This is a genomic window from Streptomyces canus, from assembly GCF_030816965.1.
Lineage (GTDB): Bacteria > Actinomycetota > Actinomycetes > Streptomycetales > Streptomycetaceae > Streptomyces > Streptomyces canus_E.
The window spans coordinates 5,720,023-5,777,693 of the sequence record NZ_JAUSYQ010000002.1 but is presented as its reverse complement, the minus strand read 5'-3'; the positions used below and the strand labels follow the sequence as shown (position 1 = coordinate 5,777,693).

The following is a 57,671-nucleotide window of genomic DNA, read 5'->3' as shown; positions in this document are numbered from 1 at the left end:
GCAGCAGCCTTCGGTCCTGGTCGTAGAAGCCGTCGATCCCGGCTCCCCGCAGCTGTCCGTCCTCGGACGACATCGCGAACGACGGCGCGGACAGGCAGATCACCGTAGCGTCCAGAAACGGCTGACGGCCCGTCTGAGGGGAGGCGGAGTCGTTCACTGAAGTACCTTTCCAAAGCACCGCGAGGCCCACTGCGACCATGCCGGTCCGGCCCGTCGGGCGGTCGTCGCATCCTCGCAAGTGGCGAGGGCGGTCGTCGGAGAAAACACCCGAGGCAGCCGCTTGATGGGGAGTCACGATAACGGCTGGCCGCCGCCGCAGCCATCATGCGAGGTCGGGCGAGCCACCGGCGGGTGAGTTGTGCAACGGGGGCGCCAAAAGGCGTTCTTCGCCCCATAATTGTTGCCTCACATGGGGGAACGGTGTCGGGCGGGGGGATCCCATGCGCCGTAACAGTCGGGGCAAGCGACGTCTGGACCAGGTGCTGGCTGTCACGGGCGCGGCCGTGGCCGCGGGCGCCCTCGCCGGGGTCAGGTTCGTCGGCGGATGGGCGCAGTTCCTGGTGATCTGCCTGCTGGCCGCGGGCACCGGTCTCGGCGCCTACTCGGGGAACTCCTTGCGGGCGCGCGCCGCGGGTACTCCGCCGCAGGTGCTGATCAGCCATCCGCACGGCGACGAACCCTGGGCACACTGGGTGGCCTGGCGGCTCAGACGGATCGGGTATCTCACCTCCACCCGGCCGTGGGCGCCGGCGGAGCAGCTGGTGCCGCCTCCCCCGGAGGTCGCTCCCGATCATGAACTCATCATCGTGTCCCGGGCGTTGGACGACACGCCTCACCCGACCGAGCACACGCGCGTGGCCCGCGCTCGCGGCAAGTCCGTACTCGCCCTGGTGACCACGCACCACGATCCCCCGTTGACGCGATGGGCCGGTTGTGAGGTGTTGACGCTGGCCGGCCGTACGGCCGACGACGCGGCGGCCACCATCGACGCACGGCTGCACCAGGCCGGCGCGGTCCCCCTGCCGGAGTACACGGCCTCCCACGTGGTCGGCGAGGTCGAACCGCGCTATCCGGCCCTCGGGCCCCTCGTCACCAACTTCGACAGACGGGCGGTGTCGCACTTCGCGGCGCGGCGCGAGGAGCTCGCCCTGCTGCGCGCGGTCCTCGGCACGGTGAACGTCTCGGGCGGCGGGCGCACCTGCGCGATCCACGGCCTCAGCGGTATCGGCAAGACGCGGCTGGCCCTGGAGTACGCCCGCCGGTACGAGGATCTGTTCGACGTCATCTGGCGGGTCGAGGCGGCCCACGCCCCGACCGCCCGCGCCAGTCTCCTCGCCCTGGCGCACAGGCTCCAGGACCTGCGCGACCAGCAGACGGGTGCGCGGGCACAGCACGAGGACCGCGATCCCGAACAGACGCTCCAGCACCTGCTGTCCAACGAGTTACCGAGGACCAGGGCGCTGTTGATCTACGACGGGGCGGAGGACGACTCCACCATCCGGCAGTTGCTGCCCGACACCGGAAACGGCGGCCAGGTTCTGATCACCTCCGTCAACCCCGTCTGGCAGCGCAGCGCTCCCCACCACCGCATCGCCCTGGAGGCGTTCACCGCGGAGGAGGCCGTGTCCTTCCTGCGCAACGAGAGCGGGATCGACGACGAAGCCGGACTGGCGAAGATCGTCGACCGGCTGGGACGGCTGCCCCTGGCACTGGAACCCGCGGCGGCCTCCCTGCGCGACGAGCCCGACATCGACGCGTACCTCCAGGCCCTGGACCTTCCCTCGCAGGTCGATCCGTCCGCCCGCGCGGAGACGAGCCCGAGCGGTGCCCCGGCCTGGATCCACTCCTTCAACCAGGCCGAGACGAAGGACGCGCTCGCGGGGCTGCTGCTGCGTCTGTGCGCCTTCCTCGCACCGCAGGGCATACCCAGCTACTTCTTCGAAGCCGACAGACAGCGCACCGACCTCCTGCCGAGGCCCCTCGCCGAGGGGGTGGTACAGCCGTCGCGCGACCGCCGTATCAAGGACACGGCCAGGAACTCCTCGCTGCTCACGGGAGAGGCGAAGCTCGTGATGCACACCCAGGTGCAGGCGGTGATCCGCGAGGAGATGCCGGAGGCGGAACAGACCTTCCACGCGGCCGCCGCGGTGTGCCTGGTCAACGGCTGGTTCCCGGAGGACCCGGAGCAGGAGAGCACCTGGCCCCAGTGCGTCGAACTGCTCCCGCATGCCCGGGTGGTGCTCGACCACTGCGGAAGACTCGGGGTCGTCGACGAGAACACCTCCACCCTGCTGCAGAGCATGGGCGAGTACTTCCGTGTGCAGGGCGACCGCACCGAGGCGGAGCGGCTGCTGATGGACGCCCTCCGCCAGCGGGAGAATCTCTGGGGCCGCCAGAACTCGCTCGTCGCCAACACCCTGGTGTCCCTCAGCCGGCTCAAGGTACTGAGTGCCGAGCTGCCCGAGGCGCGCAGTTTCGCCGAGGACGCGCTCAAGATACGGCTGCGTCTCGACGGCGACCGCGACCCGCGCACGCTGGAGAGCCGCATGCAACTGGGGCGGGTCCTGCGCGAACTCGGTGACTTCGACGGGGCGTCCGAGGCTGCGGCCCAGACACTGCTGCGCCTGCGGAGACTGTCCGAGACCGACCCGGTGAAGATCGCCGACGGTCTGTGCGACCTCGGCCTCGTCCGCTGGCGGCAGGGGCGGCTCGGTGAGGCGCTGGACCTGCACCGGGAGGCACTGCAGCTGCTGGAGCGGGCACCGGGGGACGGCGAGCCCGCGCGACGCAACCGTACGGCGTTCGTCCACCAGGCGCTCGGGCTGGCCCTGTTGGACTCCCACGACCTGGAGTGAGCCGAGAAACACCTGCGGAGCGCGCTGGACGTCCTGGAGTGTGCCGGCTACGCGGTGGGCCATCCGGTCGTTCTCTCCTCGTCCGTTCATCTGGGCGAGACGCTCAGGCAGCGGGCGGCGAGGTACCGGGGACGGGACGACCGGCGCTCCCCCGCGCGCGAGCGTTCCTCACCGGGGGAACGGGAGGCCGAGCGTCTCCTCGCCGAGGCGAAACGGATCTTCGACCAGGTGCTGTCCGCCCCCCACATGGACGGGGACCGGGACCACCCGGACCGGGCCTGCGCACTGGTGCGCTACTCGCATCTCCTCCACGACCAGGGCAACAGCGAGGCGGCGTTGACGGAGGTCAAGAACGCCATCCGGATCTACACCGAGAAGTACGGCTCCCAGCACCCCTATGTGGCCGAGGCCCGTCACCGCCGGGCCCTGATCCGCAAGGGGAGCGGGGGCCGGCCGCTCCGCTGGCGCGAGGACCTGACCACGGCACGGGACATCTACCTGCGGGTGCATCCCACGGATCACCCCCTCATCCAGCAGATCGAGGAGGAGCTGCGGGACGCCTCCGACCCGACGCCGGGCGAGACGGCGAACGACCGTCATCCGTGAGCGCGCGGGAGACACCGGCGCTCAAACCGGTCGGCCGCCGTCGCTCACCCGGGCCCCGCCCCGCCGCCGAACGCGTGCCGTACCAGTTCCCCGTCCTTCTTCGGCACCGCGAGGTCGTACGTCCCCGCGGCCGTGACGAGTTCGTACCGCTCGAACTTCGGCGCCGGCCGGACCTTCCCGGCCGCCGGCCGCAGCCGGAAGGGCGCCTGAAGGGTCGCGCTCCGGTCTCCCCGCGCGTCTTTCCAGAGCAGCGGCTCACCCGCGGCGAGCCGCAGATGGCCCTGCCGCAACCGCGCGATCTGCCTGCCCTTGCCGGCCGAGACCTTGACCGCCCCGCCGATGCTCCGGGTGAACCCGACGACCCGCAGCGGCTGCCCGCCGTCGAAGTCGGCGATGTCCTGAGCGGGTGTGCGACGTCGGATCCATGTCCAGCGCAGCAGCACGTCCAGCATGGTCTCGGTGCCGGCGGAACGCCGTTCCGCACGTGAGCCCGTCACTTCGCCGTCCCCCTCCACATCAGTCGACCTGCCAGGCGGTCTGCAACGCCAGACGTGCCACCGACGCATCGACGGCGTCGGCAGGTGGCTTCCAGCCACACTCTCGCATCCGCTCGACGAATTCCGACGGCAGTACCACGCCATGGCGTCCCACGTAATGCTGAAGGTCGCGGCGCCAGACCCAGGAGCCGTCGGTGAACAGTGACGAGCAGCCTACGAGGTTCTCGCCACAGCCCAGCAGGCACTGCTCGGTCTCGGTGAATTCGGCAACCACCGGGGAGCGGGTGAGATACGCGACGGCGAAAGCCGCGGTCTCCTGCCATTCCCCGGAGTCCGAGCGCGTGAGTTCATGAATTCCCGGAAGATCGACCGGACCCTCGAAGAACTCTCGGACAAACCCGATTCTCAGCATGGCTAGTTTCACCTCCCGCCATGGGAAGGAACATCCGCCAGGTCCCCCCAGGCTCCAGGAACGGTTCCTACGACCCGAGGCTCGGCATGACGCCGACCTTGGTGGTGGGAGCCCGGACCGGCACGCCAGACCATTGGCGACGTCCTGCCCCACACCGGATACACCGGAATGACAGACAAGGAGTCTCACACATCCACCCTCGTCATGCGGATTTCCTCTGACCGCCTCGACGATCTGGAGGGGATTCGTGTCCTGACCGTCCACGCCGAGCACGCCGCGTGTCGATCCATGCACGATCACGTCATGAGGGCCCGCGTTCTTGGCGTGCTCTCGCACGCTCATGGTTGAGAGCCTGCGGGCCTCCCGCCCCAGCTCGCGGTGATCCCTGCCTGCTTTCACCAGGAGCGAGATCGCCATGACGACACCCGCACTCGGCAGCGCGACCGGAAGAGTCTCCCGACCCGTCATGAGCCGACCACGTCCACGATGACGTGTCCTGTCCGACGGTCCGCGCGGAGCACTGCGCGGGCCGCCCCGAGGATCTCCTCGTCCATCTCCAGCCCGGAGGCCAGGACCTGGAGCAGCCGGGTCCGCCACACATCGGGGTCCGTCTCGTACGCGTGCAGCACCCGTACGCCGTATCCACCCCGCACGCCGTCGCCGCCATCGGACAGCCGTCGGCGGACCGCGTCCCTCAGCACGGTGTGCAGGTCGTGGACGACTCCTCGTGAGGTGTCGGTGAGTCCGGCCGCCGCCCCCGTGGCCAACGCGGTGGCCACCAGCTCCACTTCGGTCACGTGGACCCCCTTCAGTTGTGCAAGTTGTGCGATGTCGTGTCCATCAACATGGTCGGGAGTGCTGCAATTCTGATGAAATTCCGATGACGTAGGGAAGCGGAGGCTTCGGGGTGGACGACCGCTCTCCTCAGCTGCTGCGGTGCGAAGTGCTCGGACCGTTACGGGCCTGGCGGGATGGGGAACCGCGGGAACTGGGGCCGGTCAAGCGGCAGGCGGTGCTGGCCGCGTTGCTGCTGCACCAAGGGGCCGTGGTGAGTCATGAGCGGCTGCTCGACGCCGTGTGGGGCGAGGAGCCTCCCGCAGGCGGCCACAAGGTGCTGCCCACGCACGTCAACTCGCTGCGCAGGGTGCTCGATCCGGAAGGCACCCCGCCCGCGGAGTCGGTGATCCGCAGCGGCAAAGGCTGGTACCGCTTCGTCGTCGAAGAGGTCAGGCTCGATACGGCGGAGCTGAACGAACGGGGCGACGAGGCGCTGCGCACCGTCACGTCGGGCGACCTGGCCACCGCCGCAGACCAACTCTCCGCAGTCATCGGGCTGTTCCGGGGCGAGCCGCTGGCCGGGCTGCCGGGACCATTCGCGCACAACGAGCGGCAGCGGTTGGAGGAACGCCGACGGACGTTCCGGCTGGAGCGGCTCAAGTGCCTTGTCCTGCTGGGCCGGTTCGGCGATGCCCTCGACGACCTGAGCGGGCTGTCGGCGGCTTCGGTGGCTGACCGCTACGACGAGGCACTGACCGCCTTGCGCATACGGGCCCTGTACGGCCGCGGGCGTCAGGCGGAAGCACTCAGAACCTACGAAGACCTGCGCGTACGACTGCGTGACGAGCTCGGAACCGATCCCGGTGAGGAACTGCGTCGGGTGCACGAAGCCGTACTGCACCAGGACGGCCCTTTCCTGCTGCGTCCGCGTGCGTCGGTGCTCTCCACACCGCACGAGGTCGCCGTGCCCGCCGAACTCCCGCACGACACACCGGGTTTCGCCGGCCGCAGCGGCGAACTCGAACGGCTCCATTCGCTGCTTGCGCCCCCGCGGGCGCCAGGACCAGTGAACGCCGTGGTCATCTCCGCCATCGGTGGCGCCGCCGGCATCGGCAAGACCGCGCTGGCCGTGCACTGGGCACACCAGGTCCGCGACCGCTTCCCGGACGGCCAGCTCTACGTCAACCTGCACGGTTTCGACCACGACCGACAGCCCCTCGAACCCGGCGAAGCGCTTGAACTGCTGCTGCGCAGCCTGGGGCTCGCGGCGTCGGAGATCCCCCCGCACCACGAGGCCCAGGGACGCGTGTTCCGGACCCTGCTGGCCGACCGGCGCATGCTCGTCCTGCTGGACAACGCGGCCTCCGCCGATCAGGTACGACCGCTACTGCCCGGCAGCCCGACCTGCTGCGTCCTCGTCACCAGCCGCAACCGGCTCGGCGACCTCGTGGCCCACAACGGCGCACACGCCCTGCCCCTGGATCTGCTCCAGCCGGACGAGGCCCGCGCCCTGCTGAGCCGGACCCTCGGCACGGACCGGGTCGACGACGACAAACACGCGGTCGACGAACTGATCCGGCTCTGCGGCAGCCTCCCCCTTGCCCTGCGCGTGGCCGCCGCCAGGCTCGCGGGCGATCCGGCCCTGCGGACGGCCGACCTCGCCGCCGAGATGACCGAGGGCAACAAGTTGGAAGCACTGGAGCCGGACGGCGCCGCCAACTCACCTTTGCGTACGGCCTTTTCGGTTTCGTACCGGGTCCTGGCACCCGGCGCACGCCGGCTGTTCCGCCTCCTCGGCCTGTTCCCGGGAGCGGAGTTCACCACCGAGAGCGCAGCGGCGCTCCTGGATGCGCCGCTGTCGCAGGCCCGGCGTCTGATCGGTGCGCTCGCCTCGGCCCACCTGATCGAACCCGCGGCAATGGGGCGTTACCGGTTCCACGATCTCCTCCGCGAGTACGCACAGGAGCGTGCGCTGGAGGAGGAGACGGCGCCGGATCGTGAAGCGGCCCTCGAACGGCTCCTGATCTGGTACCTGAACGCCACCCGAACCACCGCGGGGACCGGGCTCTTTCCGGAGCTGCCCAGCAGCCTCCGTCCCGGCAGGCACCCGGGCATGCCCTCGGCCACCGCGCCCGGACCATGGCTGGATTCGGAACGGGCGAATCTGCTCGCCGTCATCAACCATGCCGCCCACCACGGCCCCCGCCCCGTCGCCTGGCACCTGACCTCGGCGCTGTTCAACCACTTTTGGATCCATTTGTCACGGAAGACCTGGCAGACCACCGCGCAGACGGCACTGGACGCAGCCGAGACCGAGAGCGACCTGTTCGGCCAGGCCGCGATGCACTCCAGCCTTGCAGCGGCGCGGTGGGACCGGGGGCATGTCCGACAGGCGATGGAACACGCCACACGCGCACTGGACATCAGCCGGGAGCTCGGTTGGGCGACGGGCGAGGCGACGGGTATCGGCCTGAGAGGCTTCACGCAGTGGAGCATGGCGCGCCTCGACAGTGCGCTCGACGATTTCACCGTCGGCTTGCGCATCTTCCGCGAGACCGGGCATCGCTATTTCGAAGGATTCGGGTTGGTCGGCCTCGGTGTGGCCTGCCGGGATCTGGGGCGGCTGCACGAGGCCGCCGACCACCTCGAACGTGCCGTCGGCCTCACGGCGGAGATCAGCTGGTGGAACGCGGACTCGGCTCTGCAGATCCTGGGCGGGGTGTACTGGGAACTCGGCCGTTTCACCGACGGACTCGATCTCCTCGGCCCGGAGGTGGCTTCCGACAAGCGGGCCGGTTACCGCGACGGCCGCGCGATGATGTTCAACTCCATCGCGAAGATCAATGTCGAACTCGGCCGCCACCGCGAAGGCCTGGAGCAGGCCGAGCGAGCCTTCGCCCTGGTCGAGGACACGAAACGACACTGGGTTCAGTCCGGCATCCTCAACACGATCGCCGCCGCGCGCCGACGACTGGCGCAGCGGGACCGGGCTCTTCAGGCCGGCGAGCAGGCTCTCGCTCTGGCCCGCGAGGCGCGATTCCGGCGAGCCGAGGCGGACAGCCTCCTGTGCCTCTCCCTCACCTACAAGGAAACGGGCCGGTACGACGAAGCTCGAGGCCACGCCGAACAGGCACTGGCCCTGGCCCGCGACCACGCGTTCCGCGTGGTGGAGGGCCAGGCCCTGACAGCCCTGTGCGAGACGGCGGAGGCCGAGGAAGCCCACGGCACCGCCGTCAGGCTCGGCCAGGAGGCCCTCGCCATACACCGCGAGACCGGCCACCGCCCCGGAGAGGCCCGCACCCTCATGGCACTCGCCCGCTCCCACCGGAAGACCGACGGCGCTGCCGCCCAACTGATGAGGCGACAGGCATGGGCCATCCTCTCGGACATCGGCGTGCCCGAGACGGAGTACGAGGATCTCGACCGGTGACGGTGAGCCCATCAGCCTGCACGTCGCGTACACCACTCACCTCGGCATGAGCGCCTCCCTCAGCGACGACGCGTCCTTGCATGTCTCCGGGTACGTCTCCTACGAAGATCCGCGCGCGCACTGGCCCGCCAAACCCACCGTCACCCTGCAGTACTCCAAGGACGGAAAGAGCGGCTGGCGGGACGCCACCACCATGCCCGTCCCCGTCCGCTACAACAAACCGCTCTTCGACGAGACGTTCGCGCGTACCCTCACCACGCGGAACACCGACGCCTACTGGCGCGCCCGCTTCAACGGCAACCCCGACCTGGGCACCAGCACGACCAAGCCCGTCCACCTTTACCGCTACGCCACCCGCATCACCGGCTTTCGCGCCCATCCCGACCGGGTCCGCAGGTCACAACCGATCACTTTCGGCGGCACCCTCCAGTACAAGAAGGGCACCACCTGGAAGCCGCTCGACAGCGGCGCACCCACCCTCTACTTCAAACCCCGCGGCTCCAGCACCTACCACTACGTCTGCGAACTGGACAGCGACAGACACGGCCACCTCATGGGCATGGTGACCGCCGAGAAGGACGGCACTTGGGCCCTGGCCCTCAGCCGCGAGACCGGAGACCACTACCTCAGAAGCGCCCGGGTCACCGACTACGTCGACGTCCGATGACTTGCGATCGGCCTGGGCGGCGGTTGCACAGCATTTGTCGGACTTCCACAGTTCACTCACGCGCGGTTCCACGCATGCAGACGCCGGCCGGCGATGCCGTCTCACGTCGGCCACATGGTCCCGGCCCCTACAGCGTCACCGCATACAAGACGCCAGCGTCGCCACCAGCGATATACACCATCCCGTCGGCCACTGCAGGGTCCTCGTACAAGGATCTGGCGGTGTGGAAGTACCACCGCTTCTCGCCGCTCGCGGCGTCCACCGCGTACAGGTTGCCGTCCTTGCTCCCGACGTACACCACACCGCCCGCCACGGCCGGCGACGAGAGCACGGCGCCGCCCGTGCGGAACCTCCACCGCTTCTCGCCGCTCGCGGCATCCACCGCGTACAGGTTGCCGTCCTCGCTCCCGACGTATACCACACCGCCCGCCACGGCCGGCGACGAGGACACAAAGTGCTGGGTGGGGAACTTCCACCGCCGTTTGCCGGTCGCGGCGTCCACCGCGTACAGGTTGCCGTCCTGGCTCCCGACGAACACCACACCGCCCGCCACGGCCGGCGACGAGCGCACGGCCCAGCCCGTGGGAAACGTCCACCGCCGTTTGCCGGAGGCGGCGTCCACCGCGTACAGGTTGCCGTCCCCGCTGGCGACGAACACCACACCGCCCGCCACGGCTGGCGACGAGCTCACGGCGCCGCCCGTGCGGAACCTCCACCGCTTCTCGCCGCTCGCGGCGTCCACCGCGTACAGGTTGCCGTCGTGGCTCCCGACGAACACCACACCGCGCGCCACGGCCGGCGACGACTCCACGGCGTTGCCCGTGCGGAACCTCCACCGCTTCTCGCCGCTCGCGGCATCCACCGCGTACAGGCTTTCGTCGACGCTGCCGATATACACCACACCGCCCACCACGGCCGGCGACGAGAGCACGGCGCCGCCCGTGGGAAACGTCCACCGCCGTTTGCCGGTCGCGGCGTCCACCGCGTACAGGTTGTCGTCCCCGCTGCCGACGAACACCACACCGCCCGCCACGGCCGGCGACGAGGACAGGGAGCCCCCGGCGCGGAAGAGCCACCGCTGCTCGCCGGGAGCAGAGGAACCGCTGCCGCGGATCTTCCAGCCGACGAAGCCGAGTCCTGCGGCGGTGGCGCCGCCGAGGCCGAGCAGGGTCCGTCTGCGGGTGATCCCGGCCGGGCGTCCCGCAGCCTTCACCGGCGGCAGGGACGGGAGCCGCGCCCCGGGCGGCAGGACGATGAAGTCGTGCTGTTCCCTCGGCCGGGTCGTCGCAGGGCGCTCCGGCCGACCGGCGCCGGGTTCCGCCGGCACCGGCTCTGTGGGCGGGGGCTCGGACGTCTCGGGCGATGCGGGTGGTGGAGCCGGGGGCGGCGGCACGGCGGCGGTGCGCGAGTGCACGGTCGCGGCGACCGGCTCGGGGAGCCAGCCGGGCTCGGTGACTGTCCGGGTCGACGCAGTCGGCGTGGATGCCGGTGGTACGGCCGGCCGGCCGCCGGAGGTATCGGCCAGCTCGTGCAGCAGCGTGGTCACCGTGGGCCGCCGGTCGGGTTCCTTGGCCAGGCAGGAGGCCACCAGGGTCCGCAGGACCGGCGGAAGTTGGTGCAGGTCGGGTTCCTCGTACACGACGCGGAAACTGAGGGCGTGCGCCGAGCCGGTCCCGAACGGCCCGGACCCGGTCGCGGTGAAGGCCAGTACCGCACCCAGGGCGAAGACATCGCTCGCCGGTCCGACCCGCTTGCCGGTCAGTTGCTCGGGGGACATGAACCCCGGTGTGCCCACGACCGTGCCGGTGCGGGTGAGCGCGCTGGCCTCGCCCGCCACCGAGATCCCGAAATCGATGACTCGCGGTCCGTCCGCAGCGAGCAGGATGTTCGACGGTTTGAGGTCCCGGTGGACCACGTCGGCCGCGTGGATGGCCTCCAGGGCCTCGGCCAGCCCCGCCCCGAGTGCGAACACCTCGGCCTGGGGCCACGGTCCGTGCGCTGCCACGGCATCACCCAGCGGGACCCCGGGCACGTACACCGTCGCCAGCCATGCCGGTGATCCGTCCGGATCGGCGTCGACCACGCCCGCGGTGAACGCCCCGTTCACCCGGCGGGCAGCGGCCACCTCCCGGGCGAACCGGCGCCGGAAGCCGGCGTCCTCGGCCAGCTCCGGGCGTACGACCTTCACCGCCACGAACCGTCCGCCGGGCGAGCGCCCCAGGTACACCCGGCCCATCCCGCCCGCGCCCAGCCGGGCCACGATCCGGTACCGCCCCACCTGCCGGGGATCCCCCGCCTCCAGTGCCTCGAACGGCTCCACCCGACAACCCCCTGCCACGTTCCCACGCCCCAGCGGCCTCACGGGCTACCGCTGTCGAGATCGCACATCATGTCCGATGTCCCTGGCTCCGCACTACCGTTCGCCTGTCCGGCCCCTGATGGCTGGTCCACCGGCCGGACGATCACCAGGAGGCGCCGCCGTGTCCCGGCGCGGCCCAGCCTTCCGCAAATGCTTCAGCACCCCGGCGCCTGGGGGCACCCGGTCTTCCCGCACCGGGCCGGAACGGGGACCCGCGATCCCGCTCCTGACCCGGTCCGATGCAGGTGCCGGCGCATTCAGCGAAGGACAGCGAACGGGCCCCGGCTCTAGGTTCGGCAGCCTCAAGGCACGGCAGCGGCAACCTTCCAGCCGCTGCCATAAGGGGGCATCATGCGCAGGGCCGTTTCCGTGGTGGGCGTACTCATGATCGTGGTGGGTGTCGCGTTCGCCGTGCTGAGCCTGCTGACGTATGCGAACCAGGACGAGCGGCATGAGGTCGAACATCGTCTCTACGATCTCCAGCTCTCGCCCGAGAGCGAGGCGCGGGCGAGGGAGGACCTTCGGAGCATCCAGGACCGTGAATGGCTCAACATCCAGGTGGCGATCGGTGGCACGGTCGCGGCCGTGGCGGGGGGCGCGATGGTCAGGGCTGCCCGTCGGAGGCCGCCCGCGGTGCCTTCTCCGTCGCGTTGAGGTCCTGCGAGACCGCGACGGCCGGTTCCTGCGCCCACCGCGTCAGCAGTCGGTCGGCCTCCCGGGTACGCGGATGGTTGGCGCCCTGGACCCGGACCATGTCGGCCAGCAGGGTGGTGAGCCGGTCTGCGGCGGTGGCGTGGTCACCGCCGCGGTGCAGGAGTTCGGCCTGCTGCTGCCGGACCCGCAGGGTGCGCGGGTGATCGGCGCCGAGGACCCGTTCCAAGGTCCGCCGGAGCTGCTCCAGTCGGCCCGGCGCGGCGGCGGTGTCGCCGGCGACGCCCCGCCAGAAGGCCAGGTTGACCTGGTAGGTCAGGGTGGTGGGGTGCTCGGCGCCCAGCGCGAGTTCGGAGTCGTCGGCCGCTGTGACGAACTGCTCGATCGCCCCGTCGAGGTCGCCGGCGATCGCGTGCCAGTAGGCGAGGTTGTGCCGGGCGACGAGCGTATCGGGGTGCAGCCGGCCGACGACGGAGACCAAGCCGTCCACCGCCTGCTGATAGGTGGTCACAGCCAGCCGCACGTCACCCGTCTCCCCGACCCACCGGCTGAGGTCGGCGAGGATCTTCAACGTCGCCGGATGCCGGGGCCCGAGGTCCCGCTCCAGTTCCCGGGCAATCGCGGCGTACGCGTCGCGCGCGCCTTGGGCGTCCCCGGAGAGCCCGCGGCACAGGGCGACGTAGGCATCGGCGGAGGTCAGCAGCGGGTCACCGGCGGTGAGCGTCGCCCGCGCCTCGGCGGCCAGGGTGACGAAGTCGGCCAGCGCGGCGTCGATGAGGCCCGACTCCATCCGGAAGCGCGCCTCGTGCAGCCGGATGGACAGCGTGTCCGGGTCCGCGCGGCCGAGGCTGTCCTCCGCCTCACGCCTGATCTCCGCCAGCGACCGGACGGCCGCCGTGGTGTCCCCGAGGTCGCCCCCGGCCTGGGCCGCCTGCGAACGCAGCGTCAGAACGTCCCGGTGGCCGTCGCCCAGCCGCCGCCGCGCCTGGTCGGCCAGGCCCTGGGCCATGTCCCGGGCCGCGGCAGGACGGCCCAGAGCGGTCAGATGCGGCCCGAACCGGCGGAGCAGGGGATGCAGGCCGCAGCCGTGCCAGAGGTGACCGCCGGCATTCGTCAGCAGCACTTCGGCGCTGCGGTAGAGGGCGGTCTCCGTCTCCGGTTCGCAGTCCGGCGCGGACCACGCCTCCTCCAGCGCGTCGGCCGCGGCCGTGGCGAGCCGTTCGCGACGGTCGGCCGGTACACCGTCGCGGATCGCGCGCTGGACGAGGGAATGCACCTCGACGACCGCCGCGCCGGCAGGTCCATGGTGGGTGACCAGACTCAACCGGTGCAGTGCCCGCAACGCCAGTAGGGCGCCCCGTTGCGGGACGGGGTCACCGCCGAGCCAGTCGCGCCCCGCCGGACCGAGCAGTACCGCCTCGGGAATGCCGTCGGGCGCGAACATCGAGATCAGTTCGAGCATGGCACGGGCGGTCCCGGGCGGTGCCAGGGACTCCGCCCGTCCGAGGGCGAGTTGCAGGGTGCTCGTCACCGTGCCGCCGTACTCGTCCGCGGGCGAGGAAGGCGGAAGCAGACCGGCGATGCTCTCCCGCCGGTCCGCCAGAAGGCTCAGGTACGCGGGCAGGTCCATGCCGGTGTCGATGAGGAAGGCGGCCGCCTGGGAAAGGGCGAGTGGAAAGTGGCCGAGGGCTGCCGCGAGGGTCGCCAGATCCTCGCGACGGTGCGCCGGGGGCCCGTGATGCCCGGCGGCCGGGCCCAGGTCGAGCAGCAGCCGGTCGGCCAGGTAGGCGGTGGCCTCGTCGGCGGTGAACACGCCGACGGCAATCACCCGGACCCCCGGGCGCAGCAGCGTGGCGTCCCGCCGACGGGTTGCCAGGATGGTCCGGCCGGCGTCACCGGCGGGCCAGAGCCCGGAGAGTTCGCCAGGGTCGTCGATGTCGTCGAGGACCACGAGCCAGGGAGTGGCGGTCGATCTCAGCCAGGTCAGGAACAGGTCGGCCTGGGTCTCGTCGTCCCCGCCCGGGTCGTTGCCGGGTGCGGGTGCTTCCCCCGCGATGCTCGCGAGGCGCGCCCCGGACAGCGCCCGCCACGCACGGGCGTAACTGCCCAGAACCGAGAGGCGGTCGCCCGCGGGCACCCAGAGCAGGATCTCGGCCCGCTGCTTGGCGCGGTGGAACGCCGCCGAGGCCAGTTGAGACTTGCCGACGCCGCCCGCGCCCGTGAGCAGGATCTGCCGGACGGATGCGTCTCGCATGCCCGCGTCGATGCTCTCGGCCAATCCGTCACGCCGCCGCAGTGCGGCGGCATCACTCGGCGGACGGCCGATCACGATCTGCGGATTCGGATGCGACTGCGGCTGCGGCTGCTTTCCAGGGGCGGGGCTGCTCCGGTAATCCCGCGCGGTACGCCACAGCCGGTGCCAGTGGGCCACCGTGGGCTGATCGGCGGACGCGCCTCCGGCCGCCCTCTCGACGGCCTGCACCAACGCCATGACGGCTTCGAACCTGCGCGGTACCGACTGACCGCCGGCCCATTCACCGAGCCTGCGCGCGTTGACGGCGACCCGGCGCCCGGACGGCAGCTCCACCGCGCTGGCCCGCCGGGCCAGGGTCTCGTCCGACATGTCCGGCAGACGCCGCCGCAGCCGGGTCAGCGCCTCCGCAAACCTGACTCTGGGATCACCGGCTTCACGATCGTTCACCCGTGCCTCCCCCGCCCGCCACGCCGATCACCCGAGTCTAGGGGACGGCGCCTCCCCCGGTCCGGCCCGCAACGGGGACGAATTGCCGCCACAGCAGCCTCCGTTGACCTGCTCGGACAGCCCGCGCCGACTGCCTGGGACGGTAATCCGGGGCCGTCTCGCCCGTACCGTGGACCCGCTGCTGTGGGGCGTTGGAGCCGGGCACTGAGAAGAAGGAGTCTCCTCTTGGCCGTTGAACGCGCATACCCCGAAATGATCCGTGATGAGCATGACGTTCGGCCCTTCGATGGCCGACAGGGCTACGCACATGTGCGGGCATGGCGGTCGGCACCGGATCAAGTGACTGTCATGCTCAGCGGCCTGGGCGGCGGTTGCACTCTGGAGAAGTTGCTTCCCCTGCTGCGCGACGAGTACCCGGACGAGGCGGTGGAATTCTTCTTCCACATGCCCTCGGACTGGAGAGTGCTGGGGTACTACGCAGCACTGACGGTGGGTTCCGACGGCACAGTCGTCGAAACGCGCATGGCTGGAGACACGCTGGCCGCGCGCCTCGGACCCACCCTGTACGCGACCGAGGACCCGGACGACGAGTCGTGGGGCTGGGGCGGCACCTGAGTCACGAGCGCCGTCCACGCGCGGCTTCGCGGCACCCAGGACCGGATCGCGGACGCGATCACTCCTGCTCATGCGTCCGGCATGCCGCACCCGGACCCGCCGTGCACCGCACACTGCCGCGGCTCCCACGGAACACCCGGATGAGCCGCGGCCGGAACCATGTGGGTTGCGGGATGTCAGACCACGGTCGCACGAGCGGGGTCGAACGGGTTCCAGTCCGAGTCGACGTTCTTGAAGACCGGATCGGCGTTGCCGTTCGCGGAGAGGGGGAAGTGCCGCTCGGCGCCCACCGGGAGGTCGGCCTCACCGTCCGCCGGGGTCACCAGCGGCTTGGTGCCGGGCGCCTTTACGTCGGCCATGAACTCGAACCAGTCGGACCAGTCCCAGTAGCCGGAGCACATCAGGCCGGGAAACCCGCCGAATACGCGAGAACCACGGGCGCCACGGACACGTTCTCGACGTCGACGCTTCAGCCGACGCCGACAGAGACTCGACCTGCGGGGGAAGCCCCGGCCAGCCGGGGGATCACTGGCCGGGGCAGCTCATGGAAGCGGCGGCACTGCTCAGTGGCGGGACTCACGGGTGGAGGCAGGCCCGACGGAGCGGAGTGGGCACTGAAGGCGCGTTCGCTCCACGGCCCAGAGGGCGTCCCGGGCTCGAGCAGGGCCGGGACTGCTGGTGTTTTCCGCCTGGTCAGCGCTGCTGCAGCTGCAGAAGGACGTCCGCGGCCCGTTCGGCCAGCATGGTCACGGGAGCGTGCGTGTGGGCCCGTACGATGCTCGGCATCGTGGAGGCGTCCACCACACGCAGGCCCGTCAGACCCCTGACCGCAAATGTCGGGTCGACGACCGAGTGCTCGTCCGCACCCATCCGGCAGGTGCTGACGAGGTGGTGGATACTGCCTCCCGTGGTGCGGATATAGGCAGTGATGTCGTCGACCTCCTCGGACAACGCTCCATCCGTGAGGGGCTTGCCCATCCACTGCGCGAAGTCCGGCTGCCGCAGGACGTGTTGCGCCGCTCGTATCCCCGCGACCAGTGTCGCCAGGTCGTCTCCTGCCTCGTCGGAAAGGTAGCGAGGATCGATCAGGGGGGCGTCGTGCGGATCGGCGCTGCGCAGGGTGATCGCGCCACGGCTGCGCGGTCGCAGGAGGATCACGCCCAGCGCCAGCCCGTGTGCGGTAGGCCGCTGGTGCTCGCCCAGAGGCACCACCAGGTGGACGACCTCGATGTCCGGAGCCTCGAGTTCTTCGCGGGAGCGCAGGAAGAGCAGCGCCTCGGAGATGATGGAGTCCAGGGTGCCGTGACGGTCCCGCAGGTACTGGTCGATCTGCTGGGACGAGGCGTTCGCGCCGGGCGACCAGAAGCCCTGCGCCTCGAAGGCGAGGGGGACGAGCAGGTGGTCCGTCAGATCGCGGCCGACCGAGGGGATGTCCTGTACGAGCGGGACACCGTGACGGGACAGTTCCTCGGCTGGGCCCACTCCTGACAGCAACAACAGATGAGGGCTCCCCACGGCTCCGGCCGCGAGGATCACCTCGCGCTCCGCGCGGATGGTCTCGGTCCCCGACTCCGTTTCGACTTCGACCCCGACCGCGCGCGTGCCCTCGAACAGCACCCGGCGCACGAGGGTGTCCGCCCGCACGGTGAGGTTCGGCCGTTCCCGGGCTGCGGTGAGGTAGGCGTCCGCCGAGCTGTGCCGAAGGCCGTTGCGGTGTGTTGCGCGAGCCAGGGCGTAGCCCTCTTGGACCTCGGCTGCCGGGGAGTATCCCAGGTGCGCGCAGGCATTGAGGAATGCCGGGGTCACCGGCAGGGGATAGCGCAGGCCGGTCAGGCTGATCCGCTGCTCGGCCCGTTCGAAGTAGGGCTGGAGGTCGTCGTGGCTCCAGCCCTCCAGCCCCGTTTCGGCCCAGGCGTCGTAGTCCGCGCGATGCCCGCGGGTCCACAGTTGTGCGTTGATCACCGAGGAGCCGCCGACCGCCTTCCCGCGCGGGATCGGGATGGTGCGATCGGCCAGGCCGCGCTGCGGCACCGTCGCGAAGTTCCAGTCCAGGTCTCCGCCGAAGAGGCGCGGAAAGAGGATCGGCACCTGCACTTCGGGGCGGGTCTCCGGAGTCCCCGTGCCGGCCTCGATCAGGAGCACCCGCGCCGTACCGTCCGCGCTGAGCCGGTCGGCGAGTACGCATCCCGCCGAGCCGGCCCCGACGATCACGTAGTCCCACTGGCTCACTTCGCGACCGCCTCTCGGGCCTGAGCGTTGACACGCGTGGTCGGGGTCACACCCCAGGTCGTGCTCTTCCGGCAGAGGTTCTCGGTCATGGCAACTCCTTACCGTGTGCAGTGACGTTTCGATGGACGACGGCAGCCGTTCGCTGCCCTGCCCCGGTGGTGACAGGGGACAGAAACCGGGCCGTTCCGGCCGTCGCGTTCGGCCCAGTTCATCGGTGCCGGCGGGCGTGCTTCAGCGTCCGGCGGGCACGCCGTCCTCCCCGGCGGGCGCCGGCATGCGTGCGTCTGCGGCGGCCGTGACCTCCCGGCTTCGCAGGACGTGACGGAGCAGGGCCAGACCGGCCAGGAGCGCGACCAGGCCGCACACGCCGTTCCAGCCGAAGGCGGAGTAGGCACGGACACCGAGCCACGATCCGGCGCTGCCACCCAGGAACGCGCAGGTCATGTATGCGGTGTTGAGCCGGGCGCGGGCTTCGGGGCGCAGGGCGAAGATACGGGCCTGGTTGGCGACCTGCCCGGATTGCATGGCCACGTCGAGCAGCAGCATCCCCGCGCCGAGGCCCACCAGTCCGATGGCCCCGCCGAGGCGACCGGTGAGAAGCAGGGCCCCCGCGGCGATGGCGCCCAGCATGCACACCAGGTTCACGGCGTCGGGGCCGCGCCGGTCGGTGCGCCGGCCGGCAATGGGGGTGGCGAACATGCTGACTGCACCGACCAGAGCGAGCACGCCGACGGCCGGGGTACCCAGGTTGTAGTGCGGTCCGGTGATGAACAGGGCGAGCGCGGTCCAGGCGGCGCTGAAGGCGGCGAACACCAGGACCTGGTACTGGCAGGAGCGGCGCAGCAGCGGTTCGGTGCGCAGCAGATGCAGGGAGGCTGCCAGCAGCGCCGGGTAGCGCTGGTCGGTGCTCGGTGTCGTATGCGGGAGGGCGGCGGCCAGCGCGAGGGTGAGGATCAGGGCCATGACTGCGGCGACGAGGTAGGGCGCGCGCCAGCCCAGCCATTCGCCCAGGGTGCCGGAGAACGTGCGGGCCAGCAGGATCCCACCGATCAGGCCGGAGAGCAGGGTGCCGGTGACCGCGCCGCGGCGCTCCGGGGCGGTCAGGCCGGCGGCCATGGGGATGAGGATCTGCGGCACGACCGTGGTCAGGCCGACCAGGGCGCTGGCGACGGCGAGGACAGGCAGGGAGGTGGCCGTCCCGGCAAGTACGAGCCCCGCGCAGGTCACCAGGAGCAGGGTGGTGATCAGTCCGCGATGACGGAGCCGGTCACCGAGGGGGACCAGCAGGAAGATACCCGCGGCGTAGCCGAGTTGGGCGCAGGTGACGACCAAGGCCGCGGAGGCGGGGCGCACATGCAGGTCGTCGGCGATCAGTGGGCTGATCGCCTGGGGGAAGTAGATGTTGGCCACCGCGATGCCGCAGGCGACGGAGAGGAGCAGGATCAGGGGCCGGCTCAGCGCCGGCGGCGCAGTGGAGGAAACGCCTGGAGCCACGACACACACCTCGACCAGGAGAGGAAGGAAAGGACGGAAGGGGAAGGTGACGACTCGCCACCAGGAACCGATTTAACCGGTTCCCTCAACGTACCAGTAAAACCGGTTCCGCAGTAGGCTGTTTGGCATGGCTGTCTCTCCCGCACCGCCGGCCCCCCGCTTCCGCAGTGGCTCCGGACGGCTCTGCCTGGACTTCATGCGCACCCTGAGGCTGCGCGGCCTGGACGGTGCCACCGAGGAACTGGACACTCCCGAGGCCCTGACCGCCTGGGTCGTCCAGTTGGGCCCGTATCCCGACGGCACCGTCGTCCCGGTCCCGTCGGAGGCCGTCCTGCACCGGGCACGGGGGGTGCGGGAGGCCGTGCATGCGCTTCTGACGGCGGCCCGCGGCGGGAGCGGCCCCGCCGGATGCCCTGCGGACGACCGCGCGCTGCTGAACCAGGCGGCCGCCGCGGCGCCGCCGGTGCCGGTGCTCGACGAGCACGGCACGCTGACCCACACTGCGGCCGACCCGGTCGGCGCGGTTCTCGCCGACATCGCCCGCGATGCCCTCACCCTGGCGACGTCTCCCGTGCTGGAGCGGGTCCGCGCCTGCGCCGGGCCGACCTGCGCCGCCTGGTTCCTTGACACGTCCCGCCCGGGCAACCGGCGCTGGTGCTCCATGGACACCTGCGGGAACCAGGCCAAGAAGACCACGTGGCGGACCAAGCACGCGTCGGAGACCAGAGCCTGAACCAACGTCATACGACAGCCTCGGCGACCACTTCCAGCACGCGCGCGCACGCCACCGCGTCGGCCACACCGGGGCGAGCTGTGCGTGCGCCAGGGCGGATGCCGCATCGGTGACCCCCGGCACGCCCGGGAGTTCGGCATGCCGAAGGCAGATGTCGGGCCTGTACCGGCCGGGATGTACGGCACACACCTCCGCGTGCCCGGCGAGCGCGCAGAGGTGGTCGGGCACGGGATGCGCCGTCCCGGGGATCGCGAGGCCTCGGCCGCGGGGTTCCCTCATCCGGCCCGGCCTCAGTGGGCACGGGCCACTTCAGGCGCGGAGCCGGCGGGGCGGACGAAGCCGCGGTCGACGTACACCAACGCCTCCCGGTCGACGTGTGTGACGCAGTCCAGCACTCGGCCGATGAGCATGCTGTGGTCACCGCCGTCCACCACGTCGTGCAGGCGGCACAGGAGCCGGACCACCGCCTCGGGGATGCCGGGCAGCCCCCGTTCGAGCGGGACGGTGTCACCGGCGGCGAACCGGTCGACGCCCGACGTCGCAAAGCGCCGGGCGATGTCGGTCTGGTCATGGGCCAGTACGTTGACCATGAAGTGGTCGGCGGTGGCGAAGGCGGCGTGCGTACTGGCCTTCTTGTCCAGGCTGACCGTCACCAGCGGCGGGGTCAGGGACAGGGAGACGAAGGAACTCGCGGTGAATCCCCAGCGGCGGCCGGTCTCGTCGACCGTGGTGGTGACGACCACGGGCCCCGGGACACGGGCCATGGCGCGGGTGAAGTCGAGCTCTCGGGTGTCGGCGGGCATGGATACGGTGCCTCCTCGAACGAAGTCTGGAACAAACGGGTTGGTCAGGCGGCCAGGTCGCGGGCGACCAAGGTCTGCGGCCAGGGGCGGAACCCCGGGCCGACGTCCCCACGTCGGCAGGCGAGCCGGACGGTGACACGCAGGTACTCGCCGCGGTCGCCGGTGTCGTGGCGGTGGCCCGTGAAGACCACCGCGTGGACCGGGCCGCCGATCCCGGGGTCACGCGCCATGGTGCTCAGGGCGTCGGTGGGTTGGATCTCGCCGGCGCGCCCTGGCCGGGTCTTGGCGAGAACCTCGAAGACGGCCGGATCGAGGACGTAGCGGCCGATGACGGCGCGGCCGCTGGAGGCCTCGCCGAGTTCGGGTTTCTCGACCGGATCGGTCACTCGCACGATGCCGTCCCGCCCCGCGGACTCGGCCGCCGCACAGCCGTAGCGGTGGATGTGCTCGGCACCGACGTCCATCGGGGCGATTGCCGCCGAGTTCCTCCCGTACGGCGGTCATGGACGACAGGAGCGGATCAGCGGGGTCGATCAGGTCCCCGCCGAGCAGTACGGCGAACGGTTCGGCCCCGACGTGCGAGGCCGCGCCCAGCACCGCGTGCCCCAGCCCCCGGGGGTCGCCCTGGCGGACGCAGTGGACGGTCGCGAGGTCGGTCGAGGCGCGGACCAGGTCGAGCCGGGCGGTGTCGCCCTTGCCGGTGAGGACCGCCTCCAGTTCTGCATTGCGGTCGAAGGGGTCCTCCAGGGTGCGCTTTCCGCGGCCGGTGACCATGAGGACGTCATCCAGGCCGGGGGCGACTGCTTCCTCGACGACGTACTGGATTGCGGGCTTGTCGACGATCGGCAGCATCTCCTTCGGAGTCGCCTTCGTCGCGGGCAGGAAGCGCGTGCCCGGTCCGGCGGCCGGGATGACGGCCTTGCGGACACGCGGAGGCGGGGCGGTCATGGTGTCTGCGTCCTTGTCGTCGGGGCGTGGTGGTCGCGGCGTCAGGCGACGCTGGCGCGCGGTGGCGCTTCGTCGGAGTCCGCCGGCAGTGACCCGGGGCCCGCCCCTGCCAGCACCGTGAGGAACGAACGGGCCCAGTGGTGGACGTCCCGCTCGCGGACGTGGCGGCGCAGCTCCCGCATGCGGAGCCTGCGCTCCCCCTCGTCCAGGTGCAGGGCGGTGACCATGGCGTCCTGGAGTTCGGCGAGGTGATGCGGGTTCACCAGGAGCGCCTCGGTGAGTTCGTGGGCCGCGCCGGCGAACTCACTGAGCACCAGAGAGCCATCCAGGTCGGGGCGGGCGGCGACAAACTCCTTCGCCACCAGGTTCATACCGTCGCGCAGCGGCGTCACGAGCATCACGTCGGCCGCCCGGTAGAACGCAGCGAGTTCGGCGCGGTCGACAGTGGTGTGCAGGTAGTGGACCGGCACCCGGCCGACCTGCCCGAACACCCCGTTGATACGCCCGACCTGCGCCTCGACCCGCGTACGCAGCCGCCGGTAGTGCTCGACGCGCTCCCGGCTGGGCGTGGCGATCTGTACGAGGACGGTGTCCCGCGCGCTGACCCGGCCGTCGGCCAGGAGTTCCTCGAAGGCCCGCAGTCGTTGGTCGATGCCCTTGGTGTAGTCGAGCCGGTCGACGCTCAGCATGATCCTTCTGCCGTCGCCCAGTCGACGGCGGATCCGCCGGGCCTGCTCCTGTACGGCCTCGCTGCGAGCCAGTTCCTCCAGGTCGGCCGCGTCGACGGAGATGGGGAACGCGCCGACGCGGACCTCCCGGCCCGGCAGTCGCACCGCTCCCAGCACGGGTGTACCGTGCGGGCGGCTCACACTCTCACCGCCGCGCAGCCGGCGCACCAACTGCAGGAAGTTCTGTGCGTCACCGGGCAGTTGGAAGCCGACCAGGTCCGCTCCGAGCAGCCCCTCCACGATCTCCGTGCGCCAGGGGAGCTGGAGGAAGAGCTCGGGGGGCGGAAAGGGGATGTGCAGGAAGAAGCCGATGCGCACGTCGGGACGCAGGGCGCGCAGCAGCGCCGGGACCAGCGTCAGCTGGTAGTCCTGGATCCACACAGTGGCTCCAGGACCGGCGATGGCCGCCGCGTGCTCCGCGAACCGCTGGTTGACCCGGTGGTAGCTGCGCCACCACGCCCGGTCGAAGTCGGGTGGCGCCACCACGTCGTGAAACAGCGGCCACAGTGTGGCGTTCGAGAATCCCTCGTAGTAGTCCCTGTGCTCGTCGACGTCGAGGGGCACAGGGTGCAGGCGCAGGCCCTGGTCGGGGAAGGCGGCAGGGGTGCTCTCGGTGGTGCCGGCCCACCCCACCCAGGCGCCTCGCCGGGCGTGCAGGATGGGTTCCAGAGCACTGACCAGCCCCCCCGGGCTGCGCCGCCAGCGCGGGGAGTCCGTGCCCCGCGATTCCAGGTGGACCGGGAGGCGATTGGCGACGACGACGAACTCGGCGTCCGGCCGCGCGGGATGGCGGATCCTGGGCGTGTCCACGTCCTGGTTTCCCTTCTCGAGGGGCCGAACCCGGCGGACACGGCGGAGCTGGGCGCCCGCCGGGTTCGGCAGCGTGTGCGGGGGAGGTTGTCAGCGGGTCGGCGCAGTCCGTTGCGGTTCGCAAGCGCCCTGAAGGGGCGCGCGGTTGTGTCGGCTCACGGCCCACCGCGGGGTGCGACCAGCCACGACGGCGCCGCGGACGATCGACGACATATCGCGTCCGGCGGCGCCGCCGCATGTCGGCACAGTCAGCGGAACGCTCAGGCAGCGCGGAAGTCGACGATCGTCTTGAGGTCGGTGGTGCTGCGGTAGTTCTTGAAGATCTCGACGAGGCCGTCGTAGTCGTCGAAGCTGTGCACGGTGGACAGCAGGCGCTTGCCGTCGACGATGCCCGACACCAGCATCTGCATGGCCGCCTGGATCACGTTCGCGGAGTGGTGCATCGGGAACGCGGTCACGTCGAACGGGGAAGCGGTGATGTTGATGCCCTTGGCAAGCATCAGCCACGTGTCGAATTTCTGCATCTCCTGCGAGGCCCCGTACAGCACGTAGTGGCCCTTGGGCTTCAACCGGCGCATCGCCACACGCCGGGGGTCCTTCTCCTCGTCGTCGACCTTGACGGTGGGCAGGGCGTCGAAGACGTAGTCGAAGGTGTTCTCCGGGACCTCGGCGATGAGCTCCTCCGGCAGGAACGCCCGCTCGGAGAAGTGCTCCTCGGCGTGCCGGTTGCGCACCGGGTTCGCGTCCACCGACACCACCTGGTTCGGGGCGAGCAGGCGCTTGATGACGCTGCCGGCGATGATGCCGATCGGGCCGGTGCCCATGATGAGGACCCTGTCGCCGATCTTCGGAGGGTTGGCCAGGATCGAGCGCAGCGCGCCGGTGGTGGGTTCGATGAAGGACGCCTGCAGGTCGTCGAGGGCTTCGGGGACCTTGACGGCGGCGGCCCGCAGGTCGTCGGAGAAGTTCCGGTCGGCCCAGAACACGTCCTCCTTGACCTCCCCGGAGAAGATCGGGCGCAACGTCCGGTACTCGGCGAAGCCGTCGAAGTCGGTCTGGCCCCAGTACACGATCCGGTCGCCGATCTCTATGTCGGAACGGGTGAACTCCGGCCCCTTCTCGACGACTTCTCCGAGGTACTCGTGTCCCAGGACGACCGGGTACTCAGAAGGGAAGAGGTGCCCTTCGAAGAAGGAGATGTCCGTCGAGCAGATCGACACGCAGCGGGTGCGCAGCAGCAGGCCGTCGGCCGGGACCTCGGGGCGCGGCACCTCCGCGATGACGGTCTGACGCGGGGCGAGGAGCTGGAGGGCCTTCATGGTCGGCATGGTTGTCCTTCCGGGCAGATTGCGGTGACGAGGTGGCCGTTCCCTGGAGAGGAGGGACGGGATGGTGCTCAGCGGCGCATGCTCAGGCCGCCGCCGAGGAGGTACTGGCCCGCCATCTCGACGTTCGTCGGCGACAGGGTGATGTGCTTCGCGGCCGAATGCGCGTCTCGGAAGTAGCGTTCGAGCATGCTGCTCGAGTACAGCGAGGAGGTGCCCGCGACGGTGAACAGGCTGTCGATGGCCGCACAGCACTGGTCCGCCACGGTGGCCGCTGCCAGCCGCACTGTCGCGCTCAGCGAGTCCCCGCCCACCTCGCCGAACTGTTCGGCGTGCCAGGCGGCGTCCGCCAGCAGCAGCCGGGACGCCCGGACCTGGGCCTCTGCCCGGGCGAAGCGCTCCTGCACAGTGTGGCTGGCGGCCAGGGTGGTCGTGCCGGCCATCGGCTTCTTGGCCACAGCCAGCCGCTGGAACTCCCGCAGCGCGCCCTGGGCCGCACCCAGCACCGTCGACGAGGACCCGAACAGCCCGAAGTCGTAGTAACTGATTCCGTAGCCGCGCGAGGGACGGGCGGGCGGAGCGAAGAACATGTCCCGCTGGGCCACCGTGTACGCGTCGGCGACGAACACGTCGTCGACTTCGTAGTCCTCGCTGCCCGTGCCGCGCAGCCCCAACGTGCGCCAGTTGTCCAGCATCCGCACGGCCTGCTTGGGAACGAACAGCATCCGGATCTCCGGGCCATGCTCCGTGTGCCGTGGCGTGCCGTCGACGGCGATCCGCGCCGCGCACACCAGCCAGGCGGCATGCGCCGAACCGCTGGCGAAGCCCCAGCGCCCGGAGAGGCGGTAGCCGCCGTCGACCGCCTCCGCCACTCCGGTCGGATTGACCGAGCCGACCACCAAAGCGTCCTGGTCCCGGAACAGTTCACACGCAGCCGACTCGGGCAGGTAGTCCGACAGTCGGCCGATGGCGGCCTGCACTCCCATCTGCCAAGCGACCGCCGGGTCGACACGGGACAGCGCCTGAAGCGCCTGGGACCCGGTCTCCAGCGTCACCTGGGAGCCGCCGAGGTCACGGGACACGAGCATCCGGGGGAACCCGGCCTCCCGTAGCGCCTCGATAACCGGCACCGGGGAGAACCGCTGGCGCTCGCCTTCCTCGCGCCATTTCTCGATGACGGGGGCGATCCCGTCGACGCGGCCGAGCCAGTCCGCGGTCTCCGCCGACACGGGCTTGTTGTCGATCAGCGCGAGGCGCTCTTCGTTTCCTTGGTTCTGAGCCATACCCACCTCCTGATGTCGCTGGGAACATAGGCGGCGGGAAAGTGTGTTCAAGACGCGAATCCGGCGGTCATGGGGGCCTCTTGACCGATGCATTACGGCGAGAAGGGGAGGCGCCCCGGAGCAGGCGAAAAGGGGCGGCCGACGTCTTGAAGACGCCGGCCGCCCCAACGGAGGTGCAGGTCAGCCCGCTCGCTCGAGCATGCTGAGGAACGCCAGCCAGGTGTCGATGTGCTGGTACACCGCGGCGGTCAGGGCCGCCCGGTTGTGCAGCGGAACGGCCGCCGACAGGGCATCTCCCCCGGCATCCAGGAGGGCGCGGTTGTCCAGCAGGCGCAGCAACTGCCGTCCTGCTTCCGAGAACCGGAGGGACGGGTCACGGGTCAGTACGGCGAGTGGGTCCTTGACCGGGGCCACGGCAGGGCGCGGGTCCGGCACCCGGAGGCGATTGTTCCGCTCGACGGCGGTCAGCAGCACGCGCTCGTCGCGAACGGCGGCTCGACGCCCGACAGGGTCCTCACCCCGCTCCACGCGGGCTCGGACATCCCGCGCGGTCCCCACGGAGATTCCGGCGGCCTCGGCGATCTGGCGCAGGGAGGCATCCGGGTGCTCACGCAGATGGGCAGCGGCACGTTCCCGGCCGACGGAGGGATCCACGGGACGGGCCCGGCCGTCGCGTCCCACCCTGCTGTTCAACTGGGGCTCGTTCCCGGTTGAACGCCGTCTGATGGCCGCCACCGTCTTCGTGGACAGGCCCGCGGCCTGCGCGATCGCACGGTTGGACCACTGCGGGTAGGCGGCCACGATGCGCCGGGCAGCCGCCGCTCGCTCCTGCTGACTCAGCCGCCTGCCACGATGAAGGTTGGCCTGCACGGCCTGGACGAACGCTTCTTTCTCGTCCCCGTCGAAGTAGCGGACGTCGATGTCGGCACGACCGGCCAGGGTCGCCGCCGTGAGCCGATGCATGCCGTCGATGACGCGCATCGTGCGTCGGCACACCAGGATCGGCGGCAGCTCCCGCACCTCCATCAGTGACCTGGCGTAGGCGAGATCCACCTCCCCGGACCGCGGAGAGTCGGCGGGCACCAGCGCCGCGATCGCCACCGGTTCCGACCGCGGCACGATGGGGCCCTTCTGCGTGCGCGGGGCGAGTTCTGTCATGGCCGTCGGCCCACGAGAGCTCTCTCGGCGGCGGCCAGGAGCGCCGCGACTCCGTCCGGTCCGGACACCCGCAGGGCGCAGCTGCTCGCAAGCTCCGGTACCACCTCGTCCTCGGACATGGGCGCGCTGTGCACAAGGACGCCGGTGCCGCCCCGTGCGCAGCGGTCGGACAGCAGGCGGACGACCGGCGGGTCGGCGAGGTCGTCCCCCGCGTACAGCACGGACCGTGTGGGCCGCTCGGCCAGGACGGCGGCCAGGACGGTGCCCTTGTCGATGCCGTCCGGACGTAACTCGAGGACCAGGCGGCCCACTTCGGCTCGCAGACCGAGATCGCCGGCCGGCGCGCGCACCGGCGGTTCCATCAGCCCGAGGGCAGCGGGCGGGTTCTCGCAGCAGCGCGTGTGCAGGGACAGCCCATGCGTCTTGTCCTCGATCCGCGCGGGGACGCCGCTCTGCGCCAGCAGTCGGGGACGGCGGGCCCGCCCCTGCTCCAGGGCGGGATGCGGCGGGGGCGAGCTCAGCCGGTCCGTGGCGGAGTCCCCACGCTGAAGCCCGTGGTGACCGAGCACCGTGGTCGGCGGCCCGTCGGGGCCTGAGCGCAACATGGCCGTACGCACCACGTGTTCGGCCGGGCGCCCGGTCGGGACCACGACGCGCAGCCCACGCCCGGCCGGCGCGGTGAGCACCGCCATGACCCGCGGCAGCGGGCGGGCGGCGGCGGGGTCGCCGAGGATCGGAGCGAGGGTGTCGTCGAAGTCGACGGCCATGGCGGCCTCTTGGGGGGCACGCCGGAGGGCCCGAAGGACCTCCGCCCCTACCGCAGAGAGAGCTGCCGCACAGATCGCGCCAGAGTCGGGCAGCAGCGGGTCGGTTGGACACCGAGCGGGAAAAGGCGAAGAACTGCTGTTCATGAACTGTGTCTCCGTAGACATCCGCGGTGTGGACAACGGGTGCGGGACAGTCGGGAGCGTCGGTGATCCACGACTGGACAGATCCGGGATCGGATATCACGCGAGGGGTCCGCGGTGAGCCCGCGGCGGCCGTGCGCGCGGCGGGGCCACTCGGGGCAGTGACGTCACATGGGTACGGAACGACCAGGACACCGAACGACAGTGTGGGCCGGCCGAAGCGTCAATCGCCTCGGTTCGCTTCCGGCCGCGGTCATGCTGCTGCTGCTCATGCTCCGACATCCCCCGTCGTGTAACCGCACGTAGCTCTCTGCAGTGACTACACAGGCGAGTTCACTGGGCGCCCGGTCCGATCGCCAGGGTCAGTTGTGGCCGACTGGACACGAGCGGCCACCGTCCTGCGCGGACCGCCCCCGTAGGACAACGAGCCCTCGGTGCGACCTCTTCCCGGCCCGTCGGCACACGACATGCACGGTGCCCCCTCATGCGCCGTCCTCACCTGCGGAAAGGCTCCACGATGGCAATGTTCCGCACAAAATCCGCTTGCTTCAAGGGAGTTGTGACGAAGGATTGGCAGAGTGGGCTGCTCAAGGTCCAAAACGGGGAGGAAGATTATGGACAACAGGCCACCGGTAGACGCACCGCTCATTGACATATCCGCCACTCGCGGGGACGCAACATCCGAATTGCTGACCCGGGCCGTCGACACGCTCGCGGAGCTCACCAACGAAGAGATCGCAGGAAGCTATCGCGTCCTTGCGGAGACGGATGGGCCTACGCCGCTGGAGGAGGCCGACGTTCACCTGGGGTCAGGCAGGAGTGCTGCACCTCTTCTGGCCCTGGGCCTCGCCCACGTGTTGCCCCACGATCCACCGATTCTGAAGGCCGCAGCGCCGGTCCCGGCCGTGGAAGCCGCTCTGGTCCACAAACAGCACGAGCTCGACGCCCAGTACGACATCATCGCCCGCGCCCAGCGGGAGGTGCTGCGGATCCGCCGGCTGGCCGACCGGCAGGCGCAGGACGCCTCCTCGCACAGGCTCGCGCACGTGCTCACCGACTCCGACGACATCGCCGCGTTGTCCAACACCATTGGTACGGCGGCCGTCCGCGAGCATCTGACGCTGGAGACCTTCCAGTACGACCTTCCCCTGAAGGCGAGTTCGGCGCAGCCTCCCACGCTCGCGTCGATCGCACGGGGCGTACGGCACCGGAGCATCTACGAGACGTCCTTTCTGAGCGATCCCGTGGGCGCCGAGATCGTCGAACGCTGTGCCGCTGCGGGCGAGGTGATACGACTCCTGCCGCAGCTGTCGATGAAGTTGAAGATCACGGACGGCTCGCAGGCGCTGTTGGCTCTCACGCCGACCGGTTCCAGCGTGGCGCTCCATCTCACATCGCCGGTCGCCGTAAAGGCGTTGCGCCACTATTTCGAACTCCTGTGGCGCGAGGCGCGTCCCCTGACCGGCACTCCGCCGCCCAGCGACAATGCCCGTGAGAGGCAGCGCCGCGAGATCGTCGCGCTGATGCAACAGGGGTTCAAGGACGAAGCCATCGCCCGGAGGTTGGGGCTGACGCCGCGCACCGTGCGCCGACGCATCAGCGAGTTCATGGACGAGCTCTGCGCCGAGACCCGTTTCGCCGCCGGCGCGGAGGCGCAGCGCCGTGGCTGGTTCGACGGCGCGGCCGAGTAGGACAGCCCTTGCTGTCGGCAGCCGACGAGAATCTAGCCTGATGAGACCACCTGTGCCGGGTTGAGCGCCGGTCCTCGTACTGCACCGTCCAAAGGCGTCCGGCCACCCGTTGGCAGAACCGGCCCCGCGGCTTCTGACGCCGAGGTGCGAGCTCAACCAGGACCCGAGCGCGACCGCGCCGTGGCCACCTCGCAGTCGCGCCGGCGTGCCCGCACCGGTCCCCTGGCTGGACAGCGCCGCCCTCGACTCACCCGCCGCGGGCGGCTTCCTGCTACTGGGGCAGCGGTGCGGCTTCCTACTACTAGGGCAGCGGTGCGACGGCCGCGGCCCCGCGCCGGGCGGTCAGGAAGAGGCCTGCCGCAACGACGGCCGAGGCCAGGCCGAGCAGGCCGACGGCGGCGGCCAGGGTGCCGAGGGCGGACTTCGCCGCGATCAGCACCAGGGGGCAGATGAACTGGCCGATGAAGAAGGACGCGGTCCACAGGCCGGTTCCCCTGCCGCGGTCGGCGAAGTCCAGTTTGGACATGGCGAGGGTGAGCAGGGAGGGCAGCAGGACACCGGTGCCGAGGCAGTTGAGTACGGCACCGACGATCAGCAGCGGCGTGCTGTCCGCGAGCCACATCACCGCGAACCCGGCCGCGCACAGGGCGAAGACGAGTGGCAGCCGGGGCCCCGGGGCCCCGCGCAGTTTGGCGAAGGTGATCGCGCCGGCCATGGTGGCGGCGCTGGCGATGGCTGTGGCCGGCCCGATCACGCTGGTCGCCGTCACGCCGAGGTCGTCCAGCAGGTAGGACATCTCCACCGGGACGGTGTAGAAGACGAGGGCCCCGAACACGGTGAGTCCGCAGATCCCGGCCAGTTGCCGGAAGGGGAAGGAGCGCTTCGGGGCGACCGTGGTGTCCGTGCTCTCCCCGTCCTCGGCGGCGGCACCGGTGGCCGCGGTCGGCTTCGGCAGTCCGATGGCCATGAGCGGGGCGATGAGCAGGCTGACGGCGTAGATCCAGAACGGGGTCCGCCAGCCGGCCGAGCCCGCGGCACCGCCGATGACGAAGAAGGCGGTCGCGGAGGCGGAGGCGCACATGGTCTGGAGGGCGAGGTAGCGGTCCCGTACCCGACCGCTGTAGTAGTCGCCGATCAGCGTGGTGCAGCAGGTCATGATGGCGGCCTCGGCGATACCGACCAGGGCGCGGCTGGCCACGATGGCGCCCAGCGACTCCAGCCACAGCGGGGCGGTGCCGAAGACCGCGTACAGCACGGTCGCGACGATCAGCAGCCGCTTGCGGCCGAGCCGGTCGACGATGACGCCCGCGAAGGGGGCCAGCAGGCCCAGCGCCAGGGCCGGGACGGTGAGGGCCATCGGGACCAGGGCGCCCGCTCCGGGCACGTCGGCGAAGTGGTCCTGCATCTTGGGCAGCACGGGGGCGATCAGGACGGCCCCGAGGATCGGCAGACAGCTGCCGGCCATGAGGAGAGCGACGCGCAGCCGGTGCGCGGCACCGGACGTCGGAAGGGTCGCACCGGGCGGCGGCACTGGTTCGGCGTAAGCGGGCAGAGGCACGGAAGCGGGCATGCGGGAACTCCACGTGGCGAGGTGAGGGACGGCACGCCATCGGGACACGGAGACACCGAGGAGAGGAGCGTGCGGAGGATCTGGGGTCGACTATGGGTGAGCGGCCCAGCCCTGCCTAGCCTCTGTCCGATCGATCTCCCGGATCGGGATCATCCTTGCCGTGGATGGTCTCGGCGACCCGGACAGCTGTCTCCCGCAGCCAGAGGTGCGCCGCGTCGTGCGTGTGCACCGGATGCCACCACAGGGCTTCCCGGAGCGGCACGGCGTCGTAGGGCGGTTCCACGACCCGTACGGGGACGAGTCCGTCGAGCCGGTCCGCGAGATGCCCCTGGATGAGGGCCACCCGGCTGGTGCCTGCGACCAGGAGGGGCATCAGCTGGAAGCTGTCGACGGAGACTTCGACGCGCGGCTCGATGCCGAGCATGCCGATCTGGCGGGCGGCGGGTGCGTCGTACGTGCGCTGATACGTCACCCATGGCAGCCGGGCCAGGTCGTCGAGGGTGAGCTGTTCGCCGACCTCGGGGTTGTCGTCGGCGACGAGGTAGACCCAGCGGTCCCGGTAGAGCTCGACCGTGGGGTAGCCGCGAATGATGCCGTGCGGCAGCAGCAGCCCGTCGGCGGTGCTCAGCAGCACCCCGGTGTTCTCGGTGATGTCCGTCGGGGGCCGCTTGAAGCGCAGCCGGATCCCCGGCGCCTCGGTGTGGACGATGCGGGCGAGTTCGGCGCCGAAGACGGCCACCGCGTAGTCGGAGGCGAGCAGGGTGAACTCGTGCTCCTCATGGGCGGGGTCGAACACTGCCTGGCTGGTGAAGACGCGTTCGAGCAGGTCGCAGGCGGTGGCGGCGCGGTCGAGGAGGGCCAGGCCGAGGGCGGTCAGTTCGTAGCCTCCGCCGACCCTGGAGAGCAGGTCGTCGTCGAAGTGGCGGCGCAGCCGGGCCAGGGCGGCGCTCATGGCGGGCTGGCTGAGCCCGACGCGCCGGCCCGCCTTGGTGACGTTGCGCTCCTCCAGGAGGGCACGCAGGGCGACGACGAGGTTGAGGTCCAGGCTGGCCAGGTTCACGCGAAATCCCTGTACGGAGTAGGAGACAGGGGCCTCGGTATTTCCTTCCTGGATACCGGGCATCCAGAGAATCGATTTCCCTGATCGCAATGTACGGGCCAGATTGGTGGCACCGCAATCAGGAGGACATCTCCGTGAAATCCGCAGCCACGCCGGCGCCCCTCTTCACCGGCCCGTTCGCCATCGGCACTCTCTCCGCTCCGGGCGGCGCCGCGTTCCCCGGCCTTGTGGTGCCGGACGGCCGCGTGCTCGACCTGCGTACGGCACTGGACGAACCCGCGCTGACCGCCCTCGCTCTCCTGGAACGCTGGGACGAGGAACTGCCTCGCCTGCGCGGCCTCGCGGACGAGCCGGACGGTGACTGGCTGCCGCTGGACGACCTGTCCGTGCACGCGCCCGTCCAGCCCCGGCAGATCTTCCAGTCCGGCGCCAACTACCGGCAGCACGTGATCGACCTGGAGGTCGCGCACCGCGCCCCCGACGACCCGCGCACCGTCGAGGAGGCCCGCGCGGAGATCGCGGCGATCATGGACCAACGGGCCGCCGAGGACCTCCCGTACGTCTTCATCGGCCTGCCGACCACGATCGCGGGCCCCTACGACGACGTAGTACTGCCCTCCTGGGCCAGGAAGCCCGACTGGGAGCTGGAGCTGGCCGCGGTGATCTCCCGCCCCGCCCACCGGGTCACGGTGGAAGAGGCCCTCGAACACGTCGCGGGCTACACCATCGCCAACGACCTCACCGACCGGGCCACCGTCTTCCGCCGGGACATGCCCGCCATCGGCACCGACTGGCTGCGCTGCAAGAACGCGCCCGGCTTCACCCCGCTCGGCCCCTGGATCGTCCCGGCCGGGTCCATCGCCGACCCGTCCGACCTGCGGGTCACCCTGAAGCTCAACGGCGAGACCATGCAGGACGAGTCCACCAAGGACATGATCTTCGGCGTGGCGCGGCTGGTCTCGTACATTTCCCAGACCGCCCGACTCCTGCCCGGAGACCTGGTGTTGACCGGCAGCCCGGCCGGGAACGGCATGCACTGGGGTCGGCTGCTGCGCGACGGCGACGTGATGGACGGCTCCGTCACGGGGCTCGGTGCCCAGCGCACCCACTGCGTCGCGGAGGAGGCTCCGTGATCGACCGCACCACTGTGCCTGACGCGAAAGACGCCGAGGGCGCGATCGCCGAGGCCGCCAAGGCGTACTCCAACTGGGGCCGTTGGGGCGAGGACGACGTCCTCGGCACGCTCAACTTCCTGGACGCCGAAAAGCGCCGCGAGGGCGCGGCCCTCGTCCGCGACGGCGTCAGCTTCTCGCTCTCCCAGCGCTTCGACATGAACGGCCCGCAGAAGGGCTGGCGGCGGCGTACGAATCCGGTGCACACCATGCTCGACACCGGCACCGACGCCGCCCTGGGCAACCAGGGCTTCCCGCACGGCATCGGCGGTGCCGACGACGTGATCGCGATGCCGCTGCAGTGCTCCACCCAGTGGGACGGCCTCGGCCACATCTTCGACCACGGCAAGGCATGGAACGGGCGGGCCGCCGAGAAGGTCGTCACCTCCGACGGCGACCTCGTCACCGGCATCGAGCACATGGCGCCGTACGTGGCCGGGCGGGGCGTCCTCCTCGATGTGGGCCTGGTCGTCGGCCGGAACGGCGAACTGCCCGACGGCTTCGCCATCACCGAGGAGCACCTGACCGCCAGCGCCGAGGCGCACGGCGTCACCGTCGGCCGCGGCGACCTCGTCCTCGTCCGCACCGGACGGCTGGCCCGCGCCAAGCGAGAGGGCTGGGGCGAGTACGCGGGCGGTCCCTCACCCGGGCTGAGCTTCACCACCGCGGGCTGGCTGCACCGCAGCGAGATCGCCGGGATCGCCACCGACACCTGGGGTTTCGAGGTCCGGCCCAACGAGTTCGACCACGCCTTCCAGCCGCTGCACCAGGTCGCCATCCCCAACATGGGCCTGCTCATCGGCGAGATGTGGGACCTCGACACCCTGGCCGAGCACTGCGCGGCCGACGGGCGGTACGAGTTCTGGCTCACCGCCGCTCCGCTGCCCATCACCGGAGCCGTCGGCTCCCCCGTGAACCCGATCGCCGTCAAGTAACGCTCCGTACCGGCGGGGTGGGCCGCGCCCGGGCAGCCCAGCCCGTCCGTCCCGCACCACCACCCTGCCGCTCGAAGTCGCGCGGCCCCACCGCAGGGAGACCCCATGACCGACCCCCGCACCCGCCCCCGCACCGTCCTCGTCATCGGCGGCGGCGCCTCCGGCAACGCCGTGACCGTGCTGTTGCGGCGAGCGGGCATCACCGTGGACCTGATCGAGGCCAAGCCCGACTGGAACGTCCTCGGCTCCGGCATCACCCTCCAGGGCAACGCGCTGCGCGTGCTGCGCGAGCTGGGCGTGTGGGACAAGGTCCAGGAGAGCGGCTACGCCTTCGACTCCGTGGGCCTGGCCACGCCCGACGGCCACGTGTTCCACGTCCAGCAGGACATCCGTACCGGCGGCGAGGACCTGCCCGCGACCATCGGCATGCAGCGGCCCCGGCTCCAGGAGATCCTGTGCGAGGCGGTCCGAACGAGCGGTGCGACGGTCCGCCTCGGCACCACCGCCGACGAGCTGGTCCAGGACGGGGCCGGCGTCACCGCCCGCTTCAGCGACGGCACCGAGGGCCGCTACGACCTCGTCGTCGCGGCCGACGGTCTCAACTCACTGACCCGCGCGATGATCGGCGTCAGTGAGAAGCCCGAGCCGACCGGCATGGCCATCTGGCGCGTCGCCGCACCCCGCCCGGCAGGCCTGGAGCGCACGGACCTGACCTTCGGCGGGCCCTGCTACATCGCCGGCTACTGCCCCACCAGCGAGAACACCATCTACGCCTATCTCGTCGAGGCCAACCGCGACCGCGCCTCCATCGACCCGGCCTCGTACGCGGACGAGATGCGGCGCCTGGCAGCCCCGTACGGCGGCGCCTGGCCCGAGATCGCCGCGAGTATCACCGACCCGGCCAAGGTCAACTACACCTGGTTCGACCGGCTGCTCGTCGAGGGTTCCTGGCACCGCGGCCGGGTCGTGCTGGTCGGCGACGCCGCCCACGCCTGCCCGCCCACCCTCGCGCAGGGCGCGGCCATGTCGCTGGAGGACGCCTCCGTACTGGCCGAGCTGCTGAGCGCGCAGGAGTCGTGGGATTCCTCCGGCTCCCTCGACTCCCGCGACTCCCTCGACGACCTGCTGACCCGCTACCACGAGCGCCGCATCGACCGTGTCCGCATGGTCGTCGAGGCCTCGGTGCAGCTCGGCCAGTGGCAGCTGGACGGCGTCCGTGACGCCGACGTGCCCGGTCTGATCGGCCGCACGATGTCCGCCCTGAAGGAGACCCCGTGACGACCCCGGACACCCTTGACGCCCTGGCCACCCCGGCAACCCCCACCATCGACGTCCACGCGCACGTCCTGCTGCCGCAGGTCGAGGAGGCCGTCGCCGGACACCCCGGGCTGGCCGCCGCCCGCGGTCTCGACGCCCGCCGCAACGGTCCCGAGGCACTCGCCGTCAGCGGCCCGATGGTCCGCGACCGCATCCCTCGGCTGACGGACGTCAAGGCCCGGCTCACCGCGATGGACGCCTCCGGCGTCGACGTCCAACTGGTCTCGCCGTCCCCGTCGCACTACCACTACTGGGCCGACGAGGACCTCGCCCGCACGGTGTGGGAGCTGGCCAACGCCGGCACCGCCGCCCACGTGGCCCAGGCCCCCGACCGGCTTCACGGACTGGGCCTCGTCCCGCTCCAGCACCCGGACCTCGCCGTCGAGGCCCTCGACCACGCCCTCGGCCTGGGCCTGCGCGGAGTGGAGATCTCCAGCCACGCGCCCGGGCGCGAGCTTTCGGATCCGGCGTACGACACGTTCTGGGCGCTCGCCGAGACGACCGGGGCGGTGCTCTTCCTGCACCCCTTCGGCTGCACGCTCGACGAGCGCCTGGACCGCTGGTACCTGTCCAACACGGTCGGCCAGCCCACGGAGAACGCCGTCGCGCTCTCCCACCTCATCTTCTCCGGGGTGCTGGACCGCCACCCCGGCCTGAAGGTGATCGCCGCGCACGGCGGCGGCTACCTGCCCACCCACATCGGCCGCTCCGACCACGCCTGGCGGGCCAGACCGGACACGCGGGGCTGCGCGTCCGAGCCGAGCAGCTACCTCAAGCGGCTGTACTTCGACTCGCTCGTCCACGACCCGCACGTCCTGCGCGAACTGATCCGGGTGGCCGGCCCCGACCGGGTCCTGCTCGGCTCGGACTTCCCCTTCGACATGGGCACCGAGGACCCGGTCGGCGCGCTGCGCGCCGCCACGGACCTGCCCGACCCCCACTTCCACGCCGTACGCGGCGGCAACGCGGCAGCGCTGCTGCGCCTCTCCTGAGGAGCCCCGACATGACCGACGACCTGCCCCACCGCCTGCTCACCCACCTGCGGCACGTCGACCTCGCCGTGCCCGACTACGACAAGCAGCTCGACTTCTACGCCGGAGTCTGGGGCCTGACCAAGGTCGCCGAGGACTCGGGCATCTCCTTCCTGGCCGCAGAGGGCAGCCCCGAGCAGTACGTCGTACGGCTGCGCAAGGCAGACGAGAAGCGGCTCGACCTCGTGTCCTACGGCGCCGCGTCGGCCGCCGACGTGGACACGCTCGCCGAGCAACTCCTCGCGGCCGGCGTACGGTTGATCTCGCAGCCGGGCAAGGTCGACACCCCCGGCGGGGGCTACGGCTTCCGCTTCTTCGACGGCGACGGCCGCACCATCGAGGTCTCGGCGGAAGTCGAGGCCCGGCGGCACCGGCGTATCGAGGAGAAGGAGGCCATCCCGGTCCGCCTCTCGCACGTCGTCCTCAACTCCCCCGACCTGGACGCCACCCGCGCCTGGTACGAGCGCCACCTCGGCTTCCGGCTGTCCGACACGCTCAGCTCCCCGCACATGGGCGACGTCATGCACTTCATGCGGATCAGCAACCAGCACCACTCGATGGCCCTCGCCAAAGGCCCGCACACCTCCCTGCACCACGTCTCGTTCGAGATGCGCGGCCTGGACGAGTACATGCGCGGCTCGGGGCGCGTGATGCGCTCCGGCGCCCGCAAGGTCTGGGGGCCGGGCCGGCACATGGCGGGCGACAACACCTTCACGTACTTCCTCGACCCGCACGGCAACACGGTCGAGTACACGACGGAGTTGGAGGAGCTCGACGAGGACACCTGGCATCCGCACGTCTACGACTTCTCCCGGCCCGAGGTCACCGACCAGTGGGGCACGGCGAACCCGATGAACGAGCTGGTCGCCAAGGAGTCCTTCAACGACGTCGACCCCGGCGTCTTCGTCGCCCCGCCGGTCTGATCCCCCTCGGCTCCGGGGGCGCGGAACGGTCCATGCCCTGGCTCCCCCCCTGTCCCTGGTCCACTCCTACGCCACACCCCAGGATTGCCATGCGCTTCGCCACGTACGAACACCACGGCCGCCGCAGCGTCGCCACCGTGGATGACGACGGCACCCTTCACCCCTTTCCCGGCCGTGCCTCGCTGCTCGACCTGTTCCGGGCGGGCCCCGCGGCCCTGCGTGAGGCGGGCAACGCCACGCCGGCCGTGCCGGGCGGCCCGCATGTCTCGCAGGTGCGGCTGCTGCCGCCTCTCCAGCCGCCGTCCGTACGGGACTTCGTCACCTTCGAGGAGCACGTCGAGGGCGTACGGCGCAGCATCGACAACGCGGCCGGGGTCCCGGACGCCTGGTACGACGCGCCGACCTTCTACTTCACCAATCCGTACGCCGTCATCGGCGCGCACGACGACATTCCCGTGCCACCCGGCTCCTCGGTCCTGGACTTCGAACTCGAAATCGCCGCCGTCATCGGCCGCGAGGGCCGCGACCTCACACCCGAGCAGGCCCGCGACCACATCATCGGCTACACGATCTTCAACGACTGGTCCGCCCGCGACCTCCAGTCCGCCGAGATGAAGGTGGGGTTGGGCCCCTGCAAGGGCAAGGACACCGCCGCCACCCTCGGCCCGTACCTGGTCACCGCCGACGAGCTGGAGCCGTACCGGGACGCTGACGGTTTCCTGCGCCTGGCACTGACGGCGGAGGTCAACGGCGAGGTCGTGGGCAGGGACCTGCTGTCCAACATGAGCTGGACCTTCGAGGAGATGGTCGCCTACGCCTCGCGCGGCACATACGTCCGTCCCGGCGATGTGCTCGGCTCCGGCACCTGTGGCAACGGCGGCTGCCTGGCCGAGCTGTGGGGCGTACGCGGCCGCCAGGACCCGCCACCGCTGAAGCCCGGCGACACCGTCACCCTCACCGTCGAGGGCATCGGCACCGTCTCCAACACCGTCGTGCCCGGCGCCGGACCGGTACCGATCCCCCGGGCCCGCAAGCGCCTGCGGCTGCGCCCGTGAACCGCGGGGCCGCGAACAGGCTGGACGGCAAGGTCGTCGTCGTCACCGGAGCCGCGCGCGGGCAGGGCGCGGCCGAGGCCGAGGCGCTGACCCGGGCGGGGGCGGTGGTCGTCGCCACCGATGTGACTCCGGCTCCGGGTTGTCTGCGCCTGGACGTCACCGAGCCGAAGGAATGGGCGACGCTCGCCGAAGGGCTGCGTCGCCAGTACGGAGAGGTCCACGGCCTGGTCAACAACGCCGGCATCACCTGGCGCGCGCGGTTGCACGAGGTCACGCCCGAGGACTTCGCCCGCGTCCAGGCGGTCAACGTCACCGGCCCGCTCCTCGCCATCCAGCACCTGGCTCCGCTGATGCCGCCGGGCTCGTCGATCGTCAACGTCGGCTCCTCCGCCGGGCTCACCGGGCACTACCCGGTCGCGTACACGGCCAGCAAGTGGGCGCTGCGCGGCCTGTCGAAGGCGGCCTGTGTCGAGCTGGGCCCGCGGGGCATCCGCGTGAACACCGTTCATCCCGGCTTCATCGAGACCGAGATGACCGCCTCCGCCGCGCCCGCCTTCCGCGAGGCGAACATCCGCGAGACGCCGCTGGCCCGCACCGGCACCGTCGACGAGATCACCCCGCTGGTGGTCTTCCTCCTCTCCGACGACGCCTCCTTCATCACCGGCGCCGAGATCCCCGTCGACGGCGGCTTCACCGCACACGGCGGCGCCAAGTCCCTCTCCGACGCCCTGCGGCCGGCCTCCGACTGAACCTCAGACTGGCTTCCGACCGGCTTCCGACTGATAGACGCATACGTGAACAAGGTCAGCGCGAGCGCCGCCGCGGCGGTCGCCGACATCCCCGACGGAGCCTCGCCGGCAGTCGGCGGCTTCGGCCTGCCCGGCATACCGGCCACCCTCATCGGCGCCCTGCACGCCCAGGGCGCCACCGGCCTGAAGGTCGTCTCCAACAACTGCGGCGTCGACGGCCAAGGGCTCGGCGTTCTCCTCGCCGAGGGCCGCATCAGCCGCGTGACGGGCAGCTACGTCGGGGAGAACGGACCTCGCACGCAACAGCGGCGGCATCCGGCCGCGCCCCAGGGACCGGTGGCACACCGGGTTCGTCGATGTCCTGGGCGTCGGAACTGGCGCGGGACATCCGAACAGCCCTGTCGGGTTCAACCCGGTTGAGCGGGCGTCCCTGTCCTCCCCGCTGCGTTGGACCACTGCCAGGGTACTGACCGCAGCGGGCCATCCGGTCAGCGCCCCGGTTGGGGGCAAACTGCTGACTCGATGGGCTTCAGCCTTCAAGACATGACGCGGAGCTACCCGGCGTGCAAGTGCCCGGTGCGGTGCGAACTGACCGCGGGTACGCGCTGTACATCGAGCCCCATGTGCGCATGCGGCACGCCCAGGCCGCATCCGCTGTGTTACGCGGGCGTCGGCGCGTGTCGTGTGGTGCGGGCCTGGCGGCGCGGCTTATGCCCAAAAGGCGGTCAAGTTCCGTCCATGATTGCTCTCCTGGCCTGTTCATAGTTTGTCCACAACAGCCAAAATCTGTGCGTTTCTGTTTCTTCTCTGTCGGTCTTCTCCGGCAGCGCGCAACGTGAGGCGAGTCATGACCAGACGGGGCCGAGGCGTACCCCCGGTTCCGGTTCGAGCCGTACTCGCGGTCGGTGTGGTCGCCGGGCACCATCTGCTGGCGCTCGCGATCCTGGCCGCCGTGGCGGGCGCCGACGTGTTCCTCCTCAGAAGCGGGCACGTCACGCCCGGCACCCTGGAGGGACTGGTCGGTTCCGTCGCCATCGCCTGGGCGGTCGTACGGATTCTGCTGCTCACCCGCCGCAGTGCGCGCGAGGAGCCGCCGCACGGACTCGTCCTGACGCCGGACGCACAGCCCCGTCTGTGGCAGCGGGTGCGGGAGGTCGCCGCGCAGGTCGGCACTCCGGCGCCGATGGAGCTGCTCCTGGTGCCGGAGGTCACAGCGTTCGTGCGGCAGAGCGGCGGGCCGCCGCGCTTGTACATCGGCGCCCCGCTGCTGCTCGGACTGGCCGAGGGCGAGCTGGACGCCGTACTCGCCCACGAGATGGGGCACTACGCGGGCGGTGACGTACGGCTGGCGGCCCTGGTGTGGGCGGCGCGTGAGCGGTTGCAGCGGACCCTCATCGCTCTGCGGGAACGCGACGCGCGGCAGCAGCAGCGCGACGCGGGCAAGTCGCCCGGTCCCGACCACTACCTCGCCAAGGTCTTCACCACCTACGCCCACCTCTGCCTGCGTGCCACCCAGTCCGTGAGCCGCCGCCAGGAACTCGCCGCCGACCGGGTCGCCGCCCGCATCGCCGGGCGCGGCCACATGACCGCCGCGCTCCGGCGCCTCCCGGCCCTGGAGGCCGCGCACGACGTCTACCTGACGCACTACGCCCTGATGGGGCACGCGGAGGGCTTCGCGCCCCCCGCGGGCGAGGTGCACGCCGGGTTCTCCCGCTTCCTCGCGGACGACGCGCGCCGGCATCAACTCGCCGAGGTGGAGCGCGATCCGTCACCGGAGCCGACCTCGCCGTACGACTCCCATCCGCCGATCGTCGAGCGGATCGCGGTGCTGGAGGCGCTCGGCGGTGCGGTGGGGCACGGGGATATGGTGCGCCGCCCGGCGGCGGTGGCGCTGTTGTGTGAACCGGCACGCGTCTTCGCGGAGTTGGAAGAGGCTGTACCGCTCGTGCCGGCGCACTCTGGGACACTCCGGCGCGTGGCCTGGCACGAGCTGCCCCTGTATGTCCGGCACGCTGCGCACGGGCGCGCCGCACAGCCTCTGCGCGAGGCTGTGCGCAGGGTCGCCGACCCGCACGGCCGCCCCGAGTGGCAGCTGCTCCTGGATCTCCTCGACCTCCGGCGGTGGTACGACGTCGCCGCGCTGCTTCCGAAGTCCGAGGCGGCGACGCACAGCAGTGGGCGCGCGAGCCGCGAGTTCGCGCGCACGGCCCTCCGCTCCGCCCTGCATCACCTGTCCGTGCTCGCTCTGGTGGAGGCCGGACACGTCAGTTGGGAACTGTCCTGGGCCGGCCCTCCGATGCGCAAGGTGGCGCCGGCATCGATCGACGAGGCGCTGGAGACAGCACTCGAGCGGGCGATGGGGGAACCGTCCGACACGGGGGCGCTGCGGGCGCTGCTGAGCGGGTGCGCCCTGCCCGACGGGATCGATCAGCCCCACGAGAACGCCCGACCACCGCACCACGGCTTAACCGTGCTCTCGTCCGACGGCATTGCCGGACTGCCGCCCGACATACCTGCCGCGCATCCGCCGTACGGCTCCGCCGCGCGCTCGCCCGACGGGAGTCCGGCTCCCCAGCCGCCCGCGCCCGCCCGACCTGAGTGACCGGACCCAGCTCCCTCCCGGACACCCACACCCCGCGCTCCCCTCCCACCCCTCGCACGGCCTCCTCCCCCACAGGCCCTGCCCACCCATCCTGGAAGACCTTGTGAACCCCCTTGTCGCCGTCGCCGGCACCGGCATCCTCGGTTACTCGCTCATCGCTCTACCCCGCAACATCCGCAAGGGACGCCGTCTGAAGGCCGAGGCCAAGGCCAAGCGGCCGATCGTGATCGACGCGGCCGCGTACGGGCTCGTGCCCGGAGATCGGCTCGACGTCCGCCACGCGGGACCGGACCCGGAGGCCGACGCCGTCGCGGCGGCCGCTCTCGCCGGGGACTGGCGGCGGGCGGCCGCGTACCTCGCGGGGGCGGGGCGCGACTGGGATCTGCGGTGGTACCGGCTCGGCATCGTCTCCGATGCGGCCGCGGAGGACGACACCTGGCTGAAGGCGTGGCGCGCGGAGTACCCGCAGGACCCGTCCGCCGCCCTGGTGCACGCCGACGCGCTCGTCACGCTCGCGGGCAGGGTCCGCGGCGCGAAGGGGGCCAAGCACACCACCGCCGAGCAGTTCGAGGGCTTCCACCGGCTGCTCGCCGAGGCGCTGCCCACCTGCCACGAGGCCGCACGGATGGCACCCGAGGACCCGAGTCCCTGGGTGGCCCAGATCACCATCGCCCTCGGCCTCGGCTGGTCGCACGACGACTTCCGTGCGCTGTGGGCAGAGATCACCGCACGGGACCCGCACCACTACGGGGCCCACCAGAGGTCCCTGCAGTACTGGTGCGCCAAATGGCGCGGCTCGCACGAGCTCATGTTCGCCTTCGCCGAGCAGGCCGCGGCCTCGGCCCCGCCGGGAAGCCTGCTGCCCGCGCTGCGTCTGCACGCGATCTTCGAGCAGGAGAACCGGGAGGGCAGCAAGGCGATCTACGAGCAACCGTTCGTGACGGCCGCCGTGGACGCCACCCTGGACGCGATCACCCGGGTTCCGCCGACGCACCACCGCCTGCCCACCATCCGCCACCTACTGGCCAACACCCTGTTCCGGACTCACCGGTACGCGGAGGCGGTGGAGCACTTCCACGCCGTCGGCGGGTACATCGGCAGCGTGCCCTGGAACTACTTCGGAGATCCGGCCAAGGCGTTCGTCCACGCCCGTACGAACACGTTCGCGGAATGGGAGAAGGCAGGCCGTCCGGCACCGCCGCCACGGGCCGGACGGTGAAGCACCTGCGGCCGAGGCGACGTCACCGCAGGTAGGGGTCCCGGCGCGGGCGGCGGCAGGTGCATCGCGCCGGACGCCGCCTGCGGCTGCTGCCTGGGACGTGCGAGTGTCGATGGATGGCCGACGCCCCGCCGCGGGTGGCTGGAGTCCGGTGTGCGTCCCGATCCACTCTTCCCGACCGCGCGCATGTCCGGCACCTGTCCCACTCCGGTCCACCTCCGCTCGCGCGGAGAGTACGAACGGGGCCGCGAGCACATCCGCGACACCCGGCGCTTCACCTCCGCTGACTGTCCCCTCGCCCCTTACGGTGCTGCAAAAGCCAACAATTCAGCCCGCACCCATGTCTACGTCTGTCGCAAGGCCACAACCAGGACGACTCCCGTCCTCCTCCCCCGGCCGCTGAAGCTCCCGGCGTAGTCCGGGAGCCAGTGGTGACTCCTGACGGAGCATCAAGCACGCCCGTCCACCGGCTGTCCACCGGAGCCACTGCCAACAAGACCATCCCGAGGATGCTCAGAGCCGCCTTCGGGATTCGAACCCGAGACCTACGCATTACGAGACCGTGAGCGTTCGTGCCGCGTGGTGCCTCTTCGTGCCGTCCAGTGACGTTTTTCCTGATCAGAGCATATGCGGCAGGTTGACCCGTGCCACCCTGTGATGCGCTGTCCAAAGGCGTCCGTCCACCGCCTGTCCACCGGCGGAATTGCTGCAGAGCCGCCGGAAAGCACGCCCCAAGCACGCAAACCTAGCTGCCCAGAGGGCTAGCGGGACAACGTGCCATCCGACGTGCGGGTGTAGACCCGGCTGGTCATCGCTCCCGTGGTGTCGGCGGTCTGGGCCATGCTGTTAACCGCCGGGCAGGGTCTGGCTGGTGACCGCGCCGTCGGCGTCGTAGCGGGCCGTGAACGTCCCGGCCACGGAGTCGGTGACCGACGTGGCCAGACCGCGCGGGTCGATCGTGGTGTCGTAGGTGTAGGAGGTCGTGGACGGCACGCTGTCGGTCACCGTGAGCGGCCGGTCCGATGCGTCGTACGACGTGGTGGCGGTGCCGCCGTCGGCGTCGGTGTAGGAGATTTCCCGGCCGAGGGCGTCGTAGGCCTGGGTGATGGTGCCGCCAGCGGATGAGGTCACCGTGAGCGGCAGGCCGCTCGCAGGGTCGAACGTCGTCGTGCCTGCCGGCACCGCGGCGCCGAGCCCTCCGGTGGTGGTGAAAGTGGTCGCCCGGCCCGCGGCGTCGAAGCCCGAGCTGATGGTGCGGGTGACCCCGTTGGCTGTCTCGGTCACCTTCGTGGGCTGGCCGTACAGGCCGTACTCGAAGGTCTTCGTAGGCAGGCCGGTCGGGTTGCTGCCGCCACCGCTGATCGCGGCCGCGGGCGCGGTCTGGCAGACCAGGTCGGCCCATTCGGGCCGGTTGCCGCAGGTTCCCGTGCCGTCGGCGGCGTAGTACGTGGTCTTGGTGCCGGCGTCGCTCCCGCCGGAGGCGGGCTGGGACGTGGTCGCGACCCGGCTCTGGCTGTCGTACGAGGTCGCGGAGGTGAGGCCCAGGCCGCCCGGATCCTGGGTGGTACCGGTGGGCTGGCCCTTGGTCCAGTCGATGGTGTGGGTGGTGACGCGGGGGTCGGCCAGCAGGGTGGGCCAAGAGCGCAGCAATGCGAGCGCATGGGCAGCCCCTTGCCGACACCATGCCGTCACAGGTTGTCGAGACCGCACAGGCGAGGCGGCGCTCAGGACTCGCGAGCTCCTCACCTCCTCGCCTCGGCGAGCGCAGCGGCAAACGGTCGACGGCTTCGTGGGACCGGAGGTCCTCAGGCATCACATCTGGCGGCGCCGACGGTGTGCAGGATGCTGTGGCGGTCGAGGGCCTCGCGTACTCGCGGCCAGTAGTCGGCCGGAAGCGCGAGCATGCCGATGAGGAAGTCGGTCGAGTCCCGGCCGTCGTTGCAGCTCGGCGCGGTACTGCCACGGCGGCATCGGGGACGCGCCACCACCCGGACCAGATCACCCTTGTCCGCCACACCCGATTGACCTCGAGCATCCCTCGGCCCGGCCCGAGGTGATGTACAGCTTCCACCGATTACGGGACAGAGCCAGCGATACAGTGTATGTAGGTCAATTGGGAGAATCTCCAATCTACGGCAGCAGTGCCCGATGGTGGGGCATTCCACGGCGGGGCTTCACACGCGACCTTTCAGGAGATGCGGTGACGGCTGGGAACGCGAGGCCCATGAGCCGCATCGAGCAGCCGGAGGCGATGCGGCTACGGTTGCTGGCGGCCAGCGACCACGATCTGTCGATGGCCGAGGCACTGAACGTGGCCCTTCAGCAGGTGACCGCCGGCCTGGGTGGCCTCGGCGGCTTGGTGCACTGGCGCGACCCCGGTTCTGATCGGTTGCGCTTGGTGGCGGCCAGCGGACTTGCGCCGGAACTTGCCGGGGCATGGGCGGATCTCCGCGCGGACGAGGACGTGCCCCCCGCACGCGCCTTGCGCAGCGGCGCATTCGTCTGGGTGGCCGAGGACAGCCTGGGGATCGGGGCCTCCGGCACTGCGGCAGCGCCTCTGCTCGGTACCAGCGGGCGAGTCGGTGCGCTTTCCGTGCTCATGGCAGGGCCCGACGAGCCGGATCCCGCGCAGCGCTCCTTTCTCGGCTCCGTGGCGGTGTGGGCGGCCGGACGCCTGGAAAAAGGTCACGCTACGCCGTCGCGTGTCGTCTCGGCGCCCGGGGAACCGTCGGCGATCGACTGGCCCGGTGGGGAGATGCCCCGCGCGGTTGCGATCAGGCATTGGGAGTACGACGCCGCGGCCGGTTCCGTAACGCTCACCCAGCCGGTCATCGACATGCCCGGCGAGTCGCTGCAAGCGTTCGACGAGAGCGCGGACATCTGCCGGCACCTTCCGGGCATCGAGGATCTGCCGACATTCACGGCCGACATCTGTGAGGCGTACGACAGCGGGACGGCGCACGACACCGAATACCGAGTGCACCACAGCGACGGCACATTCGGGTGGGTGCGAGCGCGCGGCCACATCGTGCCGGGTGAGGACGGCATCTCTGCCCGTATGGTCGGCACGCTGTGGGGCCCGGCTCACGCGCAAGCCGCGGGCGATCCGGTCGTCGCCGCCCTTCGTGACATGGACGAAGGATTCCTGGCGGTCGACGAGGACTGGCGGATCATCTGCGTCAACGAGGAGGCCGAGCGTCTCCTCGGCCCCGGCCGGACGCCGCTGGGCAGCGCTCTCTGGGATATTCCCGTAGGCCGCGCACCCGGTCTCGAAGCCCAGTGCCGACGGGCGTCCGCCGAGAGGAAGCCGATCGGTTTCGATCTCCACGGGCCGACCGATCAGCGCGTCCGCCGTGTCCGGCTGGTCCCCTTGCAGGGCGGCGGGCTGACGATCTACTTCGCCGGTGTCACCGACGAGCGGCCAGAGGGAGCCGAGCGATCGGTCGGCGAGCGAAGCGAGACCGGGGTCCCCCCGGCCGGAGGCTGGGGGAGGGTCGCGGCTGGACGAACCGCCCGGATGAGTGAACTGACGGCGGCGCTGGCCGAAGCCGTCACATCCAGCGACGTGGTAAAGGCCGTCGCGGAGCGTGTCCTGCCGCCCTTCGGCGCCGACGGGCTGGTGGTCAACGCGCTTGAGGGTGGCCGGCTGCACGTGGTCGGATCCGTCGGATACACAGAGGAATTCCTGCGCCAGATCAGCGGGATCTCGCTCACGAGCCACATGGCGATCGCCGAAACGCTCCGCACCCGCACTCCCGGATTCGTCGAGTCGCCTGCCGAATATGTTCAGCTCTACCCCCAGTTCGAGGGCTTTGTGGACGCGTCGACCAAGAGCGCATGGGCGTTCCTGCCTCTTATCGCCTCCGGGCACGCGATCGGTTGCTGTGTTGTCTCCTTCTCTCGGCCGCGCTCCTTCAGCGAGGAGGAACGCACCCTGCTGATAGCCCTGAGCGGGCTGATCGCGCAGGCACTGGAACGGGCCCGGCTGTACGACGTGGAGCACACCCGCGCCCAGGAACTCCAGCGCGGTCTGCTCCCCAGGACACTGCCCTCCCTGCCGGCCGTCTGCGCCGCTGCTCGCTACATGCCCGCGGGCAAAGGCGAAGAGGTGGGCGGTGACTGGTACGACCTGATCCCGCTGTCCGGCGATCGGGTCGCCATCGTGATCGGCGACGTCATGGGGCACGGCCTCGCCGAAGCCGCCGTCATGGGGCAGCTGCGCACGGCGGTCCGCGCCCTTGCCGACCTCGAACTGGATCCGAACGAGCTGCTCAGCCACCTCAACGAACTCGTCTCCGACCTCGGCGACGACAAGTACGCCACCTGCTCCTACGCCGTGTTCGACCCCGTCACCCGTATCTGCTCGCTCTCCTTGGCCGGTCATCTCCCGCCTGTCATCGTCCATCCCGATGGGACGGTCCACTGCCCGGAGCTGGCCAGCGACCCGCCGTTGGGCGCCGCCGAACCTCCCTTCGAGACGCACGAGCTGCACCTGCCGGACGAGAGCCTTCTCGTGTTCTGCACGGACGGCCTCGTCGAATCCGCCACCCGGGACATCGACCAGGGATTGGCTCAGCTCAGGCAGACGCTGGCGAGGGCCGTGGCCCAGCCCTCGTTCTTCCCGACCGGCACCCAGCACGGTGACACCAGGCGCCTCGACGACCTTTGCGACGTCATCGTCTCGGCTTTGCTGCCCGACCGTGAGCAGACCAACGACGACGCGGTCCTCCTCGTGGCCCACACCCGAGGCACACCTGTCGACAGCGTCGCCTCATGCAGTCTTCCGGAAGACCCGCGGGCAGCCGGCCAGGCCCGGGAATACGTCCGCAGCCAGCTGGCCGTCTGGGGTCTGGACGATCTCGCCATGACCACGGAGCTCCTGGTGAGCGAACTGGTCGGCAACGTGATCCGGCATGCCAGCGGCCCCATGCGCGTGCGCCTGCTGCGCAGCCGGTCGCTGATCTGTGAGGTCTATGACGGCAGCCTCACCAGCCCGCGCATCCGGCGCGCCGCATACACCGACGAAGGCGGCCGGGGCCTGCACCTGGTGGCCGCGATCTCTCAGCGGTGGGGCACTCGCCATCTCGACGAGGGCAAATGCATCTGGACCGAGCAGGACCTTCCGCTCGCCCGTTGATCTGGCGACCGGCGCCGGTGGCGGACCTCAGCCCGCCTCCGCCCGGACGGTCCCGGCCTGTACCGCTGCCACGATGTCCGAGGGCTTGACCGGTACCTGCCGAACCCGCATCCCGTACTCCCGCAAGGCGTCGTCGATGGCCGCCGAGACGGCCGCCGGGGCCACCATGCGGCCGCCCTCGCCGCCGCCCTTGACGCCGTACTCGGTGAACGGCGAAGGCGTCTCGACGTGCCCGATGCGGAACGGCGGGACCTCGCCCGCGGTGGGGATCAGGTAGTCCCTGAAGGTCCAGGACAAGAACTGCCCGTCCTCGTCGTAGGCCAGCTCCTCGTAGAGCGTGGTCCCGATGCCCTGCGTGGCGCCGCCGGTGACGTGGCCGCCCAGGCTCTTGGGGTTCACGATCGTCCCGGCGTCGTGCACGGCCACGTAGTCGAGGAAGGAGGGGATCCCGGTGTCGGGGTCGACTTCCAGGACCGCGATGTGGCAGGCATGGCCCATGATCGGGTAGAAGACGCCGAAGTCCGAGCCGTCCGGTGCCGGCAGCGTCGTGTACGGATGGTCGTAGGTGTAGGACTCCTCCAGTCCGCTTGTCATGCCCTCGGGCAGGCTGAGCGCGAAGAAGTAGGCGGTGCCGGCGAGCTCCGCGAGGGTCAGCCCGGTCTCCGGGGCGTCTTTGACCTGCACGCGCGCGTCGACGAGTTCGAGGTCCTCCGCGGCCACTTCGAGGGTGTGCGCGGCGATGTGGATGAGTTTCTTCCGCAGCTTGCGCGACGCGCCCCGGATCGCACCGGCCACCATGACGGTGTAGCGGCTGCCGCCCGGGCCCGTGCTGGGAAGCGCGTGGGCGGAGTCGGCATACCGGACGTTGACGCTCTCCGGCGGGATCCCGAACTCCTCGGCGAGGACGGTGGCGCCCACCGTCTCGGGGCTGTTGCCCCACATCGACTGGCAGTGCAGCATGAGCTGGAACTGCCCGGTGGGATCGATCGTCACCGTCGCGCTCTCGGGGCTGGAGGTGACGGGCAGGACGGGCTTTTCCACCAGGAACCAGAACTCGGTGGAGCTGAAGACGCTGCGCTCCTGGGTGGTGGCCAGGCCGATGCCGATGCAGCGGCCCTCCTGAGCCCACAGCCGCTTCTGTTCGGCCCGCCACCTGTCCAGGTCGATCATCGACAGTGCCTTGTCCAGTACGGCTGGGTAGTCACCGCTGTCGTAGACGTTGCCGCCGGGGATCGTGTACGGGAACTGGTCGGGCTGGATGAAGTTGCGGCGGCGGATCTCCTCCGGAGCGAGCCCGAGCCGGGCCGCCCCGGAGTCGACCAGCCGCTCCAGCACCCAGTTGTGCACCTCGGAGCCGAAGCCGCGGTAGGCGCCCTGCTGGCACTTGTCGGTGAGCACGGCCCGCAGGCGGTACCTCACGTCCCGGAACCGGTACGGGCCGACCACCTGGGAGAAGGCGTTGCCGTGGTGGCCGACGCCGAACTGCATGTAGGCGCCGTAGTCGTCGACGACGTCGATGTCGAGACCGACGATCGTGCCGTCGGCGCGAAAGCCCATGCGGGCTTCGTAGAAGCGGTCGCACCCGTGGTGGTCCGAGTTCACCAGGTGGTCGATCCGGTCCTCGACGTACGACACCGGGCGGCCCACCCGCAGGGCCAGGAAGCCGGCGAGGGTGGGCACCTTGTGCGCGGCGAGCTTGCTGCCGAAGCTGCCACCCGCCGGGACCGGCTTCATGGTCAGCTTGTTCGACGGAACCCTCAGCGCGCCCGCGATCAGGAAGGAGAAGTAGCTGAAGTTGAGCGAGTTGCAGTAGATCTCCAGTACGCCGTTGAAGCCGGGCTGGGCCACCGCGCCCGCGGTCTCCATCGGCATTCCGGCGGAGCGGCCCCAGTGCAGGGTGTCCTCGACGACGAGGTCGGCCCCGGCGAACGCGGCGTTCACATCGCCGAACTCGAAGGTCCGCTCGCAGCCGATGTTGCTGCCGTGCTCCTCGTGCAGCAGGGCGGACTCGGGCTCCATGGCCGCCCTGGGATCGGTGACCGGCGGGAGGTCCTCGTAGTCGACCTCCAGCAGGTCCACGCCGTCCTCGGCGAGGTACCTGCTCTCCGCGACGACGGCCGCCACGGCCTCGCCGACGTAGCGGACCTTGTCCACGGCCAGCGGATACTGCGCGACGGTGGCCGGGCCGAAGTTCATGCAGGGGTTCATCTTCGCCTTGCAGTCCTCGCCGGTGAGCACGGCGACGACTCCCGGCAGCTTCAGTGCCTCGGTGGCGTCAACGGACCTGATCCGCGCGTGCGGTACGGGGCTGCGCAGGATCGCGGCGTGCAGCATGCCCGGCAGTTTGAGGTCGGCGATGTACCCGCCGCGGCCGACCAGCAGCCGAGGGTCCTCGACCCGCTTGCGATCCTTGCCGATGTACTTGTAGCCGGACTTCTGGGCGGTGTCCGTGTGCTCGGTGGTGTCCGTGTGCTCGGTGGTCATCAGGAACGACCTCCCGCGGCGCCGTCGGCCGCCGCCTCGCCGCGGAGTTTGGCGCCGGCGGACTGGACCGCGTTGACGATGTTCTGGTAGCCGGTGCAGCGGCACAGGATCCCGGAGATCTCGTGACGCACCTCGGCATCGGTCATCTCATGACCGGTCTCGATGATCTCCTTGGTACGCAGCACCATCGCGGGCGTGCAGAAGCCGCACTGCAGCCCCTGCTCCTCGGCGAAGGACTCCTGGATGGGGTGCAGCTCCGTCGGGTCGACGGACAGGCTTTCGACGGTCTCGACCGCGTGCCCGTCCCCCTGGACGGCCAGCATCAGGCAGGAGCGCACGGAGTGGCCGTCGAAGAGGACGTTGCAGCATCCGCACTCGCCGTGCTCGCATCCGAGATGCACGCTGACCAGGTCGAGTTCGTCGCGCAGGAAGTCGGCGAGCGTGGTGCGCGTCGACACCTCGCGGGTCACGTCCCGCCCGTTGACGTGCATGGTCACGGTCCGGCGGGCAGTGCCGTACTTGGCGGCGGTCGAGGTCGTCACTTCCCGTTGCTCCTCTCGTGGGCGCGTGCCACGGCCGCGGTGATCGCGCGCGACACCACGACGGAGGCGAGGTGCCGGCGGTAGGCGCGCGTGGCATGCAGGTCGTCCCCCGAGGTCACCGAGGGAACGATCTCCTCGGCGACTCTGGCGATGTTCTCCTCGGTCGGAGCCTCACCGATCAGTGCGCTCTCCACCGCGGAGGCGCGGACTGTCGTGTCGGAAATACCCAGGACGCCGACGGAGACGGAGGTGAAGCGGCCGTCCTCGTCGAGGTTCACCACCGCGGCGGCGCCGGCGAGCGCAAGGTCGCCCACGCGCCGGGCCACCTCCACGAAGCCGTGGCCCGCGGTCCACGGCGTCACCGGGTAGCGGATGGCGACGAGGACCTCCTCGGGCTCCAGGGCCGTGGTCATCCAGCCCTGGAAGAAGTCCTGGGCCATGATGGTGCGGGTGCCCGACGGCCCTTGCACGACCACCGTCGCTTCGAGCGCCACTGCCGTGCACGGCAGTTCGGCAGCGGAGTCGGCGTGCGCCAGGCTGCCGCCGACCGTGCCGCGGTGGCGGTTCTCGATGTGGCCGATGTGGCCGGTGGCCTCCGGTAGCAGCGGGACCAGTTCGCCGACCAGCGGGTGGTCCTCCAGTTCGTACTGCCGAACCCCGGCGCCGACCTCCAGGATGTCGGCCCGGCGCTCGATCTTCTGCAGGTCACCGATCTTGTTGATATCGATCAGTGCCTCCGGCCTGGCAAGCCGCATGGTGAGCATGGGGAGAAGGCTCTGTCCTCCCGCGAGGACGAGGGAGTCGTTGCCGTACTCGCTCTTGAGCGCGACGGCCTCATCGACGGACTCGGGATCGCAGTACATGAATGGAGGCGGCTTCATCGCCTGTCCTTGGTTGCGGCTCCTGGGAAGGAGCAGGTGACCGGGTCCGGAGCCGAAGTCGGCTGCGGACGGTACCCCGAGATTGCGACGCGCGATTCGTCAGGTGATTGTGGGTGCTCCACAGGCTCCGAGGCGGTTCATACGCGGATGCCCATGGGCCCTCCGGCCCTGGGCGGGGTCCGAGCCAAGTGCGGGTGCGTAGGGGCAGTCATCGAGGTTCACGACGATGGCCTCCTGTGTGCTGTGTGCTGTGTACAACGCACATCCGCACCGGCCCGGTATCACTGCCGTTCTCCTTCTAGTGCACCACACCTGGCGCAACGACGACGAAATGTCCCGGAACGCTCGCGGGCCTGGTCCCAGCCGGTCGCCGACCCACCGACGGCCGACGCCGCCGAGCACGTACAGGGCCGTTTCGGGCTCGCCGTGATGGTCACACCTGTCTTCATACCCGCCGAGAGCCACGACGGACAGACCCTGGATCCCCGTCTTCTGCCTGCTCACAGCGCCAGAAGCCGAGTGTGGCCTTGGCGCGGGAACAGCGACGCGCGATGGCCCACGAGCTGACCAACCATCAGGAGCGCAGGGCAAAAGACCAGGCCAGAGGGCATCTGACCTGGTCTCAAGTGGAGCCGCCTTCGGGATTCGAACCCGAGACCTACGCATTACGAGACCGTGAGCGTTCGTGCCGCGTGGTGCCTCTTCGTGCCGTCCAGTGACGTTTTTCCTGATCAGAGCATATGCGGCAGGTTGACTCGTGCCACCCTGTGATGCGCTGTCCAAAGGCGTCTGTCCACCGCCTGTCCACCGGCGGAATTGCTGCAGAGCCGCCGGAAAGCACGCCCCAAGCACGCAAACCTAGCTGCCCAGAGGGCTAGCAGGACAACCAGGAGGATTATCGATCCCATACAAGTGCTTCTCCCGTCCTCAGCTCGTTCGTCCAGGAGCAGATCGACATCACGACGATCGCCGGAGAACTCGTCGCACGTACTCCCCGACGATCGCCATTGTCCGGAGGGTCAGGAGGACAGACCTCGCCGCTCCTGCCCCGGGGTCTCAGGTTGAACTCGTCCTTCATCTCATCGAAGGCGTCCAGGTCGCCCTTCCCGGTATAGCGACGTGGCTGCGGCTCCCCCGGGAAACACCTGGAAGAGCCGTGGCCGGAACCGTGGACTGCGGGACGTCAGACCACCGCCGCACGCGCGGGGTCGTACGGGTCCCAGTCCGAGTCGAACACCGCCCCGAGCCCCACGGCGTGGACGGCTTCACGTTCCGATGGATAGACCGGGTAGGCCGCCACGATCTGCACGAGATCGTCGGTGTCCGCGTCCGGAGGTGCCACATCGATCCCGTCGGCCAGGGCCGGCACGGGCAAGGTCGAGGCCAGGACCAGACTGCTCAGTCCGGACGGTGGCACATACGGCTCCTTGTAGCCGATCACCATCCCCGGATCGAACGGGCACATGCCCCGGAGAACGGCCACGGTGCGTGCGGGGACCTTCGGCCAGGCCAGATCAGTCGACCGCATGGTGGTGCAGAGCTCACGAACCGGCCGTGCGTTCAGTCGCTGCCACAGGGACAGACCATAGGTGACCCCGGTCACCAAGCCGGGCTCAGGAACATCGACGAAGACGAGGCTGAAGACCTCACTGTCACCGGGTTCGCGCGGCACCACCTCATGGATGTCCGGCTGCGCTCCCACGATCGAACTCGCGCGCTCTACGAAGCGGGCGAATCGGTCGGCGTCGCTGGGCCGAGCGGCTAGGTGGCCCACGAGACGCAGGTCGGCCTTGTTCACTTCGGCGTCGGTCATTCGCCCAGCATCCTCCCGCGTCTCGAACCGGAGGCCGACCGTTCCGGACTCCTCAGACTTTCAGCTCTCGTCGTCCTCCAGGTACCAACCGCGCTCGACCATGCGCCGGTTGAGTTGCTCCACCTGCTGAGCAGACGGATTCCGGATGGACAGGGCCGCTGCCGCCTGGTTGCGCACCACATGCCGGTCACGACCGAAAGCCGCCTCCACCACCATGCCGAGGTTCCGCTCGGAGAGGAGATCCGAGAGGATCACGAGCAGTGGACCGTACTCTGCGTCGTCCTCCCGGAGTCCGCCGGGGAACATCCGGCGGAGCAGATCGATGACATCGACGAGGTGACCTTCCGCGTTCACCGGTTGTCCCCCGGTCACCGGTCACCCCTCCCCTTGTCATTCCCTCCCCAGCGCAGGCGCTCGCCGATGCGGTAGGTGTCCTGGAACGTGTGCCCGAAGTGGAACTGCAGGGTCATTGCCCCCTCGTCGCCGCACCCCGGACACCCGTTCAGCCGCGGCACGACCGCCACGTTGAACGCCCCCTTCGCTTCCTCCGAAGTCACCGGGGAACGAGGCCCAGCCGAGCCGCGTCGTCGTACCTCTGGCACAGTTCCCCGACCCGGGCCTCGACGAAGGCCAGCGCCTCGTCGAGGTCCAGGCCTTCGGCGTGCCGCCGGTACGGGATGTGGACCCCGGCCGGCCACGCGCCCATGTCCCGCTCCAGGTCGAGCCGGACGAAAGCCTCCACCGTGATCCCCGCCTCGCTGAAGGCGAGGGTCACGGCAAGGCGGTCGTCCTCACGGTCGCCGCTGAAGTCGAACTCCAGATAGCGGCCGAGCATGAACTCGGCGAGCCGTTTCTGGAACCGGTCCAGCGACAGCAGGAACCACGCGAACTTCTTTTCATCCACTCGGAATCCAGCCCCCGTCGTCGTACGGCAATCGCCGGGAAGCTCGTCACAAGCGCTCCCCGGCGATCACCGCTGTCCGCAGGTCAGGAGGACAGATCTCGTCGCTCCTGGGCCCTGCGCAGGCGTTCCGCGAGGGGTACCTGCCCCGGCGGCCTCAGGATGAACTTGTTCTTCATCTCGTCGAAGCAGTCCAGGTAGCAGGACACGCGGTCGCCCACCTGGTAATTGTCGTCATCGTCGATGTAGAGGACATCGATGAGGCCGTCCCGTGACAGGCCCAGGTCCACGATGACCCCCCAGCGGAACACGGCCGTGGCCTCTCCCTCGACGATGCTCCCCACGAGGCGCATCTCGGCCGCGCTCACCTCAGTGTTGGTCATGGCTCCAGCACTCTGAGCGGGAACCTCGGACCGGGCATCAGGGCCGCCGCGCGAGGCCCAGCCAGGCCGCGTCGTGTTCACGACCGCCAGGCCCAGTCCGGTTCGGTTTCCATGCGGCGCACGAACTCGGAGAATTCGATGAGCTCCCCGAAGTTCGTGTCCACCCTCGTCCGGCCGCGGATGAGCCCGCCGAGGAGAGCCTTCGCCGGCTCGGCGTTCTCGTGCTCCACGAGGACCGCAAACGGGTCCCGGCGCCACGCGCGTGACCTCTTCAAGGCCGAGTGCCCGGATGTCCGCCGGCAACTGCTCACGGTCCGAGCCCGGCACCAGCAGGACGAGGGTCGGTCTGGTCAGCGCCGTCGTGTCCCTCCGCCGGTTCCGCCGAACCTCTGGGGCAGGACACCCCTCGCCCACAGGGCATCCAGCTCGGCGAACATCCGGTCCGAGTCCTCCTCCAGTTCCTCACGTTGCCTCGGGCTGAGGTCCGCCCAGGGATCGTCGAAGGTAAGGCCCGGGGGCAGGGGGCTGGTTGCCCCCGTCGCCCTTCGGCAGTGCGCACACCAGGTGTAACTGATGACCGTCGGCCGGTTCGGCCGGTCGGCCCGGTGGAGGTAGCTTCTGACGGCCACCTCCTCACACGCGGGGCAGCGCCACTCGGACTGGTCGAGCAGGAACCTGCGCTCCGCCGCCAGGGTCTGTACCTCGGCAGGCTCGAAGTTCTTCATCTCGGCGCTCACCCTCCTGTCCGCTTCTTGAAGATGCCGAGCATGCGCTGCCCGAACCGCTCGGCCACGGACTCCTTGCCACCGAAGTCCTTGTTGCCCATGCGGCTGAAGCTCCAGTGGTGATAGATCTCGTGGAAGATCGTCGCCACCGCCGTGTCCATGTCGGCCAGGCCCATGTCGGAGATCTGAATCACGGGCTTGCCCCTGGGGCCGAGCTCGGGCTTGGCGCCCGGGTGCGGACTGTACCCGTAGGAGGGAAGCCCGTCTGCCGTCGTGATCTCCTTCACGTGCACTATGTCGTAGTTCTTCACGCTCATGCCGGCCCGGCCAAGGGCCATCTTGACCTGCTTGATGCTGACCCCGGCACCGTTCTTGCCGCCCGGAGCCGCCTGCGGGTCGTCCGCCTTCTTGTTGCCGCAGTTGTGCACCAGGACGGACTTCGTGCCGGCGAGCACGTAGTACGTGTGGATGTCCGCGACGGTCAGGTTGTGGACCGTACGGGTCTCGGTCCGCTGCTGGATCGCTGTGATCCGGACCAGCGTGCCGGCCCCCGTTCGCAGCCACTCGCCCTGCTCCAGGTCCTTGGCGTCGACCCATTCGTGCAGCGCGGGCACCCAGAAGGGGTGGCCGTCCGTGGCGGTGATCGTGGCGGTCGCGTCACCGCGGTCGCCGTCCGTGTCGACGGTGACGTCGACGAGCTGCTTGACGCCGTGTCCGGTGATGGTGGTGGTCACCGGCTTGGCCGCGGTCTCCCCGGTCTCCGGGTCGGTGGCGCGCACCTCGTCACCCGGCGCGAGGTCCTCGATGGGCTTCTCGGTCCCGTCTGCCATCAGCACCGTGGTGCCGGGGACGAAGCTGTTGCCCACCTTGCAGGACGCCCCCTCGGCGGGCGGATCGGCGTCCTTGGTGTCCGACTTCTTCTGCGCTCCGTCGTTCTTCTTGCCGCCGGAGTCGCCCTTCTTCGCCTGAGGCGCGTCCTTCGCCTTGGCAGGCGGGGCCGGTTCGGGCTTCGGCTTGGGCTTCGGGGTCGACGGCGGGGTGACATTGTCGGTGTTCTTCGCGACGTCCTTGACCTTGTCCGCCGCCTTGGCGGTGTCCGTCGCCGCGTCGACGGCGTCGACGGCCTTGTTGACGTACTTGGCGCCCTTTGCCGCACTCGCGCCGTAGCCGACGATCGGAATCGCGGAGGCGTAGGACAGACCCGCGTCGATGTAGTTGCCCTCGGCCGTGTACCACAGACCGTTCAGCAGGTCGGCGGGCTCGCCGAAGCCGGGGACCAGGCCCGCGACGTCCAGAGCCCCGTGGCCGATCGGGCTGATCCAGGACTCGCCCCACCAAAGCCCCGTCGGGTCGGGGAACACGAGCGGGTTGTTGCGTCCGTACGCGAAGGCGTTCAGCTGCTGTGTGTCATTGACGTCGAGCATCGGGTCGGCGGACAAGAACCGGCCGATGGCCGGGTCGTACTCACGTGCGCCGATGTGGATGAGGCCGG

The 57,671-nt window shown here is 70.4% G+C and carries 47 protein-coding genes and 2 pseudogenes (2 of these 49 only partly in view); 19 read left to right on the top strand and 30 right to left on the bottom strand.

Translation table 11 applies throughout. The annotated features are described in order from the left end of the window. Positions 1–157, bottom strand: partial view of a glycogen debranching N-terminal domain-containing protein gene (locus QF027_RS27550; protein ID WP_307077759.1) — the 5' portion only. It extends 2,021 nt beyond the left edge of the window; the window shows 157 of its 2,178 coding nt (coding positions 1–157); its start codon is at positions 155–157; the stop codon falls past the left edge of the window. Positions 158–440: 283 nt separating this feature from the next. Between QF027_RS27550 and QF027_RS27545 the strand changes: the two genes are divergently transcribed. Both QF027_RS27545 and QF027_RS27540 read left to right on the top strand, forming a co-directional pair. Next, the gene (locus tag QF027_RS27545) at positions 441–2,855 is read left to right on the top strand and encodes a toll/interleukin-1 receptor domain-containing protein (RefSeq protein ID WP_307077757.1); all 2,415 of its coding nucleotides are present in this window, start codon (positions 441–443) and stop codon (positions 2,853–2,855) included. A gap of 54 nt (positions 2,856–2,909) precedes the next feature. Further along, positions 2,910–3,461 (top strand): tetratricopeptide repeat protein, encoded by a 552-nt coding sequence (locus tag QF027_RS27540; protein ID WP_307077755.1) that lies wholly within the window; start codon positions 2,910–2,912, stop codon positions 3,459–3,461. Positions 3,462–3,505: 44 nt separating this feature from the next. Here QF027_RS27540 and QF027_RS27535 read toward each other — a convergent pair whose 3' ends face one another. The 3 genes from QF027_RS27535 to QF027_RS27525 all read right to left on the bottom strand — a co-directional run bounded on the left by QF027_RS27535 (position 3,506) and on the right by QF027_RS27525 (position 5,167). Then, entirely contained in the window at positions 3,506–3,958 is a 453-nt protein-coding gene (locus QF027_RS27535) for a hypothetical protein (RefSeq protein WP_307077752.1), read from the bottom strand. A gap of 19 nt (positions 3,959–3,977) precedes the next feature. Beyond that, on the bottom strand, positions 3,978–4,370 hold the full coding sequence (locus QF027_RS27530; protein WP_307077750.1) for a hypothetical protein: 393 nt from the start codon (positions 4,368–4,370) through the stop codon (positions 3,978–3,980). 464 nt (positions 4,371–4,834) lie between these two features. Continuing rightward, on the bottom strand, positions 4,835–5,167 hold the full coding sequence (locus tag QF027_RS27525) for a hypothetical protein (RefSeq protein WP_306978145.1): 333 nt from the start codon (positions 5,165–5,167) through the stop codon (positions 4,835–4,837). Between the two features lie 110 nt (positions 5,168–5,277). Between QF027_RS27525 and QF027_RS27520 the strand changes: the two genes are divergently transcribed. Then, on the top strand, positions 5,278–8,577 hold the full coding sequence (locus tag QF027_RS27520; RefSeq protein ID WP_307077748.1) for an AfsR/SARP family transcriptional regulator: 3,300 nt from the start codon (positions 5,278–5,280) through the stop codon (positions 8,575–8,577). Between the two features lie 46 nt (positions 8,578–8,623). Then, on the top strand, positions 8,624–9,244 hold the full coding sequence (locus QF027_RS27515) for a hypothetical protein (RefSeq protein WP_307077747.1): 621 nt from the start codon (positions 8,624–8,626) through the stop codon (positions 9,242–9,244). Positions 9,245–9,371: 127 nt separating this feature from the next. Here QF027_RS27515 and QF027_RS27510 read toward each other — a convergent pair whose 3' ends face one another. Next, positions 9,372–11,564 (bottom strand): outer membrane protein assembly factor BamB family protein, encoded by a 2,193-nt coding sequence (locus QF027_RS27510; RefSeq protein ID WP_306978151.1) that lies wholly within the window; start codon positions 11,562–11,564, stop codon positions 9,372–9,374. Between the two features lie 390 nt (positions 11,565–11,954). Between QF027_RS27510 and QF027_RS27505 the strand changes: the two genes are divergently transcribed. Next, positions 11,955–12,257 (top strand): hypothetical protein, encoded by a 303-nt coding sequence (locus QF027_RS27505; protein ID WP_306978153.1) that lies wholly within the window; start codon positions 11,955–11,957, stop codon positions 12,255–12,257. Here the strand turns inward: QF027_RS27505 and QF027_RS27500 are convergent. Then, positions 12,208–14,955 carry a tetratricopeptide repeat protein gene (locus tag QF027_RS27500; RefSeq protein WP_307077744.1) on the bottom strand — a complete coding sequence of 916 codons (2,748 nt, stop codon included), beginning with the start codon at positions 14,953–14,955 and terminating at the stop codon, positions 12,208–12,210. The two genes, QF027_RS27505 and QF027_RS27500, sit on opposite strands and share 50 nt — an antisense overlap. A gap of 348 nt (positions 14,956–15,303) precedes the next feature. Here QF027_RS27500 and QF027_RS27495 point away from each other — a divergent pair, with 348 nt between their 5' ends. After that, a complete protein-coding gene (locus QF027_RS27495; protein ID WP_307077742.1) occupies positions 15,304–15,570 on the top strand; it encodes a hypothetical protein in 267 nt (88 codons plus the stop codon). Between the two features lie 176 nt (positions 15,571–15,746). Here the strand turns inward: QF027_RS27495 and QF027_RS27490 are convergent, their stop codons facing one another. From QF027_RS27490 to QF027_RS27480, 3 genes are all read right to left on the bottom strand, one after another. Beyond that, the gene (locus QF027_RS27490) at positions 15,747–15,971 is read right to left on the bottom strand and encodes a hypothetical protein (RefSeq protein WP_307077741.1); all 225 of its coding nucleotides are present in this window, start codon (positions 15,969–15,971) and stop codon (positions 15,747–15,749) included. A gap of 292 nt (positions 15,972–16,263) precedes the next feature. Further along, positions 16,264–17,799 (bottom strand): GMC family oxidoreductase, encoded by a 1,536-nt coding sequence (locus QF027_RS27485; protein ID WP_307077739.1) that lies wholly within the window; start codon positions 17,797–17,799, stop codon positions 16,264–16,266. A gap of 231 nt (positions 17,800–18,030) precedes the next feature. Beyond that, the gene (locus tag QF027_RS27480; protein ID WP_307077737.1) at positions 18,031–19,293 is read right to left on the bottom strand and encodes an MFS transporter; all 1,263 of its coding nucleotides are present in this window, start codon (positions 19,291–19,293) and stop codon (positions 18,031–18,033) included. Between the two features lie 127 nt (positions 19,294–19,420). On the opposite strand from QF027_RS27480, the gene QF027_RS27475 reads away from it, so the two are divergent. Continuing rightward, entirely contained in the window at positions 19,421–20,026 is a 606-nt protein-coding gene (locus QF027_RS27475; protein WP_306978164.1) for a CGNR zinc finger domain-containing protein, read from the top strand. A gap of 290 nt (positions 20,027–20,316) precedes the next feature. Here the strand turns inward: QF027_RS27475 and QF027_RS27470 are convergent, their stop codons facing one another. From QF027_RS27470 to QF027_RS27440, 7 genes and pseudogenes are all read right to left on the bottom strand, one after another. Continuing rightward, on the bottom strand, positions 20,317–20,829 hold the full coding sequence (locus QF027_RS27470) for a flavin reductase family protein (RefSeq protein WP_306978169.1): 513 nt from the start codon (positions 20,827–20,829) through the stop codon (positions 20,317–20,319). 44 nt (positions 20,830–20,873) lie between these two features. Further along, positions 20,874–21,777, bottom strand: a pseudogene (locus QF027_RS27465) (UTP--glucose-1-phosphate uridylyltransferase). A gap of 41 nt (positions 21,778–21,818) precedes the next feature. After that, positions 21,819–23,315, bottom strand: coding sequence for an alpha,alpha-trehalose-phosphate synthase (UDP-forming) (locus QF027_RS27460; RefSeq protein WP_307077735.1), 1,497 nt, complete (start codon positions 23,313–23,315; stop codon positions 21,819–21,821). Between the two features lie 260 nt (positions 23,316–23,575). Next, on the bottom strand, positions 23,576–24,643 hold the full coding sequence (locus tag QF027_RS27455) for a zinc-dependent alcohol dehydrogenase (protein ID WP_306978176.1): 1,068 nt from the start codon (positions 24,641–24,643) through the stop codon (positions 23,576–23,578). Positions 24,644–24,711: 68 nt separating this feature from the next. After that, a complete protein-coding gene (locus QF027_RS27450; protein ID WP_307077733.1) occupies positions 24,712–25,923 on the bottom strand; it encodes an acyl-CoA dehydrogenase family protein in 1,212 nt (403 codons plus the stop codon). Positions 25,924–26,103: 180 nt separating this feature from the next. Beyond that, positions 26,104–27,081: a ParB/RepB/Spo0J family partition protein gene (locus QF027_RS27445; protein ID WP_307077731.1), complete on the bottom strand. Its 978-nt coding sequence runs from the start codon at positions 27,079–27,081 to the stop codon at positions 26,104–26,106. After that, positions 27,078–27,848, bottom strand: coding sequence for a trehalose-phosphatase (locus tag QF027_RS27440; protein WP_307077729.1), 771 nt, complete (start codon positions 27,846–27,848; stop codon positions 27,078–27,080). Before QF027_RS27440 ends, QF027_RS27445 begins: the two co-directional genes overlap by 4 nt. 1,046 nt (positions 27,849–28,894) lie before the next feature. On the opposite strand from QF027_RS27440, the gene QF027_RS27435 reads away from it, so the two are divergent. Further along, on the top strand, positions 28,895–29,680 hold the full coding sequence (locus tag QF027_RS27435; RefSeq protein WP_306978185.1) for a helix-turn-helix domain-containing protein: 786 nt from the start codon (positions 28,895–28,897) through the stop codon (positions 29,678–29,680). A gap of 301 nt (positions 29,681–29,981) precedes the next feature. On the opposite strand, the gene QF027_RS27430 is transcribed toward QF027_RS27435, so the two are convergent. Together QF027_RS27430 and QF027_RS27425 are read right to left on the bottom strand one after the other, a co-directional pair. Then, complete coding sequence (locus QF027_RS27430) at positions 29,982–31,250, bottom strand: MFS transporter (protein ID WP_307077727.1); 1,269 nt, start codon at positions 31,248–31,250, stop codon at positions 29,982–29,984. A 115-nt stretch (positions 31,251–31,365) separates the two neighbouring features. After that, positions 31,366–32,310 carry a LysR family transcriptional regulator gene (locus tag QF027_RS27425; RefSeq protein ID WP_307077726.1) on the bottom strand — a complete coding sequence of 315 codons (945 nt, stop codon included), beginning with the start codon at positions 32,308–32,310 and terminating at the stop codon, positions 31,366–31,368. Between the two features lie 128 nt (positions 32,311–32,438). On the opposite strand from QF027_RS27425, the gene QF027_RS27420 reads away from it, so the two are divergent. The 10 genes and pseudogenes from QF027_RS27420 (at position 32,439) to QF027_RS27375 (ending at position 43,313) form a co-directional block, all read left to right on the top strand. Further along, the gene (locus QF027_RS27420) at positions 32,439–33,443 is read left to right on the top strand and encodes a fumarylacetoacetate hydrolase family protein (protein WP_307082508.1); all 1,005 of its coding nucleotides are present in this window, start codon (positions 32,439–32,441) and stop codon (positions 33,441–33,443) included. Then, positions 33,440–34,417, top strand: coding sequence for a cyclase family protein (locus QF027_RS27415; RefSeq protein ID WP_307077724.1), 978 nt, complete (start codon positions 33,440–33,442; stop codon positions 34,415–34,417). Before QF027_RS27420 ends, QF027_RS27415 begins: the two co-directional genes overlap by 4 nt. 105 nt (positions 34,418–34,522) lie before the next feature. Continuing rightward, complete coding sequence (locus QF027_RS27410; RefSeq protein WP_307077722.1) at positions 34,523–35,695, top strand: FAD-dependent oxidoreductase; 1,173 nt, start codon at positions 34,523–34,525, stop codon at positions 35,693–35,695. Next, positions 35,692–36,726 (top strand): amidohydrolase family protein, encoded by a 1,035-nt coding sequence (locus tag QF027_RS27405; RefSeq protein WP_307077720.1) that lies wholly within the window; start codon positions 35,692–35,694, stop codon positions 36,724–36,726. The genes QF027_RS27410 and QF027_RS27405 overlap by 4 nt, the downstream gene beginning before the upstream one ends. Positions 36,727–36,737: 11 nt before the next feature. Continuing rightward, positions 36,738–37,688 carry a VOC family protein gene (locus tag QF027_RS27400; RefSeq protein WP_307077718.1) on the top strand — a complete coding sequence of 317 codons (951 nt, stop codon included), beginning with the start codon at positions 36,738–36,740 and terminating at the stop codon, positions 37,686–37,688. 89 nt (positions 37,689–37,777) lie between these two features. Then, positions 37,778–38,743 (top strand): fumarylacetoacetate hydrolase family protein, encoded by a 966-nt coding sequence (locus QF027_RS27395; RefSeq protein ID WP_307077716.1) that lies wholly within the window; start codon positions 37,778–37,780, stop codon positions 38,741–38,743. Continuing rightward, positions 38,740–39,492 (top strand): SDR family NAD(P)-dependent oxidoreductase, encoded by a 753-nt coding sequence (locus tag QF027_RS27390; protein WP_307077714.1) that lies wholly within the window; start codon positions 38,740–38,742, stop codon positions 39,490–39,492. Before QF027_RS27395 ends, QF027_RS27390 begins: the two co-directional genes overlap by 4 nt. A gap of 45 nt (positions 39,493–39,537) precedes the next feature. Beyond that, positions 39,538–39,846 (top strand): annotated as a pseudogene (locus QF027_RS27385) (CoA-transferase); the annotation flags it as partial. A 493-nt stretch (positions 39,847–40,339) separates the two neighbouring features. Next, a complete protein-coding gene (locus QF027_RS27380) occupies positions 40,340–42,094 on the top strand; it encodes a M48 family metallopeptidase (RefSeq protein WP_307077713.1) in 1,755 nt (584 codons plus the stop codon). Between the two features lie 103 nt (positions 42,095–42,197). Next, a complete protein-coding gene (locus QF027_RS27375; protein ID WP_307077711.1) occupies positions 42,198–43,313 on the top strand; it encodes a hypothetical protein in 1,116 nt (371 codons plus the stop codon). An 846-nt stretch (positions 43,314–44,159) separates the two neighbouring features. Here QF027_RS27375 and QF027_RS27370 read toward each other — a convergent pair. Both QF027_RS27370 and QF027_RS27365 read right to left on the bottom strand, forming a co-directional pair. Beyond that, positions 44,160–44,963, bottom strand: coding sequence for an RHS repeat domain-containing protein (locus tag QF027_RS27370; protein WP_307077709.1), 804 nt, complete (start codon positions 44,961–44,963; stop codon positions 44,160–44,162). A 155-nt stretch (positions 44,964–45,118) separates the two neighbouring features. Further along, on the bottom strand, positions 45,119–45,328 hold the full coding sequence (locus QF027_RS27365) for a hypothetical protein (protein WP_307077707.1): 210 nt from the start codon (positions 45,326–45,328) through the stop codon (positions 45,119–45,121). A gap of 209 nt (positions 45,329–45,537) precedes the next feature. Here QF027_RS27365 and QF027_RS27360 point away from each other — a divergent pair, with 209 nt between their 5' ends. Continuing rightward, a complete protein-coding gene (locus QF027_RS27360; protein WP_307077705.1) occupies positions 45,538–48,450 on the top strand; it encodes a SpoIIE family protein phosphatase in 2,913 nt (970 codons plus the stop codon). 27 nt (positions 48,451–48,477) lie between these two features. Here QF027_RS27360 and QF027_RS27355 read toward each other — a convergent pair whose 3' ends face one another. The 10 genes from QF027_RS27355 to QF027_RS27310 all read right to left on the bottom strand — a co-directional run. Beyond that, entirely contained in the window at positions 48,478–50,934 is a 2,457-nt protein-coding gene (locus QF027_RS27355; protein ID WP_307077703.1) for a xanthine dehydrogenase family protein molybdopterin-binding subunit, read from the bottom strand. Further along, positions 50,934–51,476 (bottom strand): (2Fe-2S)-binding protein, encoded by a 543-nt coding sequence (locus QF027_RS27350; RefSeq protein ID WP_307077701.1) that lies wholly within the window; start codon positions 51,474–51,476, stop codon positions 50,934–50,936. The genes QF027_RS27355 and QF027_RS27350 overlap by 1 nt, the downstream gene beginning before the upstream one ends. Continuing rightward, a complete protein-coding gene (locus QF027_RS27345; protein ID WP_306978223.1) occupies positions 51,473–52,357 on the bottom strand; it encodes an FAD binding domain-containing protein in 885 nt (294 codons plus the stop codon). Before QF027_RS27345 ends, QF027_RS27350 begins: the two co-directional genes overlap by 4 nt. A 1,183-nt stretch (positions 52,358–53,540) precedes the next feature. Then, positions 53,541–54,170 carry a hypothetical protein gene (locus QF027_RS27340; RefSeq protein ID WP_307077699.1) on the bottom strand — a complete coding sequence of 210 codons (630 nt, stop codon included), beginning with the start codon at positions 54,168–54,170 and terminating at the stop codon, positions 53,541–53,543. A gap of 60 nt (positions 54,171–54,230) precedes the next feature. Continuing rightward, complete coding sequence (locus tag QF027_RS27335; protein ID WP_307077697.1) at positions 54,231–54,542, bottom strand: hypothetical protein; 312 nt, start codon at positions 54,540–54,542, stop codon at positions 54,231–54,233. Between the two features lie 181 nt (positions 54,543–54,723). Beyond that, positions 54,724–55,074: a hypothetical protein gene (locus QF027_RS27330; RefSeq protein ID WP_307077695.1), complete on the bottom strand. Its 351-nt coding sequence runs from the start codon at positions 55,072–55,074 to the stop codon at positions 54,724–54,726. A gap of 83 nt (positions 55,075–55,157) precedes the next feature. After that, complete coding sequence (locus QF027_RS27325; RefSeq protein ID WP_306978227.1) at positions 55,158–55,454, bottom strand: S1 RNA-binding domain-containing protein; 297 nt, start codon at positions 55,452–55,454, stop codon at positions 55,158–55,160. A gap of 77 nt (positions 55,455–55,531) precedes the next feature. Then, positions 55,532–55,684 carry a hypothetical protein gene (locus tag QF027_RS27320; protein ID WP_306978229.1) on the bottom strand — a complete coding sequence of 51 codons (153 nt, stop codon included), beginning with the start codon at positions 55,682–55,684 and terminating at the stop codon, positions 55,532–55,534. A 120-nt stretch (positions 55,685–55,804) separates the two neighbouring features. Further along, positions 55,805–56,191, bottom strand: coding sequence for a hypothetical protein (locus QF027_RS27315; RefSeq protein WP_306978231.1), 387 nt, complete (start codon positions 56,189–56,191; stop codon positions 55,805–55,807). Beyond that, a protein-coding gene (locus tag QF027_RS27310) for a polymorphic toxin-type HINT domain-containing protein (protein ID WP_307077692.1) crosses the window boundary here: on the bottom strand, positions 56,188–57,671 show its 3' end. The gene runs 5,365 nt beyond the window's last position; the window shows 1,484 of its 6,849 coding nt (coding positions 5,366–6,849); its start codon lies off the right edge, out of view; the stop codon is at positions 56,188–56,190. Before QF027_RS27310 ends, QF027_RS27315 begins: the two co-directional genes overlap by 4 nt.

Bases quoted from the DNA above. Each gene is read 5' to 3' on its own strand.
- QF027_RS27495 (WP_307077742.1), top strand. From the start codon at position 15,304: ATGCTCAGCGGCCTGGGCGGCGGTTGCACTCTGGAGAAGTTGCTTCCC.
- QF027_RS27530 (WP_307077750.1), bottom strand. From the start codon at position 4,370: ATGCTGAGAATCGGGTTTGTCCGAGAGTTCTTCGAGGGTCCGGTCGAT.
- QF027_RS27515 (WP_307077747.1), top strand. From the start codon at position 8,624: ATGAGCGCCTCCCTCAGCGACGACGCGTCCTTGCATGTCTCCGGGTAC.
- QF027_RS27400 (WP_307077718.1), top strand. From the start codon at position 36,738: ATGACCGACGACCTGCCCCACCGCCTGCTCACCCACCTGCGGCACGTC.
- QF027_RS27450 (WP_307077733.1), bottom strand. From the start codon at position 25,923: ATGGCTCAGAACCAAGGAAACGAAGAGCGCCTCGCGCTGATCGACAAC.
- QF027_RS27470 (WP_306978169.1), bottom strand. From the start codon at position 20,829: ATGCCCGCCGACACCCGAGAGCTCGACTTCACCCGCGCCATGGCCCGT.
- QF027_RS27545 (WP_307077757.1), top strand. From the start codon at position 441: ATGCGCCGTAACAGTCGGGGCAAGCGACGTCTGGACCAGGTGCTGGCT.
- QF027_RS27440 (WP_307077729.1), bottom strand. From the start codon at position 27,848: ATGGCCGTCGACTTCGACGACACCCTCGCTCCGATCCTCGGCGACCCC.
- QF027_RS27355 (WP_307077703.1), bottom strand. From the start codon at position 50,934: ATGACCACCGAGCACACGGACACCACCGAGCACACGGACACCGCCCAG.
- QF027_RS27505 (WP_306978153.1), top strand. From the start codon at position 11,955: ATGCGCAGGGCCGTTTCCGTGGTGGGCGTACTCATGATCGTGGTGGGT.
- QF027_RS27380 (WP_307077713.1), top strand. From the start codon at position 40,340: ATGACCAGACGGGGCCGAGGCGTACCCCCGGTTCCGGTTCGAGCCGTA.
- QF027_RS27410 (WP_307077722.1), top strand. From the start codon at position 34,523: ATGACCGACCCCCGCACCCGCCCCCGCACCGTCCTCGTCATCGGCGGC.
- QF027_RS27360 (WP_307077705.1), top strand. From the start codon at position 45,538: ATGAGCCGCATCGAGCAGCCGGAGGCGATGCGGCTACGGTTGCTGGCG.
- QF027_RS27395 (WP_307077716.1), top strand. From the start codon at position 37,778: ATGCGCTTCGCCACGTACGAACACCACGGCCGCCGCAGCGTCGCCACC.
- QF027_RS27475 (WP_306978164.1), top strand. From the start codon at position 19,421: ATGGCTGTCTCTCCCGCACCGCCGGCCCCCCGCTTCCGCAGTGGCTCC.
- QF027_RS27340 (WP_307077699.1), bottom strand. From the start codon at position 54,170: ATGACCGACGCCGAAGTGAACAAGGCCGACCTGCGTCTCGTGGGCCAC.
- QF027_RS27445 (WP_307077731.1), bottom strand. From the start codon at position 27,081: ATGACAGAACTCGCCCCGCGCACGCAGAAGGGCCCCATCGTGCCGCGG.
- QF027_RS27455 (WP_306978176.1), bottom strand. From the start codon at position 24,643: ATGCCGACCATGAAGGCCCTCCAGCTCCTCGCCCCGCGTCAGACCGTC.
- QF027_RS27325 (WP_306978227.1), bottom strand. From the start codon at position 55,454: ATGACCAACACTGAGGTGAGCGCGGCCGAGATGCGCCTCGTGGGGAGC.
- QF027_RS27490 (WP_307077741.1), bottom strand. From the start codon at position 15,971: ATGTGCTCCGGCTACTGGGACTGGTCCGACTGGTTCGAGTTCATGGCC.
- QF027_RS27345 (WP_306978223.1), bottom strand. From the start codon at position 52,357: ATGAAGCCGCCTCCATTCATGTACTGCGATCCCGAGTCCGTCGATGAG.
- QF027_RS27430 (WP_307077727.1), bottom strand. From the start codon at position 31,250: ATGCCCGCTTCCGTGCCTCTGCCCGCTTACGCCGAACCAGTGCCGCCG.